This is a genomic window from Arthrobacter zhaoguopingii (genome assembly GCF_009828595.1).
Lineage (GTDB): Bacteria > Actinomycetota > Actinomycetes > Actinomycetales > Micrococcaceae > Arthrobacter_D > Arthrobacter_D zhaoguopingii.
Genome location: NZ_WPNY01000005.1, coordinates 169941 through 227611, shown reverse-complemented (window position 1 = coordinate 227611; position 57671 = coordinate 169941). Strand labels below are relative to the sequence as shown.

Sequence of the window (57671 nt, the reverse complement as noted above, 5' to 3'; positions counted from 1 at the left end):
CCCGGGCACGACGCCTGGGTCCTGGGAGACGAACCCTGCGTGATCATTGACTGGCAGGGTTTCGCGGACTACGCCAAACCCTGAAGTCACGGGCGCAGCCCGCCGGAGATGAGAAGTCCGCGTCGGCTCAGGCCCGGGCTTCTCACCGGCGGCAGCAGTCGCGGCCGTCAAGAACCTCCGGAACGCAGGCAAGGCTGCCGGGGTGGCCACCGGCGAGTGTCTCGCAACGGTCAGTGCGTTGGAACTGTGTTGAAGGTCAGAAGATCGAGTTGAGCCCGTTCCACCCGCTGCCGATCTGCACCCGGGGCAGCCATCCCCCTGAGCCATTGCCCAGATAAAGCCGCAGGTTGCCCTGACTGTCCCGTCCCACCACATCGGCGGCACGGTCACCATTCAAATCCCCCGGACTCATCAGGGCGGTCAGGACGTTCCACCCGTATCCCACCCGGGCGCGTGGCAGCCACCCGCCCTTGCCGTTACCTGGATACAGCCAGAGGAATCCAGTCGCAGCTTCGCGCGCCAGGAGGTCCACCTGTCCGTCGCCGTTGAAGTCCCCCGGCCCCACGAGGGCATTCATAGTGTTCCAGTTACCTCCCACCGGCACCCGCGGCAACCATCCGCCGGTGCCGTTCCCCCGGTACAGCCAGAGGGTCCCGGTCGCCCGCTCACGGGCGAGAACATCGACAAACTGGTCTCCGTTGAAATCGCCTGGTCCCACGATGGAATTCATGGTGTTCCAGTTACTGCCCAGCCGTAGCCGCGGCAGCCATCCGCCGGCCCCGTTCCCGGGATACAGCCAGAGGGTCCCGGTCGCCCGCTCACGGGCCAGCACATCGGCCTTCCCATCCCCATTGAAATCTCCCGGTGTCTCGAGCGCGTTCATCGAAGCCCAGCCCCCTCCGATGCGCACACCGCCCCCCAACGTACCGTTCCCCGTCCCCCGATACAGCCGGAGATCTCCGGTTGCAGTCACCCGGGCCAGCAGGTCGTTATTCCAGTCACCGTCGACGTCGGCGGTGGACCGCGAGAGGGTCGAGGCCGGGACGGCTAAGGGCGTGAAGGAGTACGGTTCGCACGTCAGATCGTAGTCCCGTGTGTCGTCGTACCACTGAGAGAGGTACACCCGGCCGCCGGAGAAGCTGGGTTGCCGGCACCGATCCAGCGCTTCGCCCGGATAGTCGAGCCTCCCGGCGGTGGCCCACACCGGCACCCCGGGCAACCGCCACGACCCCGTGATGTCGGCCCAGCCCGCCGTATAGGAGTACAGCCCATAGGAGAACCCCGAGTCACGGAGGCCGCGCATCAACCCCTCGATGATGAGCCGGTTGTCGCGCTGCTGAGCGGCGGTATTCGTCGGCCACGGTTGAGCCGGACGCGGCTCGACGTCGATCCATACGACCGGCGGACGGAACCCGACCCTGCTCATGCTGGCGACGGCGAACTTCGCCTCGGCGTAGCCCACGTTGGACAATTGTGCGGCCCGGGTGGTGGCAGTCCACGGTCCCCGGGCACCATACGTACTCAACTGCGCTGCGGTGGGAAACGCAGCCATTGCGTAACCATGGGTCTTCTTGTTGTTGCTTCTGGCCCAGTTGACCTGGCTTGCCAGACAAGGATTCTCGGTGAACGGCAGACCCTTCGTCAGCCCGATAATGACGAACTGGGTGGAGACCGGGGGCAGAGGCAGACCGAACCCGCCGACGGAGGACGGACACTGAGGCCAGGACACATCATGGCCATAGAGGGGTGCGGCGTGAACCGGCGGTGCGACGGTTACGAACCCAGACAAGAGGACAAGCGATGTTCCAACAGCTAGAACCATTCGGCGGAACGAGCCAAGCACCATGCCAACCACCTCATCCGAGGGTAATTTTACCGCCGGCCGCGGGTCCTGGCCGGTTGGAGGCTTATCACAATTGAGGGTGCAATTGGGGTCGGAAGCCGCTCAAGCCTCGGAGGAATTGAGCGATGTGGTTGGAGAGATCTCGAGACGCCGAGGCGGTGCTGCTGAAGACACCCAGGGGTGTCACCCTGCCCCTCTTGAGAGATTAAGGCGCCGCCATGAGGACTTCAGCATCCGCTCCACGAGATCCCGGTCCCGCTCGGCCGTCAGCGTCATGGCGGCGAGAGTTATTCAGACGCGGGCAGCATTTCCAACTTTTGTCATTGTCGTCTCCATTCCGTGGGCGGTCGGCTTCCCGATCGTGCGGTTCAAATCTGAGTTTGATCAGCGCAACGCCGAGCCACACGGCTAAGAGAACGGTCAGGGAAGCACATCGAAGTCCGGGGGCACCGCTATAGCGCACTGTTTCCAACTACCCGACACCATAATTGGCATTCTAGAGGTGAGCCTCACCTCTAGGATTCATTCAAAGATTTTTTTCACATGTCAGCCCACGGCTTGGCACGGCAGCGGCGTTGTGTCCCCAGCAGCACGTCGGCCTCTTGCAACCAGGCCAGACTCAGGCAAAACACCTGCTCTCAAAGAATTTTTCCTTCGGGTTACGGGATGGAACCAGCGGCCCTCAAATCCTTGCCCGCGCCGACGAATTAGCCAAAAAGTCCTCGCGTCAGGCGCACCACGGGACTGATTGGCGAACGTCATGCCTCGAAGTGATCACCGAGAGGACGATCGCGAAAGTATTTGGATGAACGAGAGAAATCCCGATGTTTAAGAGATGATGCCGTGTAACACTGATAACACCGTGAAAGGAAGTTCAGCATGAGACCCGAAGGCTGGCAAATTGTCGTCATCATCGTTCTTGCGATTGTCCTCTTTGGTGCTCCGAAACTTCCCGGTATAGCGCGCAGCGTCGGTCAATCGCTGCGCATCTTCAAGTCCGAAGTAAAGCAGATGAAGGATGAAAACGAGCCAGAAGTTAGTGGGACGTCGAACTCCGCCGGACTGCATACCTCAAGCGAACCCCAGGAGCCCCACGCGTCCAACCCTGCGCTGAATCAGCCCATTCTGGGCACAACCAACCATCCCAATCAACACCCGACAGCCGGCCAAAAAGAAAACGGGACCCCCTTCACATCCAGATAACTTCAAGTTCATCTCGCTTTGGCACGGACCCGAGGGCGCAAGGCCAACCCCGAAGGGCGGATGGCTCTCAAGGAACACCTGCGCGAAGCACGCATCCGGTTGTTCAAGTCGGGCCTGGCGGTGGTCGCCGGCACGGTGGTCGGCTTCTTCATCTACAACCCAGTCCTTGAAGCCCTCGCGGCGCCCATTAAGGAGCTCAACGAGCGGGAGGGCCGCAGTGCGGCCCTGAACTTCGACGCCGTCGCCTCCCCGTTCGACCTGCTCATCCAGGTCTCGGTGTTCCTGGGGCTGATCATCTCCAGTCCGGTCTGGCTGTACCAGCTGTGGGCGTTCATCACGCCCGGGCTGCACGCCAAGGAACGGCGGATCTCCCTGTCGTTCATCGCGGTTGCCGTCCCTCTGTTCCTGGCCGGCATCTACCTCGCCTGGCTGGTCCTGCCCAACGCGGTGAGGGTCCTGACGGACTTCACTCCGGGAGGGTTCACCAACATCATCACGGTGTCGGTGTTCATCACCTTCATCCTGCGCCTGATGCTCGCCTTCGGGATCGCGTTCCTGCTCCCGGTGGTGCTGTTCGGGCTGAACCTCGTCGGGCTGATCTCGGGTCGGCAGATCCTCAAGGCCTGGCGCATCACCGTGTTCCTCGTCTGCCTCTTCGCCGCCATGGCCGCGCCGGGCGCCGACGCGGTGAGCATGTTCTACCTTGCCGTGCCCATGCTCGTGCTCTTCTTCGCCGCCATCGGCCTGTGCCTGCTCAACGACAAGCGCCGCGCCCGGCGCAACGCCGCCCGCGAAGCGGAGCTGAACGCCACCGCCGACTCCGCCTCCACCCTCGACGGACTGTAGCCGGGTACTGAAGACGCGAACGGCCGACGCTGGCACAATCACCCCGCATACGAAAGTACTGATGATCGCGCGGCTATCCGGCCTCGACGTATGGCGCTGCACCGGTTCACGAGGCATGGACCAGATAACCCTTCGGACATCGGGTCCTTTCCCTAGCAGACTCGGCGCTGCCCCATGTTGCGATAATTCGCTCCTTTGACCTGCTAACCGGTATCCGATCATTCAAAATACTGTTATGCGACCGTTATGTTATAGAAGTTACTTAAGTTAAAAGGGCCACATACCGTAGGACCACTGTCTTATTTTGGGGAAACGAATAGGAAAGAAAGTGGGTTCGCGTGAGTGGAGCAGTCTCTCGCCGGATAGTCCTAACATCGGCCGCAGCAGCGGGAGGACTGACCTTCCTCGGATTGCCGCTGGCACGAGCATCCGATGTTCCATCCGGCCCAGGGGTCGGGAGCGGCGAGCGAAATTCGTCCGATTTCACCACTATGACGACAAGTAAATTTGACCGGTGGCCGGTGGATATCCAGCAATTTGGAATATCTCAGGAGTTCTGGGACGGGCACCGGGCACTTGATATCGGAACTCCGATTGGCACGCCGATCCAAGCAGTTGGTGCTGGTGAGGTTATTTTCGCCGGGGACTCATTGACCATGACCCAGGAGGAGGCCGATCAGTTCGGCGGCGTCCCGGGCTCTCACCCGAACGCGTCGTGGGCCGGCAATCAAGTGGTTATCCGCCACCCCAACGGTCTAGCGACAAATCATGCGCACTTGTCAGGCTGGTATGTCAGCAAAGGACAGCAAGTCACCGCCGGGCAGACCATCGGCCCATCCGGCGTGTCCGGAAGAACGACCGGAGCGCATTTGCACTTCGAGGTCATCGATCTCAGCGCCCTTTACGCGCCCGCATACGGGCGGGTGAATCCCTTCGACTACATCGATACGAATGCCCCAGTACCAGAGGAGAATGAAGTGCCACAGCACACCCGATTTAGCGTTGACCCAACGACCTCGCCGCGTCTCGCGGCAAATACTATGTGGGTTTTGAAGACTTCCGGAGGAACGCAGAACCTCAACTTCGCGAGCGGCACGGGCGGTCCGGGACTTTACGACGCAGTGCTGTTCCTGCAAGGTGCCGGACTCACCGACGGGGCGACTATCACGACGCGCTGGGTGATCGTTCGAGACGGCCGCCGGTCAGGCTACTTTGAGCAAGAAGTGCACGGAAGTGCGGACGGCGCCTTCCGTGGCACCGCAACTTTCAAGGCGCCAATCATTAGTGGTGACCTCCTTGAAGTGGAAGTGACGTCAAGCAAGGACAGCGTGTACCTCCAGAGGTGGGCGGCGGATGTTTATCGGTTCGCCTAAAGCGGGATAGGAAATTTTGCGGCGGCAGACGCGGGCCTGCCCGCTTCTGCCGCCGCAGCGCACACGGACGCATCGCTCCGTGCCGACCTAGGTCGGAGAGTATCGATCCTGATCTTTCCCGACCCAGGGCGGCATGCCGTCTAGGCACCGCTGCCACCGACCGAGGCCGAACTACTTGCAGTCGCCGCCAACGTCACGGACTTGCCACTGGGCGGACAGAGGTTGGAACCAGAACATTGAAACGGACCTCATCGCCATTTCAGAGCCGGCTTCATCCTCACCTGCATTTCATGTCCCGCAGACGTGGGACCCATGTGCGTCAGGAGACTCCGCGCAGCGGCCCGCGCCCCGCCTCTCGTCAAGACGGTCGTCGGACTCAACCGCTTCCGCAAATTCGGCAGCAAATGAATCGACCATGACAGAGGCTGCCCGTACCCGAGCGGGGCCTTCGAAGCCAACAAAGGTGGCACCCGCCTATACCTCCCGCCAGTGACGCGTATCGGCGGGCCGCTGCGTCATCCCTACTACAACTCGGTCCACACTTCCCCCGGAACGCAGAGATCGATCACACGGCGCCCGTCATTGAGGCCTGGGCGCCAGAGCGTGGAAGGAGGCCCTTAGGTTCGCGTTCCACAACGGCCTCGCGTATGCCCACCCAATTCGCGCGCAGACGACATTGCTGCCGCCACAAGGTGGTCAAAAGTCGGGAGGGCTGAATGCCGCCGCCCGACCACGGCTCGTACGTCGCCCACTAGATCGCGATGAAAGCGCGCTGGGCAGGACTGTGGACTCGTAGGAAGAGGCGGCTCAAAGTACGCACGCCGCCAGATGCCCAGCCTCCCGGTTCACCCTTACCAAGGAGCAGCCGGCAGCTGGATCTCCGCGCACCGACCAGTCGTTGTGGTGGATTGGATCCGGCAGCACTCCTGCGGATGCGCCCACCCCATTTTCCGCTGACACTAGTATGTATGCGCGAAATGTCAGTTGTGTAATTTGACAGGGGGCCAACCTCAAAATCTCAACCTTGTCAATCCGGGGCCGAAAATATTTGATTGATTCTGCTCAAAGGCTGGACATTGTTAGCGCGAATAGCTAATCGCAATCATCCCGCAGGATTTAAGCAGGATTACCGCACTACTAATGTTTTCCCCATTCATAGTGAGAGGCTGATGCCGCGCCCACTGGGGGCGCAATCTCACAAATTGGGGAAGACATGTTCAAGAAGGCTGTAAGCCTCGCGGCCGCTACTGGGGTGGCTGCTGCGATATTAGTAGGACTTGGCGCCGCGCCTGCGTCAGCTGCGCCAGTGCTATATCTGCCATTTCCAGGCGGAGAAACGCATACGGTGACTCAATACCCACACCAGGGCTATTATGCGGTGGACATCGGCATGGCGATGGGTGATGACATCTCCGCGTCCGCGTCGGGAGTGGTCCGGACCGCCGGCAACGTCAATAATTACAACTGGAACATCAACGGCAACCAGGTGGTCATAGACCACGGGAACAATTTTTGCACCCTTTACAACCACATGAGTTCGGTGGCCGTGAAGGTCGGGCAAAGCGTGACCCGTGGCCAATACCTCGGGGGCGCAGGCGCGACCGGAGCGGCGGATGGAGTACACCTTCACTGGGACACCGTCCAGTGCTCGGGTCACTACCCAATCGGGAAGTTCGGCAGCTATGAGTACCCCAACGGCTTCTACGCGGGCCAGCGCATCACCAGTCGGAATAGTGTCCCTGCTGTCTGGAATCCGTCGATCCCTTCCCGTGGTGACTTGGTAGCCGTAGATTCCGCAGGGGTTCTCTGGAATTATCCAGCCAATGGCTCTGGGGCGTTTGAGCCCAAGCATCAGATTGGTCCTGGTTGGACCAACGCAAAGACCGTCTGGACCATCGACTGGAACAGCGACGGCGTCAACGACATTGTCACTCAGTGGAGTGATGGCATTCTGCGGTTCTACCCGGGCCGTTCGACTGGCGGATTCTACGCGTACCAGAAAATTGGAGCTAGCTGGAACGGCTGGGAAATCGCTCCCGGCAAGCTCCGGAATACTGACAAATACCCAGGCATGATCGCCAAGGAGCTTTCGACAGGGCTGCTCTACTATTATCCCAACGCCTCGGGGAACTGGCTCACAACCGACTCAAGAATCGAAATCGGACATGGCTGGACCAACCTCTCGATCAATGTCATGGACTTCAACTATGACGGCAACCTTGACGTACTCGCGCTCAACCCGGCGGACGACCTCTACGCCTACTTCGGGAACGGTGCAGGGGGTTTCTCTGGAAATAGGAAAGTAGGCGCAGGCTGGGCATTCGAAGCCATCGCGCCTACTTTCGGCTTCATCGGGTCGGGCAGTAGAGGACTGCAAGGGAAGGCCTTGAATGGAGACGTCTTCTACTATCCGGTGACAACCACTGGGTTTGGGGACCGATTTAGATCGGCTCATGGATTCGGCCCGTTCCAGTTGGCCAACTCGCAAAATCTGTAATTAGGGAAGCGACTTTAACGTGCAGTATTTGGGTGTGGCCCCACTTGATCGGTGGGGCCACACCCGGCACCTCGTCCAACAAGCCACGATCGACCAAAGAACCACTGGGTGCGTCTGTGAAGGATCCAGCAAAGCCGTGCTTGCAGCAGAGTGATTGACCGCCGGTTCAGGTGGCATCCCCGGCGTCCCTGCAGAACTTCTCGTTTGCCGTTCATGCGGGAAGTTCGTGTCCTATCAGCACAAACTAGGAGCAGTATCCTGCTGAAGCTTCACCGTAGTCATGCGTACCCGGCCTTCCATCGCTAAGTCGACCCGCAAATTACTCGTAGCCTTGGCTTCACGGGAACTTCGAACGGCGGCAAGGAATCCGCCCGCGTCCTCGCCGTGCCTTCAGCGGGTGAGCTCGGAGCGGGCGTCGGCGGTGGCCGTGATGGGAATCCCGTCGGGCACCAGGACTGTGACCAGAGGCGGGTGGACCACCGCGGTGAGCACCACCTGCGCCGTCCTGCCATCGGGGGTGCCTGTCGCCGGATCTACGGCCAGGGAGGGAAACCGCTGCCCGGCGGCCGTGCGCTGCAGATACCCTTCCGCGGTGGACCGCACGGTGCCGGGGTCAAGCACCGGCTGCGGGCCGGCCTCCGCTTCGGAATCAATGGTGAACGTGTCCGCCGCGGCCAGTGCGGCGCCGTCGGCCGCGGACAACAGGCGGGAGTGGCCAAGGTAGACCGCCGATGCCGCAAGCACCACCGCCAGGACCAGCAAGAGCAGCAGGAGGTAGCCGATGATCAGCACCCCCACCTGACCGTCCTCGCCCGCCCAGTCGATCTCCCGTCCGGCCTCTGCCCGGGCCTTCATGCCGGGCTCATCCGAACCGTTCCACCGACTGGGTGGCACTCGAATCCACCGTGACCGCCGAGTCATTCACCCCGGGCATGGTGGGAATCAGCGGCAGCGGCACCGCCAGGCGGACCTCGACCGTCACGGTGGAACCCGGGGAAAGACAGGCCCCGTCACAGGACATTCCAACCTGGGCCTGGTCCGGGGAGAAACCGAAGTTCTCCAGCGCCACCAGGGCTGCCTGCCGCGCCCGGGTCTCACCCTGTTCCGGAGTCTCGGCCTCCACGAAGACCTTGGCCGCGTGGTCGGCCGCACCCACCACGGCGAACGATCCGCCCTGCAGCTGCCCGGCGGACAGGATCAGATACACCACCGGGACCAGCAGGATCAAGCCGAGGAACGTGAACTCAAGCACCGCGCTGCCCGCCTCGTTCCCCAGCCGGAAGCGTGTGCGGACCAGCCCGGACCGGACGGGCTTACGACGGAAGGACCGCACGACCCTGCACCTCCAGCACCCCGGCCGGGCCGAGCAGGCCCACCACCGGAAGCGGAGCCCGAACCACCACCTCCACGAACTGCGCCCCCGCGGCCCCGGAGCGTTGGACCGTCACATCCGAAGCGAAGTCATCCCCCACCCCCGCGGTGATCAGCTCGGTCGTGCGCTGCCCGGCATCCTCGGGACTCCGGTCGGCCAGGGTTCCGTACCGGGCGCCCGAGGCCGCGGCATCGATCAGGGTGTTGCGCACGTGCAGCACCAGCATCAGCTGGACCACCGCAAGGAAAATCACGGTGAGCAGCCCGCCGATCAGCGCGAAGTCGACAACCGCCGATCCCGCCTCACCGCCCAGGCTCCGGCGCCCTCGTGACCAGAGCACCTACGGGGACACCTGGTTCATCGCCGCCTCGAACAGGCCCTGCAGCGCGGGCCCCGCCAGTGCCAGCAGCCCAGCGACAAGCACCGCCGACATCAGCGTGATCATCACCCAACCGGGCACGTCCCCGCGCTCGGCGTCGGGGTCGGAGACCACCCGCCGATAGATGGTGGCGAGGGCCAGCCAGGCGCGGGCACCATTTCGATCTCTTGCCATTGTCGTCTCCATTCTCTGAGCGGTCGGCTGTCCGGTCGTGCGGTTCAGAATCCAAGGTTGATCAGCGCAATGCCGGGATAAACGGCGAAGAGGACGGTCAGGGGAAGCACACCGAAGACCAGCGGCACCATCATGGCGATCTCCTTCTTTCCGGCCGATTCCATGAGCTCCCGTTTCGACATGTCGCGCACGTCCTGAGCCTAGGCCCGCAGCACCTCGGCCAACGGGGTGCCGCGTTGGACCGCGACGGTCAGCCCGTCGACGAACCGGGCAAGCGGGGCCAGCTGGGTGCGGCGGGAGAACTCCTGGAACGCCTCGACGACGGGCGTTCCGGCCCGCGTTTCGGCAAGCACCCGCCCAAACTCCCCGGCCAGCTCGCCGCGGGCCGTCCTGCACACCCGCTCCAGGGCGCCGGTCGCGCTCTCCCCGGCGCTGACGGCCAGCGCCATGAGTTCGGCGAGGCTGGGAAAGTCCGCGAGCATCCGGGCCTCCCGGCGCGCGATCTGCCGGGTCAGGAGGTAGTCACGGAACAGGTACCCTCCGGCGGTGCAGGCGGGAACCAGGACCGCTGCGAAGAACACGTTCGACCGTCCGGAGCCCGCGGCCAGGACCACCAGAGCGGTGGACGCACCGAGTCCGAGCGCCGCCCAGAGAATCTGCTGGGCCCGGAAGTCGGTAACGCTCAGTCCTCCACCGGCCTGCACCAGTCGGCGGTTCAGCTGGGTCGATGCGGGATTGAACCGGTTCAGCCTGCGCACCGCATCACGAAGGAACGGCTGCAGGATGCGGCCCAGAGGCCCGAAGGGTGCCGGGCGGCCTGTGTCCGCACCGAGCAGACTGGATCGGACGTCCACGACCTTCAACTGCGGACTGATCCGGTCAACGAAGCGGACACTCCGCGCCGACGGCAGCCCCACGAGCACCATCCACACGCCCAGTCCGAGCGCGCCGCCCGCGAGGAGGGACATCGCCACCACCTGCCCGGTCACCGAAGCACCCTCTCGTCCCGGGGAAGGGCACCGATGCGCAGCATCATGCGGTAGCAGACAACCGACACTATTAGGCCTCCGGCGAGGACCAGGGCGCCGGCACCGGTGTTGTAGGCACGGACTGCTTCGGGCCGGGTCGCCAACAGCAGCAACACAAACCACGGAGCGGCCACGGCGAGCCGCGCAGCGTTGACCGTCCAGGACTGCCGGGCCTCAAGTTCATTGCGGGTGCGGGCGCTGTCGCGGAGGAACTCGGACAGGGTGCCCAGCAGCCGGCCGAGGTCTGACCCTCCCACCTCGCGGGTCATCCGCAGGGCCTCGACGATGCGGTCGGCCACCGGGTCGGCGAGCCGGTCCTTGAGCCTGCTCAGCGACTCATCGAACTGCCCACCCGCCCGGTAATCCGCCGCGAACTCCCGAAACGCGCCGCGCAGTTCGGCCGGCCCTTTGTCGGCGAGCTGCATCAGCGCCTCGGGGAGCGAGAGGCCGGCGCGGATTGCGGAGCGCAGGTGATCGACGACGTCGGGCCAGAGCTCCCGCAGCGACGCCGTCCGCTTCGCCGCCCGCCACCGCACCAGGGCATACGGAGTCCAGGCGCCGAACAGGGCGAAACAGACAGCGATCGGCACCGAGCGGACCAGGACAACGGCAGTCAGGAGGATGAGCAGCCCGGTGACCGCGCAGGCGCCCAGCAGCCCCCGCACCGAGACCGAGCCGACCCCGGCCCGCACGAGCAGCTCCCGCAACCGTGGGGTTCGCCGCTGGCGGGCGGAACTCCGGGAAGACGGGCCCCAGCACGCCCACCAGATCAGGAAGAGCCCGGTCCCGAGCATCACGCCCAGGAGCGCGCTCACCGGCCCTCCTCAAGGAGCGCCGCGATATCGACGCCGGCCGCGGCAAACTTCTCCTCCGCGGGCATGGCCGTGGCGCAGACCTGCAGCGCGCCCTCGACCCGCCGAAAGACGGGCGAGGACTCGATGACGCCGTTTTCCACCCGTGCACCCACGGCCATGATCTCCGTGACCTGCCGCTGGCCGTCGCCGGCTCGTGCGCAGTGCACCACGAGGTCGAGGCAGGACGCGACCGTGGGCACCACGAATTCACTTGAGATGTTCTTGCCCGCCAGCAGCGGCAGGGTGCAGACCTTGGTCAGGGCGTCGCGGGCGCTGTTTGCATGGACGCTGCACATCCCGGGCAGCCCGATAAACGATCAGGCACAGTGCAGTAGGATGAAGCTCGTGACCCAGCGAGCCTTCATCTACACCCGTATATCGCAAGACCGCAATGCTGAGGGGTTGGGTGTCCAACGGCAGGAAGAAGCGTGCCGGAGGTACGCGCTGCAACACGGCATGGAGGTCGTAGAAGTCTTCAGTGACAACTCGACTTCCGCCTTCAGCAACCGGACGCGCCCCGCCTACACAGCAATGCTGGAGCGCCTTCGTGCCCGCGAAGTGGAAGCTGTCATCTGCTGGCGAATGGACAGACTGCACCGCCGCCCGATTGACCTAGAGGACTATGCCGAAGTGTGCCAAGGGCCCCGAGGCTCCGCGCCGATACTCACCTACTCCGTTACAGCAGGTGGTGAAATTGACCTCTCCACCGCGGATGGCCTCTTGCGCGCAGGAATCATGGGCCAAGTCGCTCGATTCGAATCCGCCACGAAGAGCGAGCGCGCCCGCGCGAAGGCCTCGCAGCTGGCGGAGGCCGGCATGTGGACAGGAGGTCGCCGCCCCTTCGGATGGCAGGTCGAAAACGGACGCCTCACCACCGAACCAAGAGAAGCCGCGGCGCTCGCCTCGGCACACAGCGACGTCCTCGCGGGACGCTCCCTCGGATCAATCATCAAGAAGTGGAATGAAGAGGGCTGGGATGGTGAGCCTTTGCTGACCACCGCCGATAAGCCCTGGGGATACGCTCAACTTCGCCAGGCGCTTCTCCGACCACGCAACGCCGGGCTGTATGTGTTCCACGGTGAAGTCCTCAGCCGGGACAAAATACCGGCGATCGTTCCCGAGGACGTGTGGCGCGCCGTCGTGGCGGTCCTCACCGCACCGGAGCGGCGGCGCTCGCAGACCAACAAAGCTGCACATCTCCTCGCCGGAATCGCCCAGTGCCACTGTGGCGAATTTGTTCGTTCGGGGAATGTTTACGGCCGAAGAGACAAGACAACGGGGGTTAAGCCGAAGCACACGGCATACAGGTGCTCCTCTCAAGGACGCGGACATGTGGGCAAGCGCGAGGAGTATGTGGACGCCGTGGTGGAGTTGTGGGTATTCCGCCTCCTTTCGCAGACCTACCGCGAGGAGCCAGAAAACCCTGCGGCGCGAGCCGAAGCGGACGCGATTCGATCGCGGCTTGAGGCACTTCACGTGAGGGAACAAGGAGCAGGGGGACTACTCGCCGCAGGCGAGATGACGCTGGGGCAGATGCGCAACTTCAATGAAGGAATACAACGCCAGCGGGCGGACCTGGAGGATCGGCTCACGAAGCTTGGACTCGACCGGGGCCAGGAACTGGACACGCTTGCTCGCTTCGACCTTGAAATGGGAGAGGTACAGGAGCGCTTCAACGCGTGGCTCGCGATGCCGATCGACGATCGCCGTGACTTCATCCGATCGAAGCTCCACATTGTGCTGCACCCCCACTCGAAGGGGTCACCACGCGAATTCGATCCGGACACGGTGAGTGTCCATATCAAAGCCCCCGGGGAAACAAGGCGCTCCTTGAGTGCCGCTGATATTGCAGCACTGGAGCGGGTTTCACTCGGGGAGAATGTGGCGGAAATGCTACGGCGGTTCCGCACTAACCGACGCGGTTCGGAGTACAGTCCAGCTTTCAAGATTAGGGAATCATTTGCAAAGCTCGCCGAGGAACATCCCGTACTGCAAAAAATCCTCGATGACCAAGCTGCGCGGAAGAATGCAAATAGGGCCTAGGAGCGCCTAGAAAATCTCGGTGCGCACATGTTCAGGAGGAACCTTCGCAATCCCTCCAGCACGGCCTCAGGCACTAACGGGCGCCCCTTCAAGGCGCAGGCCTCGTCGGCATTGCCGCCCCCTTACCCTCTCGGGTGGCCCCTGCCACCCCGTACCCAGAATTTCGACTGAGAACAGGGGCTGATTTATGGGAAGGATCGCTTGATCAGAGCTAAGCTGACCGCATGGGGTTTCTTATTTTTATTCTTGTCATTGTCATCCTAATGTTCTGCGCCGCAGGTTGGTTGGGATTCGGCCTTTTCCTCTACGGAAACAGGACCAGAAAGAAAGCCGAAGCGAATGCGCCGGCCATTCTGGACGCCGCGTTTGCGGGGCAAGACGACGTGATTTTCAAGATCAACATGGAGTCACCCTCGTACGAAACCGTCTTGATAGGGGCGAAGAAGCGTGGATACACGCTCTGGAAAGAGACGGCGGAGACGGCGGATCAGTCGGTGAAAACCCTCATTTTCCAACGCGCCACAACGGTTAATCCGAGTGACGCCCGGGAGCCATAAACGCTGACCCTAGCGGCCGCAGCGCGCCCCGCAGCGCGCTTCGAAGGGCACCGCGCCGCCCCTACCACTCCACTCCTGACAACGCCACCCGGGACTCGTGGGGGCGCCTACAGAGCCGCCCCCCGCCCTCTCTTATGCCTTCGACTGGAGCGCATCCATGCGCCGGTAAAGCGTTGCACGGGACATTCCCAGATCCCGCGCCACCTGTGCCGCCGGCTCGCCTGACTCAATCAGGCGGGCCGCGTTCCTGACCTGACTATCGGTGAACTGAGCCTTACGCCCGCCCAAGTCCTTACCCGCTGCGCGCCGCTTGCTCACGCTGTCCGTGATCCGCTCACGCTTGATCTCCAGCTCCATCTGCCCCAGCGCCGCCATCACGGTAAACACCATGCTGCCCATGGGCGTGCTGGTGTCTACGTCTCCCCCTCCGAGGTTCAGCACGCGCAGCCCCACGCCCTTGCCCTTTAGCTCATCAGCCAGCGCCAGCATGTTCGCGGTGGAGCGCCCCAGGCGGTCCAGCGTGGTTATCACCAGGGTGTCGCCCTCGTGCAGTGCAGCCAGTGCTTCATCCAGCGCCGCCCGTGACGCCTTCGCGCCACTCACCCCGTGATCCACGTACAGATCATCCCGCCGCACGCCAGCGGCCAGCAGGTCGCTCTCCTGACGGTCGGTGTCCTGCGCCCTGGTCGATACCCTCGCGTAGCCGATCAGCTTTCCCATGTTCTTCTACTCCCTCGATGTGTCTCACAACAGTGTTTGATAACACTGAACTTAACAGGAACTTACGAGACAGTCCAGCGAGACGTTTTCGGGTCGGTTTTTCTACGAAATTTGTCTCATAACCGATGTGTCTTAAATCCCTTGGGTTGCGAGACGCGGCGATGCGTCGAACCCCACGACAGGACTTGCCGTAAAGTCGGGGAGGGTCTATCAGAAAGGGGGACGAGCATGGCCATCGAGTTCAGGGAAAAGGTCAAGATCAAGGTGTTCGACGAGCCGGAGGTGGCAGCTTTGCGCCTGGAGGCTCAGTTGAATCGCCGCCTACCCTGCCCTGACTACGACCCAGACTGGCGTCTTCGAGACGCATCGGAGAGCAGATCAGTCGGCGATTCTGTCCAAGAGGTCTTCGAAGAGTTCCGCGAGCACGATCTGATACCCGACGGTTTGTTCCACGACCGGCGCATGCCCCCTGCCAAAGACGGTGAGGTAGGCGTGCAGGTCAGCGTTCACTACCCAGTCTCACTGAAAGAAATCTGGGTTGAGGCTGTGGGAACCAACCGGATGGCTGTGGACGGGGTGACAGCCACCCTTACAAGGATCAAGAACTATCTGGAACAGCCGCAGGACAGAGATCAGGAGGATCAATTGAACCGGGGTCGCGTCTCGGGTCCGAGCGCACTTCCAGTATCGAGCGGAACGAATGACAGCGATGCGGTATCAACCGCGGGTGACGCCAATGGCGGTGCCCCCGGTACGTACGTCGGGTCCAGCAACATCTCCTGGTTGAAGCGAACATGGAGAGATCACACAGCGCAATTCCTCGCAACTCTCGTCGCGGGCCTGCTAGTCGTAGCGCTAGGCGTCTGGCTCGGCTTGACCCCAACACCCTAAGGGGGGGGTAACCCCCACCCCATTTCCCTCTGTGCCCGGTGGTCTTAGCGCCTCATTCCGCGTACGGGTCGGGAAGCTTTTCTCCTACCGTTTCGCCAAGGCCTTCACCGCGGGATAGTTGACCGGTTCCGGGGAGTACACCACCGCCTCGCCGTCCAGCCCGTACAGAAAGGGCGACCCGTCAGGGTTGCCCCTTCCTACCGGGAGCCGTCGGCTCGCTGCCCACGTCATCGCGTCCGCCGATAGGTTGGGCAGGAGGAGGAGGTCCGCCAGAATTCCTCCTCTGGGGATGGATCCAGCGTGCTCACGGTCAACGTTCCGTTTTGAGGTCATCGGCATGAGGTGGTCTGGGCGCACGCAGTCGCGCCGCCTGCAGGTGTGGTCCAGCGTGTGCCCGGGGGTGTGGCCTCCGATGAAGTTCCCGTAGGAGTACCGGTGCGCCAGCCACTCATGGTTGCCCACGCTGATGAGCCCGTATCCCTTGTCATTGGTTCGGCCGGCCCATACCCAACAGCCGAGATCGGTATCGGGGACGATCTGCGACACGAACTTGTTCAGTGTCCGCGTGATGGCGTCTGCCGTTCGCAGGGGTTCCTTCAGCAAGAGGTGATCGTGTTTCCGGCAGTACCCCTGCCGCGAGTCGGTCTTGCTGATGAGTCGGCTACCGCACCCACCTGCCTTGCACTCTGGCTTCGTCCGGAGCCAGGCGCGGTGATGTGTCCGGCACATTCCTCGCGCGTGGTGGGGTCGACGCTGGTCCCGGGGAAGCTGCAGACACTCCAAACACGTCCGTGCATACCGCGCCTTCGGTCTCGCCAATCCTGATCCTCCCTGTCACGTATAACTCGGAGAGAGAGTCTACCCGCCACCGGCTGTTCCCTACTCTCGTAAAGGAAGTAGAGCCTGGTACGTCGATTTGGCTATCAGAAGGGTTAGGGCAGTCGGGCCTCTACTGTTGCTGTCCCCGCGTAGGCAAGACGAAGCGGGGAGTGGGGCCCTCCTGGTCATTGCTCGAGGCGATGACCAGGACCTCGCGCAGCTTACGCTCCTCCCATCGCACCCCCGGCGACGGCACCGGCCAGAGCCGCTACCGCTCCTACTGCCGTAACGGTGGCAACTGTGTGGTTATCAATACGACTGGATTGCTGTTCTACCGCAGACCGGATGAAGTCGAGCGTAATCGCCTCCACTCGATTGTCGTCATCTTTGCGGTCGATGCGGTAGAAGAGGTCCACACCGCGCTTCTTCGCCGAGTCGGTGAACTCCTGCCGAGCCATCGTCCAATCCCGCCGCAGCACTTCAATGCCAGACATCGCAAGCCAGAGCGATGCAATCTTGTGCTTGGCTTGGCGTCTGTGGCCCTTTCCTTTCAGCGATGCCGGAATCGATCGCAGGAGGATCGAGGTTCGCCGCTTCAGCCCGTATGCCTGGGTTGAAAGACGGACATAGTCGTCCTCCAGAAGCTCACTCACCATTGCACGGGCTTCGTTCTCAAGGTCCTGAAGCCGACGCGCACGATTCTTCATTCGTGCGAAGTCATGACTCGGAGAGTCAAACGTGCCCATCAACTCTTCGAGTACATCCTTAATGCCGCCGTCGACTGAGAGGACAGAAACGGCGATGTAACCCTCAATCCCATGCAGAGATGTTCCTGCGGACTGGGGAACCTGGACGACACGTACGGAGGTATGCGCGAACTTGTTGGCGCACCCAGGACTACAGGCCTGAACGACAAGACTCATACCAGCCCGCGCCGCCGCCTGTTCCAGCACATCAAAGGCAATAAGCCCACCACCGGGGGGCTCATGCACCACCTCTGGTGAGCACTCCCACAGCACAAAGATGGAGACCCCGTCCCACCCCACCCAGTAGTCCTCGCTGGGCAAGTCGGTCCAGTCGTATGCTGTTGGCTGGTTCTTCCGCGGAACGTGAAGCTTGAACATGAGCGGGTCGGAGAACCGCACGTTCAACAGGATGTCGTGGCCACTCAGGAGGCAGTCCCGGGGTAAGTCCCGCGCGGACGGAAAGACATCGCTGTAACGCGACCATTCCCTTGTCGCTCGCTCCCCCTGCACGTCGGCGACGCGGGGGTCAGCACGAAGAGCTGACACGACTGCATCCCATTCCTCAGCCGGTGACCTATCGTCGTCAGCGGCAATGAGGAAGGCCGTGCCGAACCGGGCAAAGTAGTGCCCCGTCGCCTCGGCTTGAAGTTCCCCGACGCGGTCGTGAGGCCGAACTCCCTTAAGAGCGGCGAAAGGGACGGTCTCTACTACGTACTGCTCCGCGACATCTTCGGTCACTTCTCCCCCTCATTGTTGGCAGTAGCAACAATAGCTCCAGGAGCGGGAATGATCCCGTAGGCGAGCCGGAACGAAGCCGTACTGTGCATGAAATGGGTTCGGGAAGACCGCTGTTCAGTGCGATGAGCATGTCCAGGCTCTCCGCCTCCCTCACCTCCCCGACGATGAGCCGGTCCGGGCGCATCCGCAGGGCTTCCTTCACCAGGTGGCGGAGCGGGATCTCCCCGGTGCCTTCGAGGTTCGGCTGCCGGCACTGGAGCCCGACGACGTCGCGCAGCGGCAGCTTCAGCTCGAAGATCTCCTCCACCGTAATCACCCGCTCGCGCGGTGGAATCGCGGCGCCCAGGCAGTTGAGCAGGGTGGTCTTCCCGGCCTGGGTGGCGCCGGAGACGAGGATGTTCAGCCCGGTCCCGACGGCGGCGCCAAGGAACCGGGCCGCCTGAGGGGTCAGCGTCCCCAGCCCGATGAGGTGCTCCAGGCGGGTGGCGCGGGCGATGAACCGGCGGATATTGACCGCCCAGTGCCGGCGGGTGACGTCCGGGATCACCACATGCAGTCTCGAGCCGTCGGGCAGGGAGGCATCGACGAAGGGCGAGGAGAGATCAAGGCGCCGCCCCGAGGACTTCAGCATCCGTTCCACGAGGTCCCGGACCTGCTGCGCGGTCAGGGTCAGCGACGTCAGCTCGGACTCCCCACCGCGGGCCACATAGATTTCTGAGGGCGCGTTGATCCACAGCTCCTCGACCGTCGGATCGTCAAGGAACGGCTGCAGCACCCCGAACCCGGCGACGGCGTCATACACCTGCCGGCGGGCGTTCTCGAGGTGCCCCAACGGCGGCAGCGAGCCGAGAACCGCCCGTTCGTCGTAGTCATTGACCGCGTCCTCTACCAGACGCAGGATTTCCGGGGCCTGCTCCGCAGGGTCGAGGCCACGGCGGCGGATCAGCTCGCGCACTTCCTCCTCGACTATGCGCACAGCATCCATAAAAACCCCGAAAGATTGGCGGTTGTCGGTGCAGGCGGATCGCATTTCCGCCCGGGACACGCTGTTTCACAGTCAAGCGTAGGCGACCCGTCCGATGCCGGACAGAGAAGCAGCGTGGGTGTGGAAAAAGCCGCTTTCACGGCGCGCAGGCTACTTCTGTTTCGCCGCTCAGCCACCTGTTTGTGGGAGATGTGGCGCGTACCACAAAAATTCCTGCTAGTGCCTCTTGTCACGCCGCGACACGCCCCAGAAATAAACATGACACGCGCACGAAAGGCTTATTCTTCCGCGATCACAAGAGAAACACTCGTCACACCTGTCACATCCGTGTAGTCTTCGAGAAATTCACTCGCCTGGCTGACGCCCGGATTCTGCTGGAGAAACCCGTGACATTTGCCACAACCCGTAGCCTGCTGTGTGCCGCCATCCTCTCGGTGTCGCTGGCTGTCGGTGCAGTTCCCTCTTTCGCCGGCGAGCAGCCGGCCCCCACCCCCTCAACCTCCCCGGCGCCTGCTGTGCCGTCCCCTCAGGCTCCAACCAGCGCCACACCGGCGCCCCCCGCTCCCACGGTAGAAGCAACCGAGCCGGCTCAGACCGACGCCCCTGCCGCGCCGGCGCCCTCCGCCGCCAGGGCTCCCAAGACGCCACCCCCTGCTCCGGTCGAACCCGAGGCCGCTCCCCTTGATCCCGCGGGGATTGCCGAAGCGGCCGGCCCTCTCGGCGCCCGTATGGGGCAAGGCCTCGCCCGGATCGCAGAGCACGGCGACCCCCAAAAGCCCACGGAGGAGGAACTGCTGCTTCGCCAGAAGGCGGAGGACGGCACCCTCTTCACCGAAGACCCTGCAGCCGCACCGCATGCCGGTTCGACCTTCGGCACCGCCAGCACCTGGCGCCCTGCGGGCATCCACGGAGTCGACGTCAGCAGCCACCAGGGCACCGTCGACTGGAATGCGGCCTGGAACTCCGGCTCGCGGTACGCCTATGTCAAGGCCACCGAGGGCGGCTACTACAAGAACCACCTCTTCGGCCCGCAGTACAGCGGAGCGGCGGCCCGCGGAATGATCCGTGGGGCCTACCACTTCGCCATCCCGAACTACTCCAGCGGGGCAGCACAGGCCCGCTTCTTCGTCGCCAACGGAGGGAGCTGGAAGAACGACGGCAAGACCCTGCCGCCGCTGCTGGACATCGAGTACAACCCCAACGGTGGTGCCAACAGCTGCTACAACATGAGCCCCGCCCAGCTGGTGAACTGGATGCGCGAGTTCTCCAACACCATGAAGGCGCTCACCGGGCGCATCCCCATGATCTACACCACCACCGACTGGTGGGACTACTGCACCGCAGGCTCCACCGCCTTCGCAGACCACCCGCTGCATATCGCGCGTTACGGAAGCACCACCGCCGGCCAGCTCCCGGCCGGCTGGAGCGACTACAAGCTGTGGCAGTACACCGACGAGGGGCCCGGCCTGATGGACTGGAACCAGTGGAGGGGCACTTCGGCCGAGCTGGTCGCATTCGCCCGCAACTCCACGGTCGATGACGGCACCGCCGCCCTCGCACCAACCTTCGCTGCGGCGGCGTCGGGGGCGTCGTTGGGTGCCGCGGTGGGTCCGATCACGTGCGGGCTTTATGGTGGGGGCTGCTACCAGGCGTTCAGCGGCGGGAATGTGTATTACACCGCGGCCACCGGAGCGCACGCGGTGACCGGATCCTACTTCACGGCCTGGGGCGAGGCCGGCTGGCAGGCCAAGATCGGCTACCCCACCGCCGGCGTCAAATGCGGGCTCTATAACGGCGGCTGCTACCAGACCTTCTCCGCCGGCACCATCTACTCCACCGCCGCCACCGGCACCCACGCCGTCCGCGCCTCCTACATGAACGCCTGGCGCGACGCGGGCTGGCAGATGAAGATCGGCTACCCCACCGCCGGCGTCAAATGCGGGCTCTACAACGGCGGCTGCTATCAGACCTTCTCCGCCGGCACGATCTACTCCACCGCCGCCACCGGCACCCACGCGGTCTCCGGACCCTACATGAACGCCTGGCGCGACGCCGGCTGGCAGGCCAAGATCGGCTACCCCACCGCCCCGGTGCGCTGCGGCCTGGCCGGGGACGCCTGCTACCAGACCTTCTCCGCCGGGACCATCTACCGCACCGCGGCCACCGGCACCCACGCCGTCCGGTCCACCTCCATGAACGCCTGGCGCGACGCGGGCTGGCAGGCCGGCATCGGTTACCCCACCGCCCCGGTTCGATGCGGTGCACCCGGAGAGCCCTGCTACCAGACCTTCACCGGGGCCACCATCTACTCCACCCCGACCACCGGCACCCACGCCGTGCGCTCGACCTACATGAACGCCTGGCGCGACGCCGGCTGGCAGCACGGCATCGGCTACCCCACCGGCGCGCTGCGCTGCGGAGCGGCCGGAGCCCCCTGTTACCAGACCTTCGCCGCCGGCACCATCTACTCCACCGCCGCCACCGGCACCCACGCCGTGCGCTCCACCTACATGAACGCCTGGCGCGACGCCGGCTGGCAGAACGGCATCGGCTACCCCACCGCCCCCGTCAAATGCGGACTCACCAGCAACGCCTGCTACCAGACCTTCGCCACCGGCACCATCTACTCCGCCCCGACCACCGGCACCCACGCCGTGCGCTCGACCTACATGAACGCCTGGCGCGAGGCCGGCTGGCAGGCCAAAATCGGCTACCCCACCGCCGGAGTCAAATGCGGGCTCTACGGCGACGGCTGCTACCAGTCCTTCACCGGCGGGAACATCTACGCAGCCCCCGGCACCGGAGCCCACGCCGTCACCGAACCCTTCCGCGAAGCCTGGCGCCTGGCCGGCTGGCAGATGAAACTCGGCTACCCCCTCCAATCCGCCGCCGCCGCCAAGGGCTACCGCAAGGTCGAATTCCAACGCGGCTGGATCACCTGGACCACCACCGGCACCAAAACCACCTACAAGACGCGATGAACCGGCATCCCGTCGCCCAGCAGTCAGCTGACGTCCCTGCCCGGCCCGACCGGCCCTTCGTATCGGAGAAACGCGTGAGACTCACGAACCTGAACCGCCTGCTGTACGCAGCAGGACTGTCGGCGGTGCTGTTTGCGTCGGCGCTGCCGGCCAGTGCGGCAACCCAGCAGCCGGCGCCTCCCGTCAGCCAGACGGCGACGACAGAGAGCGAAAGCACCCCGCCGGCCGAGGCACCGGTGCCCGCAACGACGCCCGCACCGGCGACGGAACCCACAGCACCGGCTCCGGAGGAACCGGCCGTTGCCCCGGAGACCGCGCAGCCCGCGCCGGAGCCGACGGTGGAGCAGCCGACCGCCAGAACGGCACCTGCGGAGAACCAGCTCACCTCGGAGGTGCCCAGCCTGGACTGGAACCCACTGCTCGAGCCGGGCTCGAACGCACGTATCGGTGAAGAGTTCACCGGGCCCGAGGACCTTCACCACTCCGGCCATTCCCACGACGAGTCCTCCCCGGAAGGATCCTTCGGCGCAGCCATGGCGCCCCGGTCGGGAGACATCAAGGTCACCCTGGTGACCGTGAAGCTGGCAGGAAAGACCACGGCCGACGTGAACGCCATCAACATGGACGCGGCCCGCGCATCAATCTCCAACTCCAGCAGCTATTGGAAATCCATGTCCAACAACCGTCTGTCGATGACTGTCGCGAAAGAAATCCGTGGGTTCTCATCGGCCGCCCGGATCACCGATTCGTACGAGACGATCATGGCGAAGGTGACAAGCGAGCTCAAGTGGGCCTACAACCCCTATGAAGCCCTCGTTATCTTCGTCCCTCACAAGGACCTGAACTATCAGGGCAGCTGGGGAATCCTCGGCGGCGGATTCACCGACGGACCCGTCTCCGGCAGGGTGATCATGCCGTACCCGGCGTATGCAACCAAGAACGTCGTCGCGCATGAGTTTGGCCACGTCCTCGGACTCCACCACTCCAACTCGCTCTACTGCTCCAACGGCCGCGTCGACGTCGGCATCGTCAACCGCTCGATTACCGATGGCTCGTGCGGCTCGTACGAATACGGCGATACCCTCGACCTGATGGGATTCGCCCAGGGACACGTGCCCGTCATCAACTCCTTCCTGTGGGAGTTCGGCGGTTTCGGCCGCGGGGATGAGATCCGCAACACCGGCACAGCGGGCACGGCAAAGCGGTACACCCTCAAGGCATGGGCGGGCACGGAGAGCAATCGTGCTGTCAAGTTCACCGACCCCATCAGCAGGGAAACGTACTACGTCGAGCTCCGCCTGCCGGTCGGCCGGGACGCAAACATCGCCATCGGCGGAAACCAGGGCGTCAAGGTGATCAAGAAGGATGTCCGCGGGTGGAACGGGAACGCTTCCCTCCTCCTGACGCCCAACAGCACGTGGACTGGTTACTACAACACCAACCACACCTGGCAGCCGCAGCAGACCTTCACCACCCACAGCGGCACCCGGGTGAGCGTTGACTCCATGACGAGCACCTCCGCGGTCGTGACCATCAGCAACCCGATTGCAACGAAGCTCGCTGCGGCGGCGTCGGGGGCGTCGTTGGGTGCCGCGGTGGGTCCGATCACGTGCGGGCTTTATGGTGGGGGCTGCTACCAGGCGTTCAGCGGCGGGAATGTGTATTACACCGCGGCCACCGGAGCGCACGCGGTGACCGGATCCTACTTCACGGCCTGGGGCGAGGCCGGCTGGCAGGCCAAGATCGGCTACCCCACCGCCGGCGTCAAATGCGGGCTCTATAACGGCGGCTGCTACCAGACCTTCTCCGCCGGCACCATCTACTCCACCGCCGCCACCGGCACCCACGCCGTCCGCGCCTCCTACATGAACGCCTGGCGCGACGCGGGCTGGCAGATGAAGATCGGCTACCCCACCGCCGGCGTCAAATGCGGGCTCTACAACGGCGGCTGCTATCAGACCTTCTCCGCCGGCACGATCTACTCCACCGCCGCCACCGGCACCCACGCGGTCTCCGGACCCTACATGAACGCCTGGCGCGACGCCGGCTGGCAGGCCAAGATCGGCTACCCCACCGCCCCGGTGCGCTGCGGCCTGGCCGGGGACGCCTGCTACCAGACCTTCTCCGCCGGGACCATCTACCGCACCGCGGCCACCGGCACCCACGCCGTCCGGTCCACCTCCATGAACGCCTGGCGCGACGCGGGCTGGCAGGCCGGCATCGGTTACCCCACCGCCCCGGTTCGATGCGGTGCACCCGGAGAGCCCTGCTACCAGACCTTCACCGGGGCCACCATCTACTCCACCCCGACCACCGGCACCCACGCCGTGCGCTCGACCTACATGAACGCCTGGCGCGACGCCGGCTGGCAGCACGGCATCGGCTACCCCACCGGCGCGCTGCGCTGCGGAGCGGCCGGAGCCCCCTGTTACCAGACCTTCGCCGCCGGCACCATCTACTCCACCGCCGCCACCGGCACCCACGCCGTGCGCTCCACCTACATGAACGCCTGGCGCGACGCCGGCTGGCAGAACGGCATCGGCTACCCCACCGCCCCCGTCAAATGCGGACTCACCAGCAACGCCTGCTACCAGACCTTCGCCACCGGCACCATCTACTCCGCCCCGACCACCGGCACCCACGCCGTGCGCTCGACCTACATGAACGCCTGGCGCGAGGCCGGCTGGCAGGCCAAAATCGGCTACCCCACCGCCGGAGTCAAATGCGGGCTCTACGGCGACGGCTGCTACCAGTCCTTCACCGGCGGGAACATCTACGCAGCCCCCGGCACCGGAGCCCACGCCGTCACCGAACCCTTCCGCGAAGCCTGGCGCCTGGCCGGCTGGCAGATGAAACTCGGCTACCCCCTCCAATCCGCCGCCGCCGCCAAGGGCTACCGCAAGGTCGAATTCCAACGCGGCTGGATCACCTGGACCACCACCGGCACCAAAACCACCTACAAGACAAGCTAGCTCCTCACCCACGCTGTCCCGCCGGCCGCTCCCTGGCCGGCGGGACAGCGGCATTTAACGCTTGATTGGGCGGAGGGACCCCTTCCATAGCGGACCGGGCCGGTGGCGCGGACCCGATCCATGGGGCCGGATGAGGCTGACGGGACGGCCCGGAGTCCCGCGGCGCCCACACGAAGCAGCGGCGGTGCGCACGGCACCGGGCGGTACGCACGGCTCCGGGGGTGGGGGCTGCAGGGGTGGCAGCCGGCCCCTAAGAACCGATTCGTTCCCGCTCCGCCGGGAGCGGGCGGTTCTGCGCGGAACGCGGCTTCATCAGCCGCGCGACCCGGTGAAAGTGCCGTTCCACCAGGAACCAGTACGCAAGTCCGGCCACGTTGCTCACCAGGAAGGACAGCGACACCAGCTGCCAGGCTCGCAGGTCGTCGTGGAAGGCGTACCAGAGGTAGGTGGTGACCGAGAAGTGGACGAGGTACAGGGAGTAGCTGTAGCCGGAGACGAAAACAATGACCCGGGCACCCTTCTCCCTGAGCGGCGAGGGTGCACGGCGCCTGCCCGCACCCTCCCCCGCCGCAGCCCCAGTCGCAGTCCCGGTCGCGAAAGCGAAGTAGGCGGCGCAGAACGCGACGGCGGCCGGCAGGATCGTCAACGGGGTCGAGAGGTTATTGGCGACGTGGACAAGCGCCGCCAGGAAGGTGGCCGTCGAGATCAGGAACAGGCCGATGTGGAACTGCCGGGGCAGCCTCATCAGCTGGGGGCCAGCGAACGCGAAGATCATCCCAACAATCCAGGCAACCGCGTGGGCCGAGCCCAGGGCGAAGTAGCCGGCGGGCACCGCGATGGAGAACACCAACAGGATGATCCAGCCGGGGTTGAGTTTCCGGCCGCGCGCGAAGACGAGCACGAGCACCCCGAACGCAACGTAGATCCACCACTCGGCCACGATCGACCACAGAGGTGCCGCGGTGCCGACCGGGCCGGCGTCCAGCCAGGGAAGGCCATCGATCCTGATCGCGGCCTGCTGCAGGAGCGGGTGGTTGTAACTGAGGGTGAAAGCGGCGATGAGCGTGGGAAGTCCGAGATCGATCGCAATGAACGGCAGGACCGTGCTTCCGCGGAACACCAGAAAATCGAAGGCGATGATCAATGCCGTTGCCGGCAGCAGCGGATAGACCACCCTGGCGATCCGGTCGATCAGGTAGGTTCCGAAGCCGAAGCCCGGGGTGTCCCATTTGCGCATCACCGTGGAGGTGATGAGGTAGCCGGAGAGCACGAAGAAGATGACGACCGCGAAGGACTGCATGTAGAACGGGTGGGATCCGTTGGTTGGCAGGAAAATCCCCGGCAGGAAGATGTTCAGGGCGTGGCCGAGGACCACGAGCTGGGCCGAGATGGCGCGGGTCACGTCGAAATAAAGAATGTTCTTGATGCTGTTTTCCTTTGCTTCAGCGTAGATCATTCGGCGGTGAGCTGCCGGAGTCGGGTGCGCAAGATTCCCAGCGCCGCCAGGCCGAGGACGGCCACCACGGCGATCGTGATGACGCCCGTGGCCAGGTCGTTGGGCAGGGCGAGCAGGACAAGGACATAGGCAAGCCCGGCGGCCGCACACAGCAGGTAGAGCCGCACGGGCCACCCACCTTCCGCGCGGTGCCGGGCCACGGCGAAGTAGGAAAGTCCGAGCAGCAGGAAGGAGGCGGAGCACGCGACGGCCACGCCAACAAGGTTGCCGCTGCGGGCGGGCAGGTACGCGAACGCAAGGCCGGCGAGCAGCACGACGGGCGTGATGACGGCGAGCAGGCCGGTTCGCTTGTCTGCGAAGAGCAGCGTCGTGGCGTTGAGGTAGAGGAGGTAGCCCACCGCGGTCAAGGGCAGCACCTGAGCCACCGGCACGAGGTCCTCCCTGCCGTTGGCGATGATGTGGGTGACGGCGTTCGCACCGCCGGCCGCGACGACCACGACGGCGAGTCCGGCGAGGCTCGCGATTTTCATGGTGCGGCGCAGACGGCGGGCCCGCTCGGTGAGCGGTGCCCCCATCAGGGATGGCACCCAGGCGTTGTTCAGTGCCCCAAGAACAGTGATCGTTCCCAGGGTGAAGATCTGCACCTTGCCGAAGTCACCGGATGCCACGGTCCCCGCGGTGGCAGCGAGGAGGAACACCGCGCCCTGGGTCAGGAGCATCAGGGCGCCCGTGTGCGGCAGCACCGGCAGTCCAATGCTGAGAGCCTCCCCCACTGCGCCCTTCACCGCCCGGGGCGACGCCGGGCGCGCAAGCATCAGGGACACTGCCGCTGTTGCCACGACCGAGACAGCGAACCCGGCCAGGTACACCCAGGCGAGCGGTTCGATCAGCCAGATGGCCAGCAGGCCGAGGACGTGGGCTCCCACGGAGGACCCGATGCTCAGGCCGACGAAGGCCAGGGGCCGCTCCTGCGCACGCAGCATCGCTTGGGCGGCGAGCACCGTGGCCAGAACGCCCATCGCTCCAAGCGCGATGGTGAACGTGATGACGCCGTCGACCCGCGCGGCAAAGACCGCCGCTACGGCGGCCGCGAGTACGCCCAGCGCGAACCCGGTGATGCTGAGGAACCCGCTGATCGACCGCGCCTTCAACGGCCCGTTCCCCTCGTCGAACCAGGCCCGGGTGATCGCCAGTGGGAGGCCGGCCGCGGCGAGTACCACGCCCACCTGAATGACCGAGACCGCCAGGATCAGCTCGCCCCACTGGGCGTCGCTGTCCAGGACCCGAATGGCAAAGGGCTGGACGAAGACGATTCCTAGCCCCTGAAACAGCGCCCCTATGAGGTACAACAGCGAGTTTCGACCCATTGCTGTCCCGGGAGCGCTGCTACTCAATGTTCAGGGCATGCCAGGCGAGGACCCGGTCGATGACGCGCTGCTGGTCGGATTCGGTGAGGTCGGTCGAGCAGGGCAGAGAGAGCCCCCTGGAGAAGAGCTCCGCGCCGACCTCCCCGCCCAGCACCGGCGCGTGCGCCAGCGGGGGCTGCATGTGCAGGGGGCGCCAGAGCGAGCGCGACTCGATGTCCGCCTCCGCCAAGAAGTCCTGGAGCGCGTCACGGGACTCGGTGCCCTCGCCGCCGGGAACCAGGACCGAATACAGCCAGTAGGTTGACTCCTCGTTGGGGAGGTTCGGGGGAAGCCCGATGGAGGTCCCAGCGAAGGCGTCGTTGTAGCGCTGGGCGATCGCGCGCTTGTGCTCCACGAAGCCGTCGAGGCGTTCGAGCTGGGCCACCCCCAAAGCGGCAGCGATGTTGGTCAGCCGGTAGTTGAAGCCGATCTCATCGTGGAGGTAGCCCCGGTCCGGGAGCCTGGCCTGGGTTGAGAGATGCTTCGCCCGGCGCGCCATGTCCTCGTCGTCGGTGGTGAACATCCCCCCGCCGCCGGTGGTCATGATCTTGTTCCCGTTGAAGGAGAAGGCGCCCATGTGGCCGACCGTGCCGACATGGCGGCCCTTCAGCGGCCCGTCCGACCAGGTGGCACCGAGTGCCTCGGCAGCGTCCTCGACCAGCAGGAAACCGAACTCGTCGGCGAGCAGCCGGGCGCGGTGCGCGTCCGCGGGCTGACCGAGGATGTGCACCAACTCGACGGCCTTGGGCAGGACCTCCCCTGCGGTCCGGCGCCGCCTGAGCTCCTCCTCCAGCAGGTCGAGATCCATGCCCCACGAATCCGGACTGGAGTCGACGAGCAGGAGATCGGCGAACTGGTACGAGGCCGCGTTGGCCGAGGCCATGAAGGTGAAGTCGGACACCGCCACGAGATCACCCGGCTGGACGTCGGCGAGCCGCATAGCCAGGTGCAGCGCGGCCGTACCCGAGGAGCACGCCACGGCGTATTTCGCCCCGACATAGTCCGCGAACTGACGCTCGAACTCGGCGACGTACCGGCCCACGGAGGACACGAACCCGCTCTCGACGGCGTCCGTCACCATCTTCGCTTCGCTCTCGCCAATGTTCGGCACGGCCAATGGAACTCGTGATGCCACGTTTTCGCCTTTCATGGTCCGCAGTTCAGCGGACGTAACGTGCGGAGGCTTTGGAATCGACGCCGCGGGCGGCAATCCACTCGGCGCTCCGCCTGAGTCCTTCTTCGAGGCCCACCCGAGGAGCCCAGCCCAGTTCCTGCAGGGCCTGACTGGGGTCCGACAACAGCCGCATGACCTCACTGCCGGCAGGGCGCACCCGCACATCCTCGGTGACAATTTCCGCCGTCGAGCCGGTGACCTTGCGGGCGAGTTCGACGAGCTCGCCGATGCTCACATCCGTGCCGGTGCCCAGCTGGATGACCTGTCCCTCAAGGGGCACGTCGGCGGTGGCGGCCCGGATGAAGCCGTCGGCCGTGTCGGTGACGAAGGTGAAGTCACGGCGCGGGTCGAGCGAGCCAAGGTGGATGGTCTCGGCGCCGGCGATCATCTGCTGCAGGATCGTCGGGATTACGGCGCGCGCCGACTGGCGGGGGCCGTAGGTGTTAAAGGGCCGCAGGACCAGGACGGGGGTCTCGAACGAACCGGCCCAGGCCTCACAGAGCTTGTCCGCGGCGATCTTCGTGGCACTGTACGGGGACTGCCCGCGAAGTTCGTTCTTCACCGTAATCGGTACGGTGCTGGGAGTTCCGTAGACCTCGCTCGTTGAGGTGTTCACCAGGCGGCCGATGTCGTGGCGGCGGACGGCTTCCAGGACGTTCAACGTCCCGACGACGTTCGTTTCAACATACGAGCGGGGAGCCTGGTACGAGTACGGGATGGCAATCAGGGCGGCAAGGTGCAGCACAACGTCGGACCCTTTGACGAGGTCTGAGACGAACTCCGCGTCACGGATGTCGCCCAACTGCAGGTCAACGGCGTCGCGCTCCTCCTCGGAGAGGTCGTCGAGCCACCCGTACGACGAGTTCGAGTTATAGACGCAGAGGGCGCGGACAGTGGCACCCTCGGCGATCAGGCGCTGCGTGAGATGGCTTCCAATGAATCCGTCGGCGCCGGTGACCACCACCGTCTTCCCGGCAAGTGTTCCCTCGGTCATGTTTCCAGCCGTCATTGCTGTCCTTTCGCAGTTGCTAAATCCTTGGGGGTTCCCACGTCGAGCCAATCGGAGTCGACGGGCCACGCGGCGACCCGCAGCGAGCGTTCGATGCAGGCCTCGATGAGCTCGGGCATGGAGAAGGGTTCACCGGCGGGCACGAGCGCAAGGGCCTGGGGGGACACGGCGTAGATGCCCGTGCTGATTTCGAATTCGACCCGGGGCTTCTCGACGACCGCCGAGACCGAGCGGTCGCCGTCGATCTCGAGGACACCGAACGGCACCTGGTGGGTGTACGGGCGGGCGGCCACGGTGAGGGTGGCGTCCTGGGCGTCGTGGAAGGCGAGGAGGTCGGCGGCCGAGTACTGGACCATGAGGTCCGCGTTGGTCACGATGATCGGTTCGCCCAGCTCCGGGAGCTGTTCGTACAGCAGGCCCAGCGCGCCGGCGGTGTTCAGCGGCTTCGCCGGATCCTCGTGGATGTAGGAGATCGTGCAGCCGAAGCGTTCGCCGTTGCCGAGGTGGTCGATGATCTTGTCCGCCAGGTAGGCCACGCTCACGTAGATGCGTGAGATGCCCGAATCGACGAGGCCCAGAATGACCCACTCGATGATGGTGCGGTCCGCGACCGTCATGAGCGGCTTGGGGGTGTCCTTCGTGAGTTCCCCGAGCCTGGTGCCCTTCCCTCCGGCCATGATGAGGGCGATGTTGCTCAGTTTCGGCCGGCCAACGATGTCGCTCAGGGTGTGAAGCCCGATAAGCCTGCCGTCGGGATCGACGACCGGCACTTCACTGATGCGAAGGCTCCGCATCAGGTCCAGCACAGCGGCCCGGGAGGTGCCTGGCGGAACGGCCCGCGGATGGGGATTGACGTACTCGAAGGCTCCGCTGGCAAGGTCGGCCCCGGCGAGGAGTGCCCTGCGGATGTCCCCGTCCGTCACAATCCCCAGCAGCCTCTGTGAGTCGTCGACGAACATGGCGATTGAGGATGCGCCGTCGTTGATGGCCCGCAGCGCATCCCGCACCGAGGCACTCGGGGTGATGCAGACATTACTAAGGGGGGCATCGCTGCTCATTGGGTATCCTTCACTGGCTGGTCGACGAAGATCTTGGTCAGGGGCACCGTACCGGCTCCGGCGACGATATCGGCGATCCGGGCCGCCGAACGGCCATCACCGTACGGATTGGCGGCCTGCGAGGCGGTCCGGCGGAACTCGGCGCTGAGGGCCCGTTCAATACTAAGCCGGATTGAATCGCGCTCCTCCGGACAGTCGATGACGTTGCCGGCGTGTTCCCTGCCCTGCTGGCGTGCTCCAACGTTGACGACGGGCAGACCGAACGACGCAGCCTCAAGGATGCCGCTCGAAGAATTGCCGACGAGTGCGTCGGCGGTCGCCATGACGCCGGGGTAGAGCGAGCCGAGACTTTCCCTCACAATCACCCTGCCGTCGGTGGATCCGGCGGCAAGGGTCAGGAGTTCGGAAATGATCTCTTCCCTGCCGGAGTCGAAGCCGGGGTACGTCAGGATGGCGGTTCCGGCCGCCCGGGTGACCTCCTCGAAGACCTGCCGTGCCAGTTCCCCGACGGGCAGGCCCTGTTCGGCCGTTGGAGGGTGGTAGGTGGCCACGATCAGGGGCCGCGCGAGTTCAACGCCGAAGGCCTCGGAGAACCCATCGGCCGACAGGGGCTCGACGGCGCTGAACCGGTCAAGCCCCGGTGCTCCGGTCCGGTGGATCCGGGAACTGCTTTCGCCGAGCTGCGCCACGCGCCGCTCGGCGCCGGCGGTGCTCACGCAGTGCTGGTCAGCCAGCTTGGTCACGGCGTGCCGCACCCGTTCGTCAAGCGCACCTTCGGTCACCTCGCCCCCGTGGAGGTGCACCAGGCGGCACCCCTGCAGCACGGTGGGAGGCGCGATGTACATCAGTTCCCAGCGGTCGCCCAGGACGACGACAGCGTCGGGTTCCTCCGCCTGCAGCAGGGAGGCGAATTCACCGCTGAGGCGGGCTCCGAGGGCGGTCTGGGCCGCGGTGCCGCTGTCGGCGAGGAAAAGCCCGAGGTCGTGGAGGCGGTACTGGTCCGGCGCGAGGCCCCCGTCGGCCAGCACCGCTGCCGCGCCGTCGGCGAATCCGACGGCCGAGCACACCGAGAGCTCGATGCCCGGACGCCGCGCCAGCTCCTGGAGCACAGGCATGAAGGGGAAGAGATCGGCCCGCGAGCCGACAAAAGCGAGGACCTTCATGCGTCTCGCTGGAGGTCGTCCGCCGTGATGGGGGAACCGGCCGCGACCGCCCGGGCGGCCACGGCGCCGACAATCACCTCGGACGGGGCGAGCCCACCCTCGGGGCGGAGGATGACGAGATCCTCCTCGGTGATGACCGCCCCGGCCGCGATCGGCTGGGCCGCATGGAGGGACCTGCGCACCAGGCGGGCGTTTTCCTCCTCGCTGGGCATGCGGCGCTTGAACCCGTCGCCAAGGGACGCGCTGGTCGCACGGATGGCGGCAACGTAGTCGTGGAATTCACCCGGATCGAGGCTCGCCGCGTGGTCGGGGCCGGTCCGGGACTTGTCGGTGGTGATGTGCTTCTCAAGCAACGTCGCCCCGAGGGCGACGGCGGCGATGGACGCCACCGCACCCAGCGTGTGGTCCGACCAGCCCACCTGCACGCCGAACTGCGCGGCCATCGCCGGAATCGCGGCGAGGTTGGCCTCCGCAGCCGGGGCCGGGTAGGCCGAAACGCAGTGGAGCAGGACGGTCGACGGTGCGGCGGCGGTGGCCTCGAGCGCCCGTTCAATCTCTTCGAGGGAGGCCATGCCGGTCGAGACGATCAGGGGTGCGCCGAGGTCCGAAACGGCCCGCAGGAAGGGCGTGTTCGTCAGTTCCCCCGAACCGATCTTCAATCCCGGCACCCCGACGCCGGCCAGCAGCTGGGCGCTCTCCAGGTCGAACGGCGAGGAGAGGAAGGTGATGGAGCGCTCCGTGCAGTGCGCGTGCAGCTCCGTCCAGGCCGAATCCGGGAGGGTGAGGGCCGCGAGCATCTCAGACTGGTACTGCGCGAACCCTGCGTTCTTCTGGTAGGGCGTGGTGGCTGCCGACGCGCTGACCAGTGCGCTCGGCCGGAACGTCTGGAACTTCACCGCGTTGGCTCCCGCCTCGGCGGCCAGGTCGATCAGTTCGTGGGCGACCCCGAGGTCACCGTCGTGGTTGACACCGGCCTCAGCGATCACGAAGACCTCCTCGTCCGCGCCGATCCGGTGCATACCGAACTGCACCGGCGCGGGAATCTGGGTCTCACTGCTCACTGGGAACTTCCTTCCTCGAATTCAGGGGCTTGGCGGGCACTCCACCGACGGTCGAGGCCTCAGGAACATGCGCCGTGACGACCGCGCCGGCGCCCACCACTGCGTCGTCCGCAACGGACACCAGCGGCAGGATCCGGGCGCCCGACCCTACAAGTACCCTATTGCCTACCTGCGCGCCGCCCAAAAGCACGGCACCGGGTGCGGCGTGGCTGAGGTCGCCCAGACCGGCATCGTGCTCGACGATCGCGCCGGTGTTCACGATGCTTCCTCGCCCGAGGACGGCGAGAGGCCCGACATGGGCGTGTTCGAGCACCTGGCTCAGCGGGCCCACCTGCGCCGAGGGGTCAACTGTCGCGGTGGAGGCGATCAGGGGGCGTACCAGCCCGCTCAGGGAATCCCGCCGCAGCAGGTCCTCGACGATCCGGCCGCGGACCTCGGCCGCCCCCACGCCAACGCAGATGGACAGGCCTTCGGCCGCGGCGTAGTCAAGGGCCTCCGCGTCGGTCGCGAACTGGCGCGGGACGGGCAGCGCGCCTCCGGGCGCGGGAGCGGCCGGGTCCGGCCGGGCCGCGACGGCGGCTACGGTCTCACCGCGGTTCCGGATGACCGCCGCCAGGGACCGGGCATGGCCGCCGCCCCCGAGGATCAGCCAGCGGAGGTTCACTCAACGGCTCCGGCGGGGGTCAGTCGGAGCGGCTCGGGGAGCCGGAAGTCCTCAAGCCCGGGCAGCGGAGACGGCAGGTGTTTCGCGGGGTGGCGCAGCCAGTGCCACGGCGACAGTCCTGCCTCTCCCCCGTGCGCGCCCTCGGGCCGCTTGCTCATGCCTAGCACGGCCCGCGTCTTCTCCAGCGGGGCGCCGATCCAGTAGTCGAGGTACGGACCGGCGGAGGGCCGGCCCCAACCCAGGATCTCCTTGAGCTCGGACGAAGACCTCATGTCGCCGATTCCCAGTTCGTCCCGGGCAATCTTCGCCAGTACGCCCTGATCCGGTGCCGGCTCGTAGAACTCCGGCCACAGTTCGCGCATCCGGGTGCCGGGGTCGGCCGCGGTATCGCTCCCAAGGCGGAAGTCCGGGCCTTCGACCGCGACCTCGGCCCCGGCGTGGGCGGCGTAGAGCAGCGCGGTCGCCATGCGGTTGGAGACCACCCGGTTTGCGGAGGCCATCATCGACAGGATGCGTGCCAGGAACCGGGGGTCCCTGCGTTCACCAGCGCTGACGACCGAGTGGCCGGCCGCCGTCCACGCCTCCACGACCCGCCGGTCCTCGAGGTCCTCGATATGGAGGCAGACCGTCGACGGTCCTTCTCGGTCGAGCACGTCCCGGGCGTAGCCCTCGTGGTCGCCGAAGACTTGCACCAGCGCCGTCCCGTGCATCGGGAGCACCAGTGTGCCTTCCCGGCGGAGCGGCAGCGCTCCGGCCTTATCGGCGAGATCCTTGAGGTAGGCAAAGGGCGCACCGACTGCCGTCAGCTTCGTTGTGCCGTCCGGCCAGAGATTTTCGGGGTCCGAATGCCGGTAGCCGCGCGAGGTGCTCGTCCACACCAGCCGGCGGCGGTTGGGACCGCGGTGGGAAAAATCAGCGAATTGCGCGAGCAGCGGGGACTTAACCGTCCACCCGTGCTGCAGGAGGCCCGGAATATGATGGATTTTCTTGAGACCGCAATATTGCGCCAATACTGCCGAGTGGCCGTAATAGTGATTCTGAATATCCATTTATGTTCCGGCTACCTCGGGAATAGAGTGGTGCAACGTGACGACAAGATTCTATCCCCACCCTGACGGAGCCCCCGGAGGGGCCGCGCGGAAGGACACCCGTCGGCTTCGCGTGCTGGTTCGGGGCTCGGGCTCGATCGGCGCCCGGCATCTGCGCGTTCTGGCCGGGCTCGGCGTCGGGGAAATCTTCGCCTGGCCCGTACGCCCCAATGCGGAATTGCCGGCGCGCCCGGACATCCCGGACACGGCGATTGTTGTCGATTCCGTTCCGGCCGGGCTGGACCTGGTGATCATCGCCACCGACACCGCCCGCCATGTGGACGACACCCTTGAAGCACTCTCGGCCTCGCCCCGCGCACTCCTGCTGGAGAAGCCGGCCTCGGCCCGCGCGGGGGACGCTGCCCCGCTGCTGGGCCATCCCGAGGCTTCGCGGATCAGCGTCAGCGCACCGCTGCGCTTCCACGACGGACTGCTGCGCCTCGCCGGCCTCCTGCCGGACCTCGGCGACATCACGTCGGCCCGCGTCCGGTCGCAGTCCTGGCTGCCGGACTGGCGGCCCGGCCGGGACTACCGGGAGAGCTATTCGGCGCGGGCGGCCGAGGGAGGCGTCCTCCGGGACCTCGTGCACGACATCGATTACCCGGCGTGGCTCTTTGGCACGCCCACCCTGCTGACCGGACGGCTCGGCCACGGGACGCTCGGGATTGAGGCCGAAGAGTCGGCCGACCTGTCCTGGACAGCGGGCTCACGTGCCCGTCCCATCGAGGTGTCGGTCCGGCTCGACTACATCACCCGGTCCAAGACCCGCGACCTCCGGGTGGTCGCCAGTGGCGGAACCGCCGGGTGGGATGTTGTCGGCAACACCGTGTCGCACACCGCCGGCGGGGCGGCCCGGGAGTACTCCTTCCCGGCGGACGGCTCCGTTGACACGGTCCTGGCCCGGCAAACCTCCGCCGTCCTCGAACGTTCCGGGGCGCTCGCGTCGCAGGACCAGGCGCGGTTCACCCCGGCCACCCTCCTGGACGGCGTCGGCGCGGTCGCCGTGTGTGATGCGGCCAGGCGGGCCTCCGCATCGGAGAACGCCGAAACGGTAGGGTGGTGAGGGCTGTGTCTCCTAGCTGAAAGTTGCCATGTCGAATTCCCCGAGCCCCTCGGTCCTGGCCATCATCCCTGCGCGCGGCGGGTCGAAGGGCCTTCCCGGCAAGAACGTCAGGGACCTGCTCGGCAAGCCCCTGCTGGCACACAGCGCGTTCCTGGCCGGCCAGCTTGAGCACGACGTCCGGTGCATCGTCTCGACGGACGCCGCCGACGTGGCCGCCATCGCGCGGGAGCACGGCGCCGAGGTGCCGTTCCTGCGCCCCGCGGAGCTGGCCAGTGACACCGCCCCCATGAGCGGGGTCCTGCGGCACGCCCTTGAGGAGATGGAACGGCTCGACGGCCGGCGCTACGACATGGTGCTGTTGCTCGACCCGACGAGCCCGACCCGGACCGCGGAGCAGGTGGATGCGGCGATCCGCAAACTCGCCGACCACCGCGAACTCGATGGCGTGGTCGCCGTTTCGGAGCCGTTCTTCAACCCCACCTGGGTCGGCGTGAAGCAGCTCGGCCCGGACAGCGAGAAGGTCGGACGGTACTTCCAGGAAGGCACCGGGGTCGTACGCAGGCAGGACGTTGAACGGTTCCTGCGCATCAACGGAAGCTTCTACGTGTGGCGCTCCGAATTCGTCCGGCGGCTCCAGGACAGCTGGTTCGATGAGGGCGCCCATGGGGTGCTGGAGATCCCCGAGACCCAGTCCTTCTCAATCGACGACGAGCAGGAGTTCCGGCTCGTCGAAGCCGTCGTCCGCGCCGGCATCGCTCCGCTTCCCGGCTACGTTCAGGAGGGGAAATGAACCCCGTCGAGCGGCTCTTCTCCCTCGAGGGGCGCAACGCCCTCGTCACAGGCGGGACCGGGCCCCTCGGGCGGGTCCTCGCCGAAACCCTCGCCGCCCAGGGCGCCAATGTCACAGTATCCGACCGGGATGAGGCTGCGTGCGCCGAGGTGAGCGGACGGCTCACGGCCGAGTACGGCACGCGGTGCGTCCCCCTCGCCGCCGACCTCCTGCAGCCCGGCGGTGTCGCCGACCTCGTCGCCCGCCTCGACGGCCCCCTTTCCATCCTTGTCAACAACGCCGCCTTCACCGGCACGGCCGGCATTCCCGGATACGCGGTCCCCTTTGAGGAGCAGACCGACGAGGCGTTCGCCCTCGCCTCGACCCTCAACCTGCAGGCACCTTTTGCCCTGGCTCGGGAGCTCGCGCCCCGGCTGCGGGACAGCGGGGACGGCTCAATCATCAACGTCTCGTCAATCTACGGCCTCGTGGCCCCCAACATGGGACTCTACGAAGGAACGGTGATGGGCAACCCCGCCGCGTACGGCGCCACGAAGGGTGGAATCGTCCAGCTGACCCGCTACCTGGCCACGGTGCTGTCCCCGGAAATCAGGGTCAATGCCTTCGCCCCGGGCGGGATCGCCCGCGGGCAGGCCGAGGAATTCACCGAGCGTTACGAAAAGCTCACGCCGTTGGGGCGGATGGCCACCGAGGATGACTTCCGGGGGGTCCTCGCCTGGCTGGCCTCCGACGCCTCGCGGTATGTCACCGGACAGACAATCGCCGTCGACGGCGGATGGACCGTCTGGTAGGCCTCAGCGGGCAGTCACCGTGCGGATCACCCGAATCAGGTCCGGCGGAAGGTAATACATTGCGTACAGCGCGGTCTTGAAGGCCCGGTCCCGCAGGAACTGCACAGCCGGGCGGAAACCGAGCTCGCGGGCCAGGCCGCGGCGTCCCTGCATGACCGTGCGCACATAGTCCGCGCGGGGATGCACCCCGCGGCTCGTCTGGTGAGGATGGACCCGGTAGTCGACGACGTCCTGTTCGAGGATCGTCATCGATCCGTGGGCGGCCATGCGCAGCCAGAGATCGTAATCCTCCATCTGCCGCATCGGGGAATACCCTCCGACCGCTCGATAGGCGTCGGCACGGAACATGATCGCCGACTGCACCAGAACGTTCTGCCGAAGCAGCCGCTCCCGCGCATCGCTTCCCGGCGCATGGCCGAACCGCCCCACCACGGCACCGTTCTCATCGACCCACCGGGCACCGCCGGTGACGGCGACGGTCCCCGGGTGCTCGTCAAGGTAGGCCAGCTGGGCGGCGAACCTGCCCGGAAGGGCGACGTCGTCGGCGTCGAGCCGGGCGATGTAGCGGCCCCGGGCCCGCGCACAGGCGGTGCGCAGCGCGTAGCCGACTCCCTGCGAAACCTCGTTCCGAAGCACCCTGACCCGCGGGTCAGCGGCCCACGGCAGCGGGTCGAGAGGGGCGATGCCGTCGAACAGCAGCACGAGCTCGAGAGTAACTTCCTTCTGGGCGAGTACCGACTCGACGGCGAGCTTGAGCCAGGGGTCGATCTTGTTCGTCGGAATGATCACCGAGACATCGACCGGCGCGTGGTCCTTCACTTATCCGCCGCCTCCCAGGGGCGTCCGGCCTCGTCGAGGGCGATACGGCGGGAGAGCTTGGTGATTGAAATCTCCGTCTGGCGGAAGCGCTGGTAGGTGGTGGCCATGAACACCAGGAAGCTCACCACGAGCCCGTAGAGCACGAGGTCGGTTCCCCGGCCGATACCGAACCAGCCGGCCACGATGGTCAGGCCCCGCGGGAAAAAGATGGAGAGCACGGCGGCCGTAGCGAAACCGATGAGCATGAGCCGGCGCACGGCGAGGTGACGCGCGTTCGACCCTCCGCGCATGAGGACGATCGAGACGGAGACAACCGCGAGGACAAGGAGGATCTGAACGAGGATCAGCATGGGGCTACTTCAGCAGGAGTTCGGCGACGATGTTCACGGAGTTCAGCAAGGACTGACCCTTTCCCTTTGAGTAATCCGTGTAGATGATTTCGACCGGGTGTTCGACCCACCGCGGCTTCAGCTCGGCGAGCTGGTGAATCAGTTCGGAAGCGTGGGCCATCCGGTTCTGGGTCAGGTTGATCTTCGAGGCCACATACGGGTTGAAAGCCCTGAGGCCGTTGTGGGCGTCCGAGAGCGCCATACCGGTGCTCAGCCGGAACTGGGCGGCGGCCGTCTTCAGCACGAGCTTCTTCATCCACCCGATCTGGGTGCGGTCGTCCAGAAACCGTGAGCCAAGCACGATGTCGGCCTCGCCGGAGAGCACCCGCTGAACCATCTGCTCTGCGTCGACGACGCGGTGCTGGCCGTCGGAGTCGAACGTCACGATGCAGTCCAGCGCCGGATCCTGCAGCGCGAATTCGATGCCGGTCTGGAGGGCGGCGCCCTGACCCATATTGATGGGGTGCTGCACGACTGTCGCCCCGGCCTTGCGGGCGACCTCCTGACTTCCGTCGGTGCTTCCGTCATCGACGCACACCACATGGGGGAAGGTGGGGAGGAGACCGCGGATGACGTCTCCGACAACGGTGCTTTCGTTGTACATAGGCATGACTATCCAGGTGCGGCTCACAGCACCAGTATTCCACACAGAGCATTCCCCCTTCTCCGGCCCGTGCAGGGCCTGGGTGGGCCGCCGTCCCGGCGGCGGCCCCGCGGATCCTAGTCTTCCGGCTGGCAGACGGTCACTTTGTACAGCTTCGCGGCGCCTTCGCGATCGACGAGTTCTACGGCGTCCGAGCTCTCCAGGCCTTCCAGTCCGGGGAAGTTGTGGGCGTTCGAATTGTCGCTGAGGTACTGCGTGCCGAAGTCCAGGACGTGGGTGACGCCCTCTTCACGGATCGCCTCGCACACCGTCTCCGACGTCGTCGCGTCCCGCAGCCCTTCGGCGATGGCGATTTCCTCGTCCGTCTTGACTTCGATCAGATGGTGGGCCAGGACGTCGAGCCCCTCGAAGGCGTAGACCAGGGTCGAGCCGTTCCAGGGGTTGCCCGCGATGACGGCGTCCTCCGGCACCTCGTCCTGGATTCGTTCGAGGAGTTCATACTCGTCGTTGGAGAGGATCGAGGTTGGGCTTTCGCGCTGGTAGAAGAGATTCGCCCGGTCGATGTACGGGCCCACGGGCCCGGTCTGGTTGCTGAGGGTCAGCAGGAGCGCAACGAGGGCAAGGCCGCCTGCGCCGGCTGCAGTGCGTGCCCTGCCGGCGGGCCCGGGCGATGCGGCGGCCTCCGCTTTCCTCCGGCGAATCGACTTCAGCACGGCGTCGGCCACTGCCTGGCACCCCAGCCCGGCGAGCACGACGGCGACGACCGGCACGATGGCCGCCAGCCGGTGCGTGTCCTGGTACCAGATTCCCGTGAGCAGCGCCCGCCAGTACCCCTTTTCGAAGCTTGCGTCCACAAAGTAGAGGTAGCCCGCGATGAAGGCGCTGACGACGAACCAGAACTGCGTTCGGTTCCGCACCGCGCTGACCACGCCGATGATTGCCAGGATGGACGCCACGGCCGTGATGTCCTTCATGCCCAGGGGTGCGTTGGCAATCACCTCGCCGATCGCACCGGCGCTTGTGGTATGCGGGGACCAGGTATCGTACGGCCCGGGGCGCAGCTTCAGCCAGACCGCTCCCATCAGCGGAGCCGCCAGGACGACCATCGCGGCGGCCGGGATGTAGCCGCGCACGGGCGCCTTTCGGCGGACCCGGTCGCGCAGATGAGCCACCAGGGCCGTCACGAGCAGCGGCAGGCTCAGGGCGATGAGGGTGTTCACGCTGCTCGTATGCGAGAAGCCAATACCAGCGAGCCCTCCCCCGAGACCCAGCAGCGACCGCCAGCGGCTTTCACCGATCTGGTTGCCTCTGTTGACGGCGAGCACCACCAGGGCCAAGGCCGCCGGAACGATGGCGAGCGAGAGCATGTAGGGGAACAGTGGACCCCAGATCATCATCAGGAAGGGGAACGCGACGAACGCCGCCGACAGCACCCCGGCCGAAAGCAGTCCGACATGCCGCGGGCCGATCACCACCCGAGCGAGGAAGAGGACCGACAAAGGCCAGACGACCGATGCTGTCACGATGTTGACGAAGTTCACCGACAACGGAACTGAAGCGCCCGACAATTGGGAAACCAGTGCCGCGAAGGAGTGCCAGGCGGCCGGGTAGGCCGCCGCGGCGCCGGTGTTGCCGGTCAGGGAGGCGAGGGTGAGGGTGGAGGCGTCACCGGTTTCCAGGATGTAACGGACGGCGTTGAGGTGAAAGATATTGTCGAACCGCTGCGCAAACTCCTCGGGCCTGCCGATCAGCCGCTTGGTCTGCCGGGCGATGAGCAGGGCGCCGGTTCCGACGCCGACGAGGGCCGCCAGGACCACCCGCCACCCGTCGGGAGGTATCGTGGCTCCGGACCGCATGCGCGACCGGAACACCCGGTCAAGCACCAGTCCGATGGCCGCGACGACCAGGGTCACCCCGAGCAGCGGAAGTATCCCCCAGGGAATCCCGGCCAGCGACGCGAGGACCGCGGCGATGCCCGCCACGGCGACGGAAAACATGGGAGCGACACCGACGAGGACCAGCCGCCTGAAGCCCATGGCGAGACCAACAACCGCCCCGGGCAGTACCATCACGGCAAGGGTTGCGGCCAGAACCGGCACGGTCGTCCACCAGGACAAGATTCCTCCAAAAAGCAAAAGGGTTGGGAAGGGGCTATTTCTTCACCGGCGCGGGCGGTGCCGGGTGGTGCGGATGCGGGGGTTTAGATTCCCTTGCGCAGCCGCTCGACGACCTGGTTGACCGGACCGTCCATCAGCACTGTGCCATGGTCCAGGAGCACGCCGCGTTCGCAGATCTGCGCCACGAGGTCGAGTTCGTGGCTGACGACGATCAGCGTGCGCCCGGCGTCGGCCAGTTCCCTGATCTTGGCGAGGCACTTCTGCTTGAACGGTTCATCACCGACCGCGAGGATCTCGTCCACGAGGAACACCTCCGGGTCCGTGTGCACGGCGACGGAGAAGGCAAGCCGGAGGTACATGCCCGAGGAGTAGAACTTCACCTCGGTGTCGATGAAGTGGCCGATCTCAGAGAATTCGACGATGGAATCAAATTTCTCAGCGATCTCCGCCTCGCTCATGCCGAGGATCGCCCCGTTGAGGTATACATTGTCCCGGCCGCTGAGGTCCGGGTGGAAACCCGCGCCCACCTCGATGAGCCCGGCGACCCGTCCCCTCGTTCGGACGGTTCCGGTATCCGGGCGCATGACGCCGGAGATGTGCTTGAGGAGCGTTGACTTCCCCGACCCGTTGAGCCCGAGCAGCGCGACCGTTTCCCCTTGGTTGATCGTCAGGGAGACGCCCTTGAGCGCGTGGAACTTCTCCGAAAGGTCCCCTTTGCGGCCCTTCATCAGCCAGACGAAGGCTTCCTTCATCGACCGGGTGTGCCGCAGCACGAACTGCTTGTTGAGGTCGGCTATCTCTATTGCTGTCGTCACGTCACAACTCCTGCGCGAAACGGCCCTCAAGCCGTTTGAAAACGAACTGGCCCAGCAGCAGGAGGGCTGCGGAGATCACCAGGGCAATCGGAATCCACACCGACAGCAGGTTCGGCGGCACGGGATCGGCGGCGGTCGTCGTCGGGTACCAGAACGCGAAGTGGAAGGTCTCCACGCCGACGGTGAGCGGGTTGAGCTGGTAGAGGGTGAACAGGCCGGCGCTCACCTTGTCGCTGACCATCGTCCACGCGTAGAGGACCGGGGCCGCCCAGGTGGCGACCATCAGCAGCATGTCGACGAGGTTCTCGGCATCCCGGAAGTACACGTTGACGGCGCCGAACAGCAGCCCCAGCCCGGTGGCGAGCATGGTGACGATAAGGAATCCTGCCACTCCGGCCAGCAGTTGGATCACCGAGGGCGACCAGCCGCTGAACAGGCAGGCGACCACGAGGATGATGACCTGCGGGAGGAAGTGGACCCCCGACACCCAGATGGAGGCCACCGGGAACAATTCCCGCGGGAGGAAGATCTTCTTGATTAGGGCGCCGTTCATGACGATCGACCGGGAGGCGTTTCCGAGGGCTTCACTGAAGTAGTTGATCAGGACGATCCCGGAGAACAGGTAGACGGCGTAGTTCGGCAGCCCCTCCGGGTTCCTGGGGCTCTGCTCGAGTCCGAGGAACACCCCGAGGGCGACATAGAAGACGACGAACTGCATGCCGGGCTTGACATAGGACCACAGGAGGCCGAGGACCGACCCCCGGTACCGGACCCGCAGTTCCTTCTGCACGAGGAGTTTGAGGAGGAACCGGGAGCGCAGGACATCCCGCAGTCCCTGGCCGGAACCTGGGGTGTCCATTGCTGCGTTCACGCCCCCGGGTTCCAGGTGCTCGGCGGCAGTGCTCACAGTTCCTTCTTGTCCGACCCGTGCTTTTCGAAGGTCGCCGCCCAGGCTTCCTGGGAGGTGAAGTCCGGGAGGGCCGACTTGTACTGCTCGGACAGCTCATCCCACTGGGTGAGCAGCTTCTGGTGCAGTGCCATGCTGCGGGCCACCATAGCCCGGAACTGGGCGGAGTCCCGCTTGTACCAGGAGGCGCCTGAGCCGTCGGCGGAGGAGACGAGCGCCGAATCCAGCGACGCGAGCCTCCACCAGCGGGCGTCCATCGCGGGAACGGTTGCTTCCGGGCTCTCGGAGGCACCGGGGCGCGCCGGGCGGACCTGCCGGAGGGCACCCGCTGCGACTTTCGCCAGCGCCTCGCGCCTGCTCTTTGGAGCCGCAGGCTTGACGCCCCGTTTGGGCGGCTTGACCCGGCGGACGTCGGGGAACGCCGCGAGGTCCTTGCTCACCCGGGCGTCCTCGAACTCGGCCCTGCGGGCCCGGATCTCTGGCAGCTTCGTGCCGATGTTCTCGTGGAGGTGGCCCGGGCCGGCCAATACGTCTTCGAGCGCGTCAAGCCGCAGTTCCACGGCCGAGTACTGCATCGAGAGCAGGTGGCGCATGTCAACGGCGAAGCTCTCGCGCGGCATGCGTCCGCCCCGCTTGTAGGGCGAGTAGATCATGGCGGCAACCCAGCGGTTCCGCTGGTGGAAGTACGCCTGCCAGTCGATGGTGTCGTCCTTGTCCGTCCACGGCATGTGCCAGACGGCCGCTCCGGGAAGCGAGACAGTGCGGTAGCCGTGGGCCTTGGCCCGGATCCCGTACTCGGCGTCGTCCCACTTGATGAAGACCGGGAGCGCGAGCCCGATCTCCCGAACGATGCTCGTGGGGATCAGGCACATCCACCAGCCGTTGTAGTCGACGTCGACCCGGCGGTGCATCCAGGGGGTCGTGCGCAGGTTGCTCGCGGAGAAATCGTGGGATTCCTGGGTCGTCGTCACGGTCCCGTACGTGTAGCGGTACTCGTTGATCTCCTCGCCGAAGCTGTGGAGCACAGCGCGTTCGTAGAGGTTGAACATGTGACCGCCGACGATGGTTGGCTTGCGGGTGAAGTCGGCGAAGCTGACGGCGCGGAGGATGCCTTCCGTTTCCACGATGACATCGTCGTCAAGGAGCATGACGTACTTGCTGCGGCCGTCCTTCACGGTTTCGTGCATGCCCCGGGCGAATCCGCCCGATCCGCCGAGGTTGTCCTGCTCGATCAGGTCGAACTGGCCCTGCAGCCCGGCGGCCGCGTCGCCATAGCCTTCCTCGTCGCGGACCTTCTGGGTGCCCTGGTCGGTGATCAGGAGGCGGTCGAGAACCGTGAGGAGGTCCGGGGATTCGGCGAGGGTCCGCATGAGCCGGACGCAGTACTCGGGCCGGTTGAAGGTGGTCACGGCGATGGAGAGCGTTCCCGGGACGAATCCCTCAGGCTCGCGGACCGCCCACTCCGCCTTCGTGAGGGTCACGTCACTGTCGAGGGCGACAAGGTCGAACCAGTACCAGCCGCCGTCACCGAACGCGGTGATCGGCAGCTCGACCTCGATGGGCTTTCCGCCCTCGGCCCGGATGCTTTCGACCCGGTTGGAGCTTCCGCGCGCGCTTGAGCGGTACACGACCACGGTGGCCACGGCGTCGACCTCAACGAGGAGGCGGACGGACTTCACCTCGGTGTGGGCACGCCAGTAGCTCGCCGGGAAGGCGTTGAAGTACGTGCCCAGGGAGATGCGCCGGTGGGCCGGCAGGCGCAGCCTGCGGCGGTCGACGATGAAATCGGAGCGCTGGGAGGTGCTCTGCGTGATGACCGCGGTTGACGAGGAGTCGGATTTGGCGCTTCCCTGCTGTCCGTCCACGACCCGCTGGGCCGCGTTGAAGTCGACGTAGAGCGGAAGGGTGTCGGTGTCGCCGTCGGTGGGGAAAACGACCCGGTGGACGGTGCGCCACGCAGCCTTGTCCGCTTCGTCCTTGGCTGCTCGATCTACTGCCGGTGCAGTGCTCATGCGTCAACTCCTCCGCTTTCTAGCGTTTCCCCGCCCGTGAAGTGCGGCTTGATCTTATTGTCGAACATGGTCAGGGCCGATCCGATGGCCATGTGCATGTCGAGGTACTTATAGGTTCCGAGGCGCCCGCCGAACAGCACCGAGTCCTCCGCCTTGGCCAGGTCACGGTAGGCGAGCATCTTGAGCCGGTCATCCGCAGTGTTGACCGGGTAGTACGGCTCGTCTCCGGACTCGGCGAACCGGGAGAACTCGCGCATGATCAACGTTTTTTCCGTCTGGTAGTCCCGTTCCGGGTGGAAGTGGCGCGGTTCGATGATTCGGGTGAAGGGGGTGTCGGCGTCGTTGTAGTTGACCACCGAGGTTCCCTGGAAGTCGCCCGTTTCGAGCACCTCCTGCTCGAAGTCGATCGTACGCCAGGACAGCTCGCCCTCGGCGTAGTCGAAGTACCTGTCAACCGGACCGGTGTAGATCACGGGCACAGTGCCAACGATGGCCTCCTTATTGAGCGGCTGGGACTCGTCGAAGAAGTCGGTGGTGAGTTTCACCGTGATGTTCGGGTGGTCGGCCATGCGCTCGATCCACGCTGTGTATCCGTCGGTGGGAAGACCCTCGTACTTGTCGTTGAAGTACCGGTTGTCGTAGTTGTAGCGCACCGGCAGCCGGGAAATGATTCCGGCGGGCAGGTCCTTCGGGTCGGTCTGCCACTGCTTGCCGGTGTAGTGCTTGATGAACGCCTCGTAGAGGGGCCTGCCGATCAGCTGGATTCCCTTGTCATTGAGGTTCTGCGGGTCTGACCCCGCGAGCTCCCCGGCCTGTTCCTGGATCAGCGCCCGCGCCTCGTCGGGCGTGAAGTTGGCCCTGAAGAACTGGTTGATCGTCGCGAGGTTGATCGGCAGGGAGAACACCTCGCCGTTGTGCACGCCGTAGACCTTGTGGACGTAGTTCGTGAAGGTGGTGAACCGGTTGACGTACTCCCAGACCCGCTCGTTGGAGGTGTGGAAGAGGTGGGCGCCGTACTTGTGGACCTCGATACCGGTTTCGGCGTCCCGCTCGCTGTAGGCGTTTCCACCGATGTGGTTGCGGCGGTCGATCACGGTCACGCGGAGACCGAGTTCAGTGGCAGCCCGCTCTGCGATGGTGAGCCCGAAAAATCCCGCACCAACAATGACGAGGTCTGAATTCACTACTTCTCCTGTGGATGAATGTAGGCACACGAGTGCCCCTGCCCGATTCCCAAGGTTACCGGATAAGTACCGGTGGTCTGGGACACAGAGGCCCTCCCCCGCGCCGGACCGGGCCCCGCGGCGGCGCGTCCTGCGGGCACGGCGGGCCCTATTTATCCACACAGCGCGGCGCCCGGCCGTGCGGGGTCCCCCGGACGCCTAACGTTTCTGACATTGCCCCCTGACACCTGCAGGACCGCCCAATGCTGCTTCACCTCTCCCTCGTTTCCGGCCCCGGCGGCCCGGAGGCTTCGGCCCGCGAATTAGTTGTCGACGGCGCCGTCCTGGACACCGGCGAGAAGCTCGTGAGCGAGCTCGCCCGGGGTGGCACGCCGGGACCGTTTCACGTCGCAGGCCGCCGGCTAGATGATCTGGTATCCGGCTGCAGTCCGCTGGTCAGCGGGGCGGTCATCGTCGCGGGCCCCTCCGGCCGCGCACCGGCGGAGGCGGCGGCACCGGGGCTCCTGTTCGTCGTTCACGCAGGCCCCGACGCGGGCCAGGTCATTCCGCTTTCCCGGGGCACCTACCGCATTGGACGCGCGGCTGCCGACATCACAATCAGGGACCCGCTGGTCTCGCGCCGACATGCCGTGCTGGTGGTCGGGCGGCACCAGGTGCTTCTTCGGGACCGGCACTCCGCCAACGGCACGGTGGTCGACGGAGCGCCCATCACCGAAACCCCGATCACGGTGGAGTCGTCGATGAAGTTTGGCGGTAGTAGGTGCAGACTGGCCATCGCCGGGTCATCCAGAGAGGCGGCGCATCGGCTCCCAGCCTCGGGCTTGGACGGCCCGGTCCCCGTGGGTGTCCCCCTGCCCCCGCCGGCCGGGTGGGGCGGCCTCCTTGCGGCGGTGGTCCCCCTGGTGGTCGGTGGATCGCTGGCGCTCGCCACCGGCATGGTGCTCCTGCTGGCCTTCAGCGCAGCAGCGTCGCTGGCCGCGTGCGTGCCCCTTGCCACCGGCGTGCTCCGGGGAAGGGTGTTCCGGCGGGCAGTCGCCGCCGCCGCCGCGGAGGATCTGGAACTGCGGAAGCGGAGAGCCCCCGACTTAGGGCAACTCGTCCTTGCACTGCTGGCCCCCTCGCCCACCGGAGGGGGCACCGGGAGGGGCGCCGCGGAACTCCTGCGTGAGCGGTCCGTTGGCGGGGCGCCGGGCATAACGCTCCGCCTGGGCACCGCAGACCAGCCGGCCGACCTCGCCGTGACCGGGGCGCCGCCCGGGTGGCAGCCTCCGGTGCTCTCCGGGGCGCCCTTGACGCTTCGATTGCCCCCGGGTTCTGCGGGTGGCTCTCCGGCTGTGCCGGCGAACGGCGCCGCCAAGATGCGGGAACCACCGCTCGAGGTGTCCTTCGAGGGCCCGAAGGAAGCGATTCGCGGCGCGGCCCGGTCCCTTCTCCTGCAGCTGGCCTGCTTCCCGGAGCCGATGTCAGTGGTGTGCTGGGGCACCATGGACTCCCTGCCGCTGGAGGCCCGATTCCTGCCCGGAGTCCAGCTCGCCACACGGCGGGAGTCCTTCCTCGCCCTCATTTCCGGTTCCGGCACGTGTGTCGCCCTGGACTTCGGCCCCGCTCCCGCTCCACTGCCGCTGTCGGCTCCCGTGCATGTACTCCGCTTCGGGCCCAGGCCGCCCGCCCGCGTGGGGATCACCCTAGCGCCGGGGCGCGGCCAGCTGCGCCGCGGCGGTACCACGACCACTTTCCTGCCGGACCTCATGGGTGAGGTGGCATTCGAGCGCGCCGCACGGGCGCTCGGTGGGCAGGTGCCGGACGCGCCGGGACCGGGCGGGCTGCCCCGCCGGTGTGCGGTGTTCGGGCCAGGAGCACTTCAGCCGAGCTTCCACCTCGGGACTACCGTGCGCCGGTGGGCCGCCACAGACCACCGGCTGGACCTTCCGGTGCCGGTGGGCGTGACCCCGTCCGGCCCGGTGGACATCGACCTCACCACCGAGGGCCCGCACCTGCTGGCAGCGGGCACCACCGGCGCTGGGAAATCGGAGTTCCTTCGGGCGCTGGTCCTTGGGCTGGCAGCCAGGTACTCGCCACGAAGGATCAATTTCCTCCTCATTGACTTCAAGGGCGGGTCAGGGCTTGAGCCGCTCGCGGACCTCCCCCACGCCGTGGGCCTGCTGACGGATCTCTCCGAAGAATCGGTGTCCCGGGCCCTGAGATCCCTCCGCGCCGAACTGATCCGGCGCGAGGCCTTGTTCGCCGCCTGCTCGGCAGGCTCGATCGATGCCTACCATCGGGCTGCTCCGGGGACGCTGTTGCCCCGGCTCGTTGTGGTGATCGACGAGTACCGGCTCCTTGCGGAGGAGGTTCCCGACGCGATGGAGCACCTGATGCGGATCGCCGCCCTGGGCCGTTCACTGGGCGTTCACCTTGTGCTGGCCACGCAACGGCCCCAGGGCGCAGTGACCCCGGAGATCCGGGCAAACGTCACCGCCCGGGTCGTCTTCCGGGTCCAGTCCGGATCCGACTCGCTCGACCTGGTTGGGACCGCCGCGGCGGCCTCGATCCCCGTCGGTCTGCCCGGACGAGGACTGCTGGCGGTTGGCCCAGCCCCCGCCGTGGAATTCCAGGCGGCCTGCTGTGAAGGGCCGCAAACGCCGGCGGTCCAGGACCTTGCGACTCATCTTGAAGGCCAGACCGGGCCGGGTGGCGCGGCGCCGTCGTCGGGTGCGGAGTCGACGGCAGAGACCCATTCTCCACCCACCGTGGCGGCGGCCGTGCGGACCCTGGCTGCGGCGGCCGCCGCCGCCGGAATCGATGGTGCGTGGCCCCCGGTCCTCCCCCCACTGCCGGCGGAGCTGCTCCCCGCGGGCCCCGGGGCGTCGGTGCCGGGGGCCCTCACCCTGGGACTGCTGGATCTTCCCGACCGGCAGTCGCAGCCTCTCCTGCGCTGGGCACCCGGCGGCTCGCACCTTGCCTTCATCGGTTCGGCTTCCTCCGGAGCCTCCGGAGCGCTCCGGCACACCCTTACGGAGTGCCTGCTGGTCCTGCCGGACGCGCACCTCTATATCCTCGACGGCGACTTCACGCTCGTCTCCGCCTCCGACGCGCCCCAGACGGGAGCCTACGCCGCCGCCCACGAACCGGTCCGGGCGGAGCGGATCCTCCTCCGCCTCGCCGCCGTGGTCCTCGAACGGCTCTCGGCCCCCGCCGCACGCGGCACTGCTCCGATTCTCCTCGCGGTGTCGGGCTGGGGCCGGTGGGCGGGCGCCTTCCGGTCCCGCCGGTTTTCCGCCGCCGAGGACCTGCTCCACGACATCGTCCGTGACGGTCCCGCCGCCGGAGTGTCGCTGGTGATCACCGGTGAAAGGGAGCTGACCGCAGCCCGCTTCCTCGGGCAGGTCCCGAACCGGGTCTACCTGCCCCTGGGAACGCCCCCGGAGGTGACCGCCGGCTGGCCCCGGCTGCCGCCGGTCGACCCGGTGCCGGGACGGGGCGTTGCCGTCGGCAGGTTTGGCACGGCCCGGTCCGGCCCGGTCCTGATCGACGACGGCGCCCCCGCCCAGCTGACCGTCCGGCCCCGGGCGGGGGCAGCGGCGCCGCGGCCCCCGCAGCGGCGCCCCTTCCGGGTTGACCCGCTGCCGGTCCGGGTGCGGTCGAGGGACCTCGCACCCGCCACCGGGGCCGGCGGTGCCTGCCAAATTCCAATCGGGATCGGCGGCGACGAACCGGAGACCGTCTTCCTGGGGTTGCCAGCCGGGAGCCTCTGGGCCGCGGTGGGCCCGCCGGTCTCGGGCAGGTCGACCCTTCTGGCCCTGCTCGAGCACCAGGCCCCGCCCTGGCTGTACCGCCTGCGGACCCGGGACGATCCGGCGGCCTACTGGCGGGCCGCCGCCGGCCGCCCTCCCCTGGCGACGGACCCGGCGCGGTGCCTGTTGCTGATCGACGACGCCGACACCCTGCCCGACGCCCTCCACCCGATCCTCGAGGCATGCCTCGCCTCCGGGGCCCGGGCGGTGCTGACGGCGGGTCTCCAGTTCCTGCTGACCCAGCGGCCGCTCGCCCGGCTGGCCCGGGCCGCGGGCCGCGGCGTCATTCTGGCGCCGCGGTCCGATTCCGACGGCGAGGCGTTCGGGGTCCGGCTGGAGGCTCCGGAGAGCATCGGCCCACCCGGACGCGCGGTGGTGCTGGACTCGGGCCGGCAGCTGCCGGTGCAGCTCGCGCAGTTTCCTGAAGGCGGCCCCTGATGCCCTACAGGGTCCGGGTCTCCCCCGCGGTCCGTGAAGTGTAGTTCAGGACGGGGCTGGTGAAGAGGGCGATCAGGACAACCGCTCCCGGCACCAGCATCGCGAGGCCGATCACCACCGCCCCGCTGGAGAAGAACGACACCGAAAGGATGACGAGGAAGAGCTGGATCACCAGGGCGGCCGAGCGCGGCCAGCGGAAACCCCGCCACAGCGCACGGGCCAGCACCACGAGCCAGATGGCAAGGAGGATCAGGAACACTGCCAGGAAGACCGTTCCCCCGACGGAGACCAGATCGCCCATGGCCAGGGTGCTCAGGAAGAGGGCTCCGACGCCCAGGAAGCCCAGGGCCTCAAACAGGAGGATTCCCGCGATCACGGCGACGCCGGCCGGGCGGAGGTGGGGAGCTGGCTCGGTGGGTCTTGACACACTGGCACCCTACCGGAGATAGTTCCAGTACGGCCAAGACCGGACCCCTCCCGCACCCTCTTGTGACCTATCCCTCATTCGTCTGCGCAACTCTCGGTGTATTAACTCTTGTTTACCGTGACGTAACGTGACAGCCTTGATCTGAGATGAAAGCGGGGGCCGCATACGGCCCCTTTACTATGAGGGCCCTCGTGAATGTTTTCACAAGGATGAGGGCTAAAGGAGAAAGTGGTCAGCATGGATTGGCGTAGCCGCGCTGCGTGTCTGGACAAGGACCCGGAGTTGTTTTTCCCGGTCGGAAATACCGGGCCGGCGCTTCTTCAGATCGAAGAGGCCAAGAGCGTCTGCCGTCGCTGCCCCGTCATCGACACCTGCCTTCAGTGGGCGATCGAATCCGGACAGGACGCAGGCGTCTGGGGCGGAATGAGTGAGGACGAGCGCCGCGCGCTCAAGCGCCGGGCCGCCCGTGCCCGCCGCGCCTCGTAACTAGGTGCAGGGCGGCCGCCAGGCCGCAGCCAGCACATGCAGGAGGGCCGCCCGCGGGCGGCCCTCCTGCATTTAATCCGGACCTCTGCTCCCAGGCTTCGGGGAGATGACCGGCGGGCGGCCGGAACCGGCCGCCCATCCGACCGACCTATCCGACCGCTCAGGCGCACCGGTCGTTGTGCAGGCCCATCTCGAGGTGCACCGTCGTGCCGCCGCCCTCCCGGGCACTCCACTCGATGGTCCCCCCGAGCTCGCTGTTCACCAGCGTCCGGACGATCTGCAGGCCGAGGCCCTGGGGAAATTCCCCGGCGGGCAGGCCCACTCCGTCATCGGCGATCGTGACGTCAAGGAGCTCCTCGCCGTCGCGGTTGGTGCGACGGTTCGCCGCCAGCCACACGGTGCCGCTGCGCTCGGCCAGTCCGTGCTCGACGGCGTTGGTCACCAGCTCATTGATGACAAGGGCCAGCGGCGTCGCGAAGTCGCTCGGCAGCTCCCCAAAACTGCCGCTGCGTTCGGTGCGCACCGCGTGGGACGGCGAGGCGACCTCCGCCGAGAGCCGGAACTGCCGCTCGATGAGCTCATCGAAGTCGACGCTCTGCGCAAGACCCTGGGACAGGGTCTCGTGGACCAGGGCGATGGTCGCAACCCGCCGCATTGCCTGCTCGAGGCCCTGTTTGCCCTCGTCGCTGACCATCCGCCGCGACTGCATCCGGAGCAGGGCGGCGACGGTCTGCAGGTTGTTCTTCACCCGGTGGTGGATCTCCCGGATGGTGGCGTCCTTGGAGACGAGTTCCATCTCCCGGCGGCGCAGTTCCGAGACGTCCCGTACCAGCACCAGCGCCCCGAAGCGGTCCGTCTCGTCCCGCAGCGGGATCGCCCGCAGGGACAGACTGACGCCGCGGGAGCTGATTTCAGACCGCCAAGGCATGCGCCCGGTCACCACGAGCGGCAGGGTCTCATCGACCATCCGCCGGTCCTTCAGCAGCGGGGTCGTGATTTCGGCCAGCGACCGCCCCTCGAGGGTTTCCACGTCCCCGAGCCGCCGGAACGCCGAGACGCCGTTGGGGCTGGCATATTCGACAATCCCGTCGACGTCGAGGCGGATCAGTCCGTCACCGACGCGGGGCGCCCCCCGCCGGGAGCCCGTCGGCGTCGCGAAGTCCGGCCAGAGGCCCAGGGTCCCCATCCGGAGCAGATCCTGCGCACACTGCCGGTAGGTGAGCTCCAGCCGGGAGGGCATCCGCGGCGTGGACATGTCCATATGGGTCGTCACGATGGCCAGGGTCCGGCCGTTGCGCACCATGGGGACCGCCTCGACGCGCATGGCGGTCTCCAGGCACTGTTCGTCCGGCGTGCATTCGATCCGCTGACTCTCCCAGGCCCGGTTCACCAGCGGAAGCAGGTCCGCCCGGATCCGCTCCCCCACGAAGTCGCTGTGGAAGACGGTATGCGAAGTCGAGGGCCGGGCATGCGCCAGCGCGACGTACCCCCCGTCGTCGAGCGGAAACCACAGCGCGAGGTCGGCGAACGCGAGGTCCGCCACCATCTGCCAGTCCCCCACCAGAAGGTGCAGCCACTCCGCGTCCCCCGGCGCGAAACCCTGATAGTCGCGGATCGGGTCGGTGAAGATAGCCATGAATTCCTGTCAATCAGCGGACGATGGAGCGCAGCAGGCGCAGCGCTACCGAGAGCGAGGAGATATCGTCCTGTTCGAGGCTGTTGACCTCGTCGAACATGTTCCGGGCCCGCGCCAGCTGGTCGGCGTGCTGCGCCTCCCACTCATGCAGGCGGGCCATCGGCTCGCCCCCGCGGAGCCTGTCCGAGGCCTTGAGCACCGCGACGGTGATGTCGGCGACGGTCGAATAGAGATCATCGCGCAGTGCCGCCCGGGCCAGCGCCTGCCACCTGTCCTTGCGGGGAAGGTGGGTGATGCGCTCAAGGAGGTTGTCCACGTCGAAGTAGTCGTAGACGGCGTAGTACACGCGGGCGATGTCCTCAACCGGTTCGTCGACCCGCCGGGTGCTGAAGGCGATGTCGAGGAGGGCGAAGGATTCGAACTGTTCGGCCCAGGTGGTCACGATGGACTCGGGCAGCCCCCGCTCCTGCGCCACCGCCGTCCACTTCCGGACGCGCTCGAGGTCGCCGCCGCGCACGAAGGATGAGAGCCGGGACCGCAGCGGGTCCATGAGTGGCTTGAACGCCGCGACGCTTTCCTCCACCGGCGTGCCGGCTTCGACGTGGTTCACGAACCAGCGGACGGCCCGGTCGAGCAGGCGCCGCAGGTCCAGGTGGACCTCGCACCAGTGCTCGGTCGGGAAGTCTGCCGGCAGTGCCTCGAGCGCGGTGACGATCGAGTCGAGCTCGTAGATCTCGCGCAGCGCGACGAAGGCCCGGGCGACAGCGGCTTCGGGAACCGAGGTCTCCTCCATGACGCGGAAGGCGAAGGTGATGCCGCCCATGTTCACCATGTCATTGGCGATGGTGGTCGCGATGATCTCCCGGCGCAGCGGGTGGGTGTCAAGCAGGTCGCCGAAGCGCTCCACCAGCTGGTGCGGGAAGTACCGGCGCAGGGTGCCGGAGAAGTAGGGGTCGTCGGGCAGGTCGCTGCGGGTGAGCGCCTTGGCCAGTTCGATCTTCGCGTAGGCCGCCAGGACCGACAGCTCCGGGGAGGTCAGGCCCTTCCCGGTCTCGAGCCGGGCCCGCAGCGCCTTGGTGGTGGGCAGGGCCTCGAGGCCCCGGTCCAGGTCCGCGTGGGCCTCAAGCCAGTCCATCAGCCGCTCGAAGCTGGGGCTCCACTCGATGATCCGCTGCCGGTCGTTGAGCAGCAGCACGTTCTGGTCGATGTTGTCGCGCAGCACAAGTCTGCTGACCTCATCGGTCATGGAGTGGAGGAAGTCGGGGCGTTCCTCCGGCGTCATCCGGCCCAGCTTCACCATCCGGTCGACGAAGATCTTGATGTTGACCTCGTGGTCGGAGCAGTCGACGCCGGCGGAGTTGTCGATCGCGTCGGTATTGAGCACCACGCCGGTCAGCGCCGCCTCGATCCGTCCGCGCTGGGTCATGCCGAGGTTTCCGCCCTCACCGACGACCTTGACCCGCAGGTCGCTGCCGTTGATCCGGATCGCGTCGTTGGCGCGGTCCCCGACCTCGGCGTTGGTTTCGGCCGAGGACTTCACGTAGGTGCCGATGCCGCCGTTGTAGAGCAGGTCAACCGGCGCGCTCAGGATGGCCTTCAGGAGTTCGGGCGGGCTGAGGGTGGTCACGGAGTCCTCGAGGCCCAGGACGGCCCGGATCTGGTCCGAGACCGGAATCGACTTGGACTGCCGCGGGTAGATGCCCCCGCCTTCGCTGAGCAGGGAGGCGTCGTAGTCCTCCCAGCTGGAGCGCGGCAGGTCGAACAGCCGCCTGCGCTCGGCGTGGGAGACCGCGGGATCCGGGTTGGGATCGAGGAAGATGTGCCGGTGGTCGAAGGCCGCCACGAGCTTGATGTGTTCGGACAGCAGCATGCCGTTGCCGAACACATCCCCGCTCATGTCGCCGACGCCCACGACCGTGAAGTCCTGGGTCTGCGTATCGAGGTCGAATTCGCTGAAGTGCCGCTTGACGGACTCCCACGCGCCGCGGGCGGTGATGCCCATCGCCTTGTGGTCATAGCCCACCGAGCCGCCCGAGGCGAACGCGTCGCCGAGCCAGAAGCCGTACTCCGCCGACAGGGCATTGGCGATGTCGGAGAAGGACGCGGTGCCCTTGTCCGCCGCGACGACCAGGTAGGAGTCATCGCCGTCATGGCGCACCACCCGCTCGGGGGTGACCACCGTTTCCCTGCCGTCGACGGTGACCAGGTTGTCGGTGATGTCCAGCAGCGCGCGGATGAAGGTGCGGTAGCTCTCCGTTCCCTCCGCCAGCCAGGCCGCCCTGTCCACCGTGGGGTCGGGAAGCTGCTTGGGGAAGAACCCGCCCTTGGCCCCGGTGGGCACGATGACGGCGTTCTTGACGGTCTGGGCCTTCACCAGGCCCAGCACCTCGGTGCGGAAGTCCTCGCGGCGGTCCGACCAGCGCAGCCCGCCGCGGGCGATTTCCCCGAAGCGCAGGTGGACACCCTCGACCTGGGGCGAGTACACCCAGATCTCGAACCTGGGCCGCGGGAACGGCGCCCCCTCGATCGAGGGAGTGTCGAGCTTGAAGCTGACGTGCCGTTTGTTCTGGAAGTAGTTCGTGCGCAGGGTCGCGTCGATGAGGTTGGCGTAGGAGCGCAGGACACGGTCGGCGTCGAGGGTCACGACCCGTTCGAGTCCCGCGGCGAGGTCGACCCGGGCGGCTGCGGCCGCGGCCTCCCGGTCGGAGGTCAGGTCGGGATCGAACCGTGCCTCGAACAGGGCGACAAGCGCCCGGGCCACGCCGGCGTTGCGCAGCAGCGTATCGGCGACGAAGCCGTACGAGTTCGCGTTGCCGATCTGGCGCATGTACTTGGCATAGCTGCGCAGGATCAGCACCTGGCGCCAGCTGAAGTGCTCGCGCACCACCAGGCGGTCGAAGGTGTCCGACTCGCTGGCACCGACGACGGCGGCGGCGAACGCCTCCTTGAGCAGGTCGGCCGTTTCAAGCGGGCTGATGCCGGCCGGATACCTCAGGCCGAGGTCGTACAGGAAGTACTGCTGGCCGTCGGCGCGTTCGATTTCGAACGGCCTCTCGTCCAGGACCTCAAGGCCGAGGTTGTGGAGGAACGGCAGGATCTGGGTGAGGCTCTTCGGCTCCATGAGGTAGAGCTTGAGCCTCGCGTCCTCCTCGGCGCCGGGCCGCTGCGGGACATAGACGTGCATGCCGGGGGCGCCGGTGGAGCCGTCCAGGGCCTCGAAGCGGCTGACGTCCTCGAGGGCATCCTCAACCTCGTAATCCACCCGGTACCCTGCCGGGAAGGCCTCTCCCCAAAGCCCGGACAGGCGCTCGGCTTCCTCCTGGTCGGAGCGGTCCCGGGCGACCTCGGCGATGCCTTCGCCCCAGGACCGGGCGGCCCGGACAAGCCGCTCCTCAAGCTCGGCGCTGTCGACCTGCTGGACCTCCCCGCCGCGGGCGAGCCGGATACGGAAGAACAGCCTCGCGAGGGCCGATTCGCTGACGCGGGCCTCGAAGTCGATCGAGTCGGCCTGGAAGGTGGTGCGCAGCTCCTCCTCGATCCGGAGCCGGACGCTGGTGGTGTACCGGTCGCGGGGGAGGTACACCAGCGCGGACATGAACCGCCCGTAGATGTCGGGGCGGAGGAACAGCCGGGTGCGGCGGCGTTCCTGGAGGCGCAGGATGCCCATGGCCGTGTTGACCAGGTCCTGGACCTCGATCTGGAACAGCTCGTCCCGCGGATAGGTTTCGGCGATCGAGAGCAGGTCCTTGCCGGAGTGCGAGTCGGAGGGGAATCCGCAGAGCCTGAGCATCTCGGTGACCTTGTCCCGGACGATCGGCACGTTCCGCACCGACCCCGTGTAGGCGCTGGTCGCGAAGAGCCCGATGAAGCGCCGCTCCCCGTTGACATTGCCCTGCGCGTCGAAGCTCTTGACCCCGATGTAGTCGAGGTAGGCCGCGCGGTGCACGGTGGAGCGTGAGTTCGCCTTGGTGATCACCAGGGCCCGCTTCTCGCGGGCCTTGGCGCGGCCCGCCGAGGTGAGGTGCTGGATCCGCCGGTCCGCGTCGGTGTCGCGGAGCAGGCCGAGGCCGCTGCCGCGGCGGACGCAGAGGGCGTCGAGGCCGTCCTCAACGACGAGGTCGTATTCCTTGTAGCCGAGGAAGGTGAAGTTCCCGTCGTCGAGCCACCTCAGCAGTTCCTGCGCCTGGCGCAGGTCCGGGATGGAGGAGCCGCCGGCGACTCCATCCAGGGAATCCGCGATGCTCTGGACCTGGGCGCGCATTGCGGGCCAGTCGTGCACCGCGGCCCGCACGTCGGCCA

47 protein-coding genes and 1 pseudogene (2 of these 48 cut by a window edge) are annotated in these 57671 nt (G+C 66.3%); 15 read left to right on the top strand and 33 right to left on the bottom strand.

The annotated features are described in order from the left end of the window. Window positions 1–84, top strand: the final stretch of a protein-coding gene (locus tag GVV86_RS09210) for a cupin domain-containing protein (protein ID WP_159802607.1). The gene continues 279 nt to the left of window position 1, outside the view; 84 of the gene's 363 nt are visible here — the last part of the coding sequence; the start codon falls outside the window, past its left edge; the stop codon is at window positions 82–84. Window positions 85–256: 172 nt separating this feature from the next. Here the strand turns inward: GVV86_RS09210 and GVV86_RS09205 are convergent, their stop codons facing one another. Then, a complete protein-coding gene (locus GVV86_RS09205; RefSeq protein ID WP_246669931.1) occupies window positions 257–1729 on the bottom strand; it encodes an FG-GAP-like repeat-containing protein in 1473 nt (490 codons plus the stop codon). A 993-nt stretch (window positions 1730–2722) separates the two neighbouring features. Between GVV86_RS09205 and tatA the strand changes: the two genes are divergently transcribed. The 4 genes from tatA (at window position 2723) to GVV86_RS09185 (ending at window position 7762) form a co-directional block, all read left to right on the top strand. Next, window positions 2723–3046 (top strand): Sec-independent protein translocase subunit TatA, encoded by a 324-nt coding sequence (gene tatA, locus GVV86_RS09200; RefSeq protein WP_159802605.1) that lies wholly within the window; start codon window positions 2723–2725, stop codon window positions 3044–3046. 60 nt (window positions 3047–3106) lie between these two features. Continuing rightward, window positions 3107–3892: a twin-arginine translocase subunit TatC gene (tatC, locus tag GVV86_RS09195; RefSeq protein WP_201291416.1), complete on the top strand. Its 786-nt coding sequence runs from the start codon at window positions 3107–3109 to the stop codon at window positions 3890–3892. A 521-nt stretch (window positions 3893–4413) separates the two neighbouring features. Further along, window positions 4414–5265, top strand: coding sequence for a M23 family metallopeptidase (locus GVV86_RS09190; RefSeq protein WP_201291411.1), 852 nt, complete (start codon window positions 4414–4416; stop codon window positions 5263–5265). A 1213-nt stretch (window positions 5266–6478) separates the two neighbouring features. Then, window positions 6479–7762 (top strand): M23 family metallopeptidase, encoded by a 1284-nt coding sequence (locus GVV86_RS09185; RefSeq protein WP_159802602.1) that lies wholly within the window; start codon window positions 6479–6481, stop codon window positions 7760–7762. 390 nt (window positions 7763–8152) lie between these two features. On the opposite strand, the gene GVV86_RS09180 is transcribed toward GVV86_RS09185, so the two are convergent. From GVV86_RS09180 to GVV86_RS09150, 8 genes and pseudogenes are all read right to left on the bottom strand, one after another. Further along, a complete protein-coding gene (locus tag GVV86_RS09180; protein ID WP_159802601.1) occupies window positions 8153–8617 on the bottom strand; it encodes a pilus assembly protein TadG-related protein in 465 nt (154 codons plus the stop codon). A gap of 7 nt (window positions 8618–8624) precedes the next feature. Continuing rightward, complete coding sequence (locus GVV86_RS09175; RefSeq protein WP_246669930.1) at window positions 8625–9095, bottom strand: hypothetical protein; 471 nt, start codon at window positions 9093–9095, stop codon at window positions 8625–8627. Continuing rightward, window positions 9076–9474, bottom strand: a complete 399-nt coding sequence (locus GVV86_RS09170; RefSeq protein WP_159802600.1) for a TadE family protein — start codon at window positions 9472–9474, stop codon at window positions 9076–9078. The genes GVV86_RS09175 and GVV86_RS09170 overlap by 20 nt, the downstream gene beginning before the upstream one ends. Beyond that, a complete protein-coding gene (locus tag GVV86_RS09165) occupies window positions 9475–9687 on the bottom strand; it encodes a hypothetical protein (protein ID WP_246669929.1) in 213 nt (70 codons plus the stop codon). A gap of 44 nt (window positions 9688–9731) precedes the next feature. Next, window positions 9732–9878: a hypothetical protein gene (locus tag GVV86_RS18905; protein ID WP_343206290.1), complete on the bottom strand. Its 147-nt coding sequence runs from the start codon at window positions 9876–9878 to the stop codon at window positions 9732–9734. Window positions 9879–9887: 9 nt separating this feature from the next. Further along, window positions 9888–10676 carry a type II secretion system F family protein gene (locus GVV86_RS09160; RefSeq protein WP_343206289.1) on the bottom strand — a complete coding sequence of 263 codons (789 nt, stop codon included), beginning with the start codon at window positions 10674–10676 and terminating at the stop codon, window positions 9888–9890. After that, window positions 10673–11530: a type II secretion system F family protein gene (locus tag GVV86_RS09155; protein ID WP_159802598.1), complete on the bottom strand. Its 858-nt coding sequence runs from the start codon at window positions 11528–11530 to the stop codon at window positions 10673–10675. Before GVV86_RS09155 ends, GVV86_RS09160 begins: the two co-directional genes overlap by 4 nt. Further along, window positions 11527–11877: pseudogene (locus tag GVV86_RS09150) on the bottom strand (CpaF family protein); the annotation flags it as partial. The pseudogene GVV86_RS09150 and the gene GVV86_RS09155, both read right to left, overlap by 4 nt. A gap of 37 nt (window positions 11878–11914) precedes the next feature. Here GVV86_RS09150 and GVV86_RS09145 point away from each other — a divergent pair. Beyond that, window positions 11915–13612 carry a recombinase family protein gene (locus GVV86_RS09145; protein ID WP_159802597.1) on the top strand — a complete coding sequence of 566 codons (1698 nt, stop codon included), beginning with the start codon at window positions 11915–11917 and terminating at the stop codon, window positions 13610–13612. 224 nt (window positions 13613–13836) lie between these two features. Then, a complete protein-coding gene (locus GVV86_RS09140) occupies window positions 13837–14169 on the top strand; it encodes a hypothetical protein (RefSeq protein ID WP_159802596.1) in 333 nt (110 codons plus the stop codon). Window positions 14170–14301: 132 nt separating this feature from the next. Here GVV86_RS09140 and GVV86_RS09135 read toward each other — a convergent pair whose 3' ends face one another. Continuing rightward, window positions 14302–14889 carry a recombinase family protein gene (locus GVV86_RS09135; protein ID WP_159802595.1) on the bottom strand — a complete coding sequence of 196 codons (588 nt, stop codon included), beginning with the start codon at window positions 14887–14889 and terminating at the stop codon, window positions 14302–14304. A gap of 228 nt (window positions 14890–15117) precedes the next feature. Between GVV86_RS09135 and GVV86_RS09130 the strand changes: the two genes are divergently transcribed. After that, entirely contained in the window at window positions 15118–15780 is a 663-nt protein-coding gene (locus GVV86_RS09130; RefSeq protein ID WP_159802594.1) for a hypothetical protein, read from the top strand. 84 nt (window positions 15781–15864) lie between these two features. Here GVV86_RS09130 and GVV86_RS09125 read toward each other — a convergent pair whose 3' ends face one another. The 3 genes from GVV86_RS09125 to GVV86_RS09115 form a co-directional block, all read right to left on the bottom strand. Next, the gene (locus GVV86_RS09125) at window positions 15865–16383 is read right to left on the bottom strand and encodes a hypothetical protein (protein WP_159802593.1); all 519 of its coding nucleotides are present in this window, start codon (window positions 16381–16383) and stop codon (window positions 15865–15867) included. 437 nt (window positions 16384–16820) lie between these two features. Beyond that, window positions 16821–18083, bottom strand: a complete 1263-nt coding sequence (locus GVV86_RS09120; protein WP_159802592.1) for a hypothetical protein — start codon at window positions 18081–18083, stop codon at window positions 16821–16823. Continuing rightward, window positions 18025–19068 (bottom strand): TadA family conjugal transfer-associated ATPase, encoded by a 1044-nt coding sequence (locus tag GVV86_RS09115; RefSeq protein WP_159802591.1) that lies wholly within the window; start codon window positions 19066–19068, stop codon window positions 18025–18027. Before GVV86_RS09115 ends, GVV86_RS09120 begins: the two co-directional genes overlap by 59 nt. A 386-nt stretch (window positions 19069–19454) precedes the next feature. Here GVV86_RS09115 and GVV86_RS18865 point away from each other — a divergent pair, with 386 nt between their 5' ends. Next, on the top strand, window positions 19455–22049 hold the full coding sequence (locus GVV86_RS18865; RefSeq protein WP_159802590.1) for a GH25 family lysozyme: 2595 nt from the start codon (window positions 19455–19457) through the stop codon (window positions 22047–22049). A 74-nt stretch (window positions 22050–22123) separates the two neighbouring features. After that, window positions 22124–25021, top strand: a complete 2898-nt coding sequence (locus GVV86_RS18860; RefSeq protein WP_159802589.1) for a hypothetical protein — start codon at window positions 22124–22126, stop codon at window positions 25019–25021. Window positions 25022–25271: 250 nt separating this feature from the next. On the opposite strand, the gene GVV86_RS09100 is transcribed toward GVV86_RS18860, so the two are convergent. The 9 genes from GVV86_RS09100 to GVV86_RS09060 are packed head-to-tail and all read right to left on the bottom strand — an operon-like array spanning window position 25272 to window position 34890. Continuing rightward, window positions 25272–26477, bottom strand: a complete 1206-nt coding sequence (locus tag GVV86_RS09100) for an acyltransferase family protein (RefSeq protein WP_159802588.1) — start codon at window positions 26475–26477, stop codon at window positions 25272–25274. Then, a complete protein-coding gene (locus GVV86_RS09095; protein WP_159802587.1) occupies window positions 26474–27844 on the bottom strand; it encodes a lipopolysaccharide biosynthesis protein in 1371 nt (456 codons plus the stop codon). The genes GVV86_RS09100 and GVV86_RS09095 overlap by 4 nt, the downstream gene beginning before the upstream one ends. A 19-nt stretch (window positions 27845–27863) precedes the next feature. Then, complete coding sequence (locus GVV86_RS09090) at window positions 27864–29018, bottom strand: aminotransferase class I/II-fold pyridoxal phosphate-dependent enzyme (protein WP_201291410.1); 1155 nt, start codon at window positions 29016–29018, stop codon at window positions 27864–27866. 25 nt (window positions 29019–29043) lie between these two features. Further along, a complete protein-coding gene (locus GVV86_RS09085; protein WP_159802585.1) occupies window positions 29044–30066 on the bottom strand; it encodes an SDR family NAD(P)-dependent oxidoreductase in 1023 nt (340 codons plus the stop codon). Beyond that, on the bottom strand, window positions 30063–31124 hold the full coding sequence (locus GVV86_RS09080; protein ID WP_159802584.1) for a sugar phosphate nucleotidyltransferase: 1062 nt from the start codon (window positions 31122–31124) through the stop codon (window positions 30063–30065). The genes GVV86_RS09085 and GVV86_RS09080 overlap by 4 nt, the downstream gene beginning before the upstream one ends. Beyond that, window positions 31121–32287 carry a UDP-N-acetylglucosamine 2-epimerase gene (neuC, locus tag GVV86_RS09075; protein ID WP_159802583.1) on the bottom strand — a complete coding sequence of 389 codons (1167 nt, stop codon included), beginning with the start codon at window positions 32285–32287 and terminating at the stop codon, window positions 31121–31123. The genes GVV86_RS09080 and neuC overlap by 4 nt, the downstream gene beginning before the upstream one ends. Further along, a complete protein-coding gene (locus GVV86_RS09070; RefSeq protein WP_246669928.1) occupies window positions 32284–33348 on the bottom strand; it encodes an N-acetylneuraminate synthase family protein in 1065 nt (354 codons plus the stop codon). The genes neuC and GVV86_RS09070 overlap by 4 nt, the downstream gene beginning before the upstream one ends. Beyond that, window positions 33338–34012, bottom strand: coding sequence for a PglD-related sugar-binding protein (locus GVV86_RS09065; RefSeq protein WP_246669927.1), 675 nt, complete (start codon window positions 34010–34012; stop codon window positions 33338–33340). Before GVV86_RS09065 ends, GVV86_RS09070 begins: the two co-directional genes overlap by 11 nt. Beyond that, the gene (locus GVV86_RS09060) at window positions 34009–34890 is read right to left on the bottom strand and encodes a hypothetical protein (RefSeq protein WP_159802582.1); all 882 of its coding nucleotides are present in this window, start codon (window positions 34888–34890) and stop codon (window positions 34009–34011) included. The genes GVV86_RS09065 and GVV86_RS09060 overlap by 4 nt, the downstream gene beginning before the upstream one ends. A gap of 208 nt (window positions 34891–35098) precedes the next feature. Between GVV86_RS09060 and GVV86_RS09055 the strand changes: the two genes are divergently transcribed. From GVV86_RS09055 to GVV86_RS09045, 3 genes are read left to right on the top strand one after another with little or no spacing between them, the layout of a single operon-like run. Next, complete coding sequence (locus GVV86_RS09055; protein ID WP_159802581.1) at window positions 35099–36163, top strand: Gfo/Idh/MocA family oxidoreductase; 1065 nt, start codon at window positions 35099–35101, stop codon at window positions 36161–36163. A 28-nt stretch (window positions 36164–36191) separates the two neighbouring features. Continuing rightward, complete coding sequence (locus GVV86_RS09050) at window positions 36192–36953, top strand: acylneuraminate cytidylyltransferase family protein (RefSeq protein WP_159802580.1); 762 nt, start codon at window positions 36192–36194, stop codon at window positions 36951–36953. Further along, window positions 36950–37744: an SDR family oxidoreductase gene (locus GVV86_RS09045; RefSeq protein ID WP_159802579.1), complete on the top strand. Its 795-nt coding sequence runs from the start codon at window positions 36950–36952 to the stop codon at window positions 37742–37744. The genes GVV86_RS09050 and GVV86_RS09045 overlap by 4 nt, the downstream gene beginning before the upstream one ends. Before the next feature lie 3 nt (window positions 37745–37747). On the opposite strand, the gene GVV86_RS09040 is transcribed toward GVV86_RS09045, so the two are convergent. From GVV86_RS09040 to glf, 8 genes are all read right to left on the bottom strand, one after another. Beyond that, window positions 37748–38563: a glycosyltransferase gene (locus GVV86_RS09040; protein ID WP_159802578.1), complete on the bottom strand. Its 816-nt coding sequence runs from the start codon at window positions 38561–38563 to the stop codon at window positions 37748–37750. Continuing rightward, the gene (locus GVV86_RS09035; RefSeq protein WP_159802577.1) at window positions 38560–38913 is read right to left on the bottom strand and encodes a DUF2304 domain-containing protein; all 354 of its coding nucleotides are present in this window, start codon (window positions 38911–38913) and stop codon (window positions 38560–38562) included. The genes GVV86_RS09040 and GVV86_RS09035 overlap by 4 nt, the downstream gene beginning before the upstream one ends. A gap of 4 nt (window positions 38914–38917) precedes the next feature. After that, a complete protein-coding gene (locus GVV86_RS09030; protein ID WP_159802576.1) occupies window positions 38918–39556 on the bottom strand; it encodes a glycosyltransferase family 2 protein in 639 nt (212 codons plus the stop codon). Between the two features lie 116 nt (window positions 39557–39672). After that, window positions 39673–41673 carry a DUF6541 family protein gene (locus GVV86_RS09025; RefSeq protein ID WP_159802575.1) on the bottom strand — a complete coding sequence of 667 codons (2001 nt, stop codon included), beginning with the start codon at window positions 41671–41673 and terminating at the stop codon, window positions 39673–39675. An 83-nt stretch (window positions 41674–41756) separates the two neighbouring features. After that, window positions 41757–42488 carry an ABC transporter ATP-binding protein gene (locus GVV86_RS09020; protein ID WP_159802574.1) on the bottom strand — a complete coding sequence of 244 codons (732 nt, stop codon included), beginning with the start codon at window positions 42486–42488 and terminating at the stop codon, window positions 41757–41759. Between the two features lies 1 nt (window position 42489). Further along, a complete protein-coding gene (locus tag GVV86_RS09015) occupies window positions 42490–43347 on the bottom strand; it encodes an ABC transporter permease (RefSeq protein WP_159802638.1) in 858 nt (285 codons plus the stop codon). A gap of 44 nt (window positions 43348–43391) precedes the next feature. After that, the gene (locus GVV86_RS09010) at window positions 43392–45407 is read right to left on the bottom strand and encodes a glycosyltransferase (protein ID WP_159802573.1); all 2016 of its coding nucleotides are present in this window, start codon (window positions 45405–45407) and stop codon (window positions 43392–43394) included. Then, window positions 45404–46591, bottom strand: a complete 1188-nt coding sequence (gene glf, locus GVV86_RS09005; protein WP_159802572.1) for a UDP-galactopyranose mutase — start codon at window positions 46589–46591, stop codon at window positions 45404–45406. The genes GVV86_RS09010 and glf overlap by 4 nt, the downstream gene beginning before the upstream one ends. A gap of 242 nt (window positions 46592–46833) precedes the next feature. Here glf and GVV86_RS09000 point away from each other — a divergent pair, with 242 nt between their 5' ends. Then, the gene (locus GVV86_RS09000) at window positions 46834–50823 is read left to right on the top strand and encodes a type VII secretion EssC family protein (protein WP_159802571.1); all 3990 of its coding nucleotides are present in this window, start codon (window positions 46834–46836) and stop codon (window positions 50821–50823) included. Between the two features lie 4 nt (window positions 50824–50827). On the opposite strand, the gene GVV86_RS08995 is transcribed toward GVV86_RS09000, so the two are convergent. Then, window positions 50828–51250 (bottom strand): hypothetical protein, encoded by a 423-nt coding sequence (locus tag GVV86_RS08995; RefSeq protein ID WP_159802570.1) that lies wholly within the window; start codon window positions 51248–51250, stop codon window positions 50828–50830. Between the two features lie 237 nt (window positions 51251–51487). Between GVV86_RS08995 and GVV86_RS08990 the strand changes: the two genes are divergently transcribed. After that, window positions 51488–51736 carry a WhiB family transcriptional regulator gene (locus tag GVV86_RS08990; protein ID WP_086994524.1) on the top strand — a complete coding sequence of 83 codons (249 nt, stop codon included), beginning with the start codon at window positions 51488–51490 and terminating at the stop codon, window positions 51734–51736. Between the two features lie 160 nt (window positions 51737–51896). On the opposite strand, the gene GVV86_RS08985 is transcribed toward GVV86_RS08990, so the two are convergent. Both GVV86_RS08985 and GVV86_RS08980 read right to left on the bottom strand, forming a co-directional pair. Beyond that, window positions 51897–53372, bottom strand: coding sequence for a sensor histidine kinase (locus GVV86_RS08985; protein WP_159802569.1), 1476 nt, complete (start codon window positions 53370–53372; stop codon window positions 51897–51899). A gap of 13 nt (window positions 53373–53385) precedes the next feature. Next, window positions 53386–57671, bottom strand: the 3' portion of a protein-coding gene (locus GVV86_RS08980) for an NAD-glutamate dehydrogenase (RefSeq protein ID WP_159802568.1). 532 nt of this gene lie beyond the right edge of the window; 4286 of the gene's 4818 nt are visible here — the last part of the coding sequence; the start codon falls outside the window, past its right edge; it ends in the stop codon at window positions 53386–53388.

Coding starts and splice junctions, on each gene's coding strand:
- tatA (WP_159802605.1), top strand. CDS start 2,723: ATGAGACCCGAAGGCTGGCAAATTGTCGTCATCATCGTTCTTGCGATT.
- tatC (WP_201291416.1), top strand. CDS start 3,107: ATGGCTCTCAAGGAACACCTGCGCGAAGCACGCATCCGGTTGTTCAAG.
- GVV86_RS09185 (WP_159802602.1), top strand. CDS start 6,479: ATGTTCAAGAAGGCTGTAAGCCTCGCGGCCGCTACTGGGGTGGCTGCT.
- GVV86_RS09180 (WP_159802601.1), bottom strand. CDS start 8,617: ATGAAGGCCCGGGCAGAGGCCGGACGGGAGATCGACTGGGCGGGCGAG.
- GVV86_RS09165 (WP_246669929.1), bottom strand. CDS start 9,687: ATGGCAAGAGATCGAAATGGTGCCCGCGCCTGGCTGGCCCTCGCCACC.
- GVV86_RS09140 (WP_159802596.1), top strand. CDS start 13,837: ATGGGGTTTCTTATTTTTATTCTTGTCATTGTCATCCTAATGTTCTGC.
- GVV86_RS09135 (WP_159802595.1), bottom strand. CDS start 14,889: ATGGGAAAGCTGATCGGCTACGCGAGGGTATCGACCAGGGCGCAGGAC.
- GVV86_RS09130 (WP_159802594.1), top strand. CDS start 15,118: ATGGCCATCGAGTTCAGGGAAAAGGTCAAGATCAAGGTGTTCGACGAG.
- GVV86_RS09115 (WP_159802591.1), bottom strand. CDS start 19,068: ATGGATGCTGTGCGCATAGTCGAGGAGGAAGTGCGCGAGCTGATCCGC.
- GVV86_RS09100 (WP_159802588.1), bottom strand. CDS start 26,477: ATGATCTACGCTGAAGCAAAGGAAAACAGCATCAAGAACATTCTTTAT.
- GVV86_RS09095 (WP_159802587.1), bottom strand. CDS start 27,844: ATGGGTCGAAACTCGCTGTTGTACCTCATAGGGGCGCTGTTTCAGGGG.
- GVV86_RS09085 (WP_159802585.1), bottom strand. CDS start 30,066: ATGACGGCTGGAAACATGACCGAGGGAACACTTGCCGGGAAGACGGTG.
- GVV86_RS09080 (WP_159802584.1), bottom strand. CDS start 31,124: ATGAGCAGCGATGCCCCCCTTAGTAATGTCTGCATCACCCCGAGTGCC.
- neuC (WP_159802583.1), bottom strand. CDS start 32,287: ATGAAGGTCCTCGCTTTTGTCGGCTCGCGGGCCGATCTCTTCCCCTTC.
- GVV86_RS09050 (WP_159802580.1), top strand. CDS start 36,192: ATGTCGAATTCCCCGAGCCCCTCGGTCCTGGCCATCATCCCTGCGCGC.
- GVV86_RS09045 (WP_159802579.1), top strand. CDS start 36,950: ATGAACCCCGTCGAGCGGCTCTTCTCCCTCGAGGGGCGCAACGCCCTC.
- GVV86_RS09035 (WP_159802577.1), bottom strand. CDS start 38,913: ATGCTGATCCTCGTTCAGATCCTCCTTGTCCTCGCGGTTGTCTCCGTC.
- GVV86_RS09030 (WP_159802576.1), bottom strand. CDS start 39,556: ATGTACAACGAAAGCACCGTTGTCGGAGACGTCATCCGCGGTCTCCTC.
- GVV86_RS09015 (WP_159802638.1), bottom strand. CDS start 43,347: ATGGACACCCCAGGTTCCGGCCAGGGACTGCGGGATGTCCTGCGCTCC.
- GVV86_RS09010 (WP_159802573.1), bottom strand. CDS start 45,407: ATGAGCACTGCACCGGCAGTAGATCGAGCAGCCAAGGACGAAGCGGAC.
- GVV86_RS09000 (WP_159802571.1), top strand. CDS start 46,834: ATGCTGCTTCACCTCTCCCTCGTTTCCGGCCCCGGCGGCCCGGAGGCT.
- GVV86_RS08990 (WP_086994524.1), top strand. CDS start 51,488: ATGGATTGGCGTAGCCGCGCTGCGTGTCTGGACAAGGACCCGGAGTTG.
- GVV86_RS08985 (WP_159802569.1), bottom strand. CDS start 53,372: ATGGCTATCTTCACCGACCCGATCCGCGACTATCAGGGTTTCGCGCCG.